Genomic DNA, 57,434 nt, shown 5'->3' with positions numbered 1-57,434 from the left:
CCAATCAAACGCGGTTGACGCTGTTACCTGGTTACTCTCTGTACCAGGAAAAGTTCTGGGGCTATAGCTCAGCTGGGAGAGCGCCTGCTTTGCACGCAGGAGGTCTGCGGTTCGATCCCGCATAGCTCCACCATTTAAAAGAAAGCTGTAAGTCATAAGTTGCACACCGATCACGGTTTGAAGCTTATCGCTTAAAGCTGTCAGCTCGAAGCTTATCGCTTCAAGCTTGCTTTATCGCTCTTTAACAATATGGATTCGAATTAATTCGAGATATGTCTTGTACTGTAGTACAAGCGCCAATGGCGAAAAATCTTATCGAACTCTCGTCCTTACCAGACGCCTTCGGGTTATATGGTCAAGTGACGAAGCGTGCACGGTGGATGCCTTGGCAGTCAGAGGCGACGAAAGACGTGGTAGCCTGCGAAAAGCTTCGGGGAGGTGGCAAACAACCTTTGATCCGGAGATGTCTGAATGGGGAAACCCACCCAGTTTACTGGGTATCTTTTAGCTGAATACATAGGCTTTAAGAGGCGAACTCGGGGAACTGAAACATCTAAGTACCCGAAGGAAAAGAAATCAATTGAGATTCCCTTAGTAGCGGCGAGCGAACGGGGATTAGCCCTTAAGTTGGTTTGGTGTTAGCAGAAGGCACTGGAAAGTGCCGCCGTAGTGGGTGATAGCCCCGTATGCGAAAACGCCTTATCAATGAAAACGAGTAGGACGGGACACGTGTTATCCTGTCTGAACATGGGGGGACCATCCTCCAAGGCTAAATACTCCTGACTGACCGATAGTGAACCAGTACCGTGAGGGAAAGGCGAAAAGAACCCCTGTGAGGGGAGTGAAATAGACCCTGAAACCGTGTACGTACAAGCAGTGGGAGCGGTTCTTGAGACCGTGACTGCGTACCTTTTGTATAATGGGTCAGCGACTTAATTTCAGTAGCAAGGTTAACCGTATAGGGGAGCCGTAGGGAAACCGAGTCTTAATAGGGCGTTTAGTTGCTGGGATTAGACCCGAAACCGGGCGATCTATCCATGGGCAGGTTGAAGGTTGAGTAACATCAACTGGAGGACCGAACCGACTACCGTTGAAAAGTTAGCGGATGACCTGTGGATCGGAGTGAAAGGCTAATCAAGCCCGGAGATAGCTGGTTCTCCTCGAAAGCTATTTAGGTAGCGCCTCATGTCTCACCACCGGGGGTAGAGCACTGTTTCGGCTAGGGGGTCATCCCGACTTACCAACCCGATGCAAACTCCGAATACCGGTGAGTGCAATCATGGGAGACACACGGCGGGTGCTAACGTCCGTCGTGAAAAGGGCAACAACCCAGACCACCAGCTAAGGTCCCAAAGTTATCACTAAGTGGGAAACGATGTGGGAAGGCTCAGACAGCTAGGAGGTTGGCTTAGAAGCAGCCACCCTTTAAAGAAAGCGTAATAGCTCACTAGTCGAGTCGGCCTGCGCGGAAGATATAACGGGGCTAAGTGATACACCGAAGCTGTGGATGCCATTTATGGCATGGTAGAGGAGCGTTCTGTAAGCCGTTGAAGGGAAAGCTGTGAGGCATCCTGGAGGTATCAGAAGTGCGAATGCTGACATGAGTAACGATAATGGGGGTGAAAAACCTCCACGCCGGAAGACCAAGGTTTCCTATCCAACGCTATTCGAGGTAGGGTGAGTCGGCCCCTAAGGCGAGGCAGAAATGCGTAGTCGATGGGAAGCAGGTTAATATTCCTGCACCGGCGGTAACTGCGATGAGGGGACGGAGAAGGCTAGGCGAGCGCAGCGTTGGTTGTCTGCGTTTAAGGATGTAGGTTGGGGGATTAGGCAAATCCGGTCCCCCTTAAGACTGAGATCTGATGACGAGGTTCTTAGGAACTGAAGTCGTTGATGCCACGCTTCCAGGAAAAGCCTCTAAGCTTCAGGTTACCGCTGACCGTACCCAAAACCGACACAGGTGGTCAGGTAGAGAATACCAAGGCGCTTGAGAGAACTCGGGTGAAGGAACTAGGCAAAATGGTGCCGTAACTTCGGGAGAAGGCACGCTCCTGATGGTGACCCCCTCGCGGGGTGAGCTGTTGGGAGTCGAAGATACCAGGTGGCTGCGACTGTTTATTAAAAACACAGCACTCTGCAAACACGAAAGTGGACGTATAGGGTGTGACGCCTGCCCGGTGCCGGAAGGTTAATTGATGGGGTTAGCGCAAGCGAAGCTCTTGATCGAAGCCCCGGTAAACGGCGGCCGTAACTATAACGGTCCTAAGGTAGCGAAATTCCTTGTCGGGTAAGTTCCGACCTGCACGAATGGCGTAACGATGGCCACACTGTCTCCACCCGAGACTCAGTGAAATTGAAATAGCTGTTAAGATGCAGTTTACCCGCGGCTAGACGGAAAGACCCCGTGAACCTTTACTATAGCTTCACAGTGGACTTTGACATTACTTGTGTAGGATAGCTGGGAGGCTTTGAAGCGTGGACGCCAGTCTGCGTGGAGCCAATCTTGAAATACCAGCCTGGTACTGTTGAGGTTCTAACTCTGGACCGTAATCCGGTTCGAGGACATTGTGTGGTGGGTAGTTTGACTGGGGCGGTCTCCTCCCAAAGAGTAACGGAGGAGCACGAAGGTACCCTCAGCATGGTCGGAAATCATGCATTGAGCGCAAGAGTAGAAGGGTGCTTGACTGCGACACTGACACGTGGAGCAGGTACGAAAGTAGGTTCTAGTGATCCGGTGGTTCTGCATGGAAGGGCCATCGCTCAACGGATAAAAGGTACTCCGGGGATAACAGGCTGATACCGCCCAAGAGTTCACATCGACGGCGGTGTTTGGCACCTCGATGTCGGCTCATCACATCCTGGGGCTGAAGCCGGTCCCAAGGGTATGGCTGTTCGCCATTTAAAGTGGTACGCGAGCTGGGTTTAGAACGTCGTGAGACAGTTCGGTCCCTATCTGCCGTGGGCGTTTGAGATTTGAGAAGAGTTGCTCCTAGTACGAGAGGACCGGAGTGAACGAACCTCTGGTGTTCCGGTTGTCACGCCAGTGGCATTGCCGGGTAGCTACGTTCGGACGGGATAACCGCTGAAAGCATCTAAGCGGGAAGCCCCCTTCAAGATGAGATCTCACTGGGGCCTTGAGCCCCCTAAAGGGCCGTTTAAGACTAAGACGTTGATAGGCGGGGTGTGTAAGCGCTGCGAGGCGTTGAGCTAACCCGTACTAATTGCCCGTGAGGCTTGACCATATAACGCCCAAGGCGTTTGGTTGCCTGCTCCGACTGAAAAGAACGAGCAGGCGAAAAGCACGAGAGAGACGAGATTGACGCATTGGCATGAGCTTGTGCTGCAGACAAGACATAATCGAATTAAGCTACGTCGCGACAGACCACCATCTGTCGCGGCCAGAATCCATATTGTACAAGTTTTGCTTGGCGACAATAGAGCTGTGGAACCACCTGATCCCATCCCGAACTCAGTAGTGAAACGCGGTATCGCCGATGGTAGTGTGGGGTTTCCCCATGTGAGAGTAGGTCATCGCCAAGCATTTAATAACGGAAACCCCGGTCTCGATGAGGTCGGGTTTTTCCGTATGGGGTATTGTTCAGCGATGACCCTCACATGGGGCAGGTAGACAGCGCCGCTCGCGGGCCGCCCAGCCATGTGATAGTAGGGTCAAAACGGGACTTGTCGAAGCGCAGCTTTGACCCGGTTTGACGACCGCGGCATACTTGTCTGCGGGACGGCTCGCCAGCGAGGCGCCAAGCATTTATTCAACGAAAACGCCTCGACCTTCGGTCGGGGCGTTTTTGTGTGTGAATTGCGGAATCCCGCGGTTATTAGCCAGGGCTTCTTATGGAAAACGGAGTAACAGTTCTGCGTGCAGTTAGTGCTCGGAAGTTAGGGGTTAGCCGTTGCTGGCAACTGGTATTGCGGTCAGAACTGCCAACGAAGGTTCAGATTATAAGTAGGCTCGTGATCATTGCTGTTTTGTGTCGGGTCGCCGGTAGGTTGGGCGTATTCAAAACCTACGCGATAGTATTGGATATCCGTTAGATCAAGGCCGAGGGCAACGGAAGATAATTGGTGTTGTATGCCCATGGCGTTGGATTCTGAATGCGCGGTGTCCAGCACTAGATAGGGTTCGATTCTTTTTATGATGACGGAGTCTGAGGGTATTAAATAACGTAGCTCTATCTCGGCCGCGTAGCCTTTGTCCCCCTGCGCCTGGGCGCCTGGATAACCCCGGCCAAAGTGACGACCTCCGTATCGAACACTTTCGGCTGAAGGCAGTTGGTCGTCCGACCAGAAAATATTTGTTTTTGTCTGTACTTGCCATTTAGGCGATAAACGTACTTTCCAGAGTGCATCCAGATTTATAAGGGTGAAGTTGAGGGACTCGGTGCCCTGAGTTGTCGTCCCGGACCTTGTGCTCTCATTCTTTTCATTACCAAGCTCTAAACCCTGCTTTATGCGCCCGTGAACCTGATAGGTCTGCTCCCCGGTTTTTTTGAGCCAATTCGAATTTATTTCTACAGCTGAGTAACGCAAAAGCTTGTCGACCTCTGTTGTGCTCGTGGAGTCGGAGCTGATAACGAAGTGGGAATCTTCATTAAGGTGCTGTAAGGATGCTCCGCCCCACCAGCTAGACGACCTGAAAAGAAGGAAAGGGTAATTAATTCCTAGCCGGAAACGGTTACGGTTTTTTTCTTCAGATATAGTGAGAGGTGAGCTGCCCGAGTAAATTTTATTTATGTCGGTGTTGTTGTAATGGTTGGCTGCAGCTTCTAGCTGCAGGCCGTTGGAATTCAAATCTTGGCGATATGTGATTGCGTAATAGCTATTTACAGTATTATTAGGGACCAGGGTTGATAGGCTAAGGCGGTCGGCATTCGAGGTGAGAGACTGGATATTGGCTGTTGCCAGAATTCTAGTATCGTCCTGGCTATTATTTTCCAGCCCCAGGTTTGACTCGAATTTTTTTGACTTTACCTCTTCTATCCGAATCGTGGTGGCTCCACTTATTGTTTTTGGTTTTGGTGCGCTGATGCGAAATCGATAGCCTGTGTGCTTTCTATTAGGGCTATGGCGCGGTCAAATGTTGCAGTCTTTAGTGGTCTCTGGTTCTTTATTTTTTCAATTAATGTATGTACTCGATGTTGTATATCTTGATCTTCGATCAGGATTTCACTGCGGCCAATGTACCCCTCTATTAAATATATTTCCAACCTTCCGCTTGATAGATCCTGCTTTGGAAGGTAAGCATAGGACAGCGGGTAACCGGCATCTCGATATTTTATATTAATGCTGTTAAGAACCGAACGTAAGTCGCCAGGCTTTACCGCTTTCCCGATGAGAGGGTTTACCAACTTCGAGATTTCTGAAAGTTCAAAGACAGAACCACCCCTGAAGCTGACATGCTTTATTGTATAGGAAGGTGATTTATCGATCTGTTCTGTTGTAGCGCTGTCGGGGTGTTCGAGTTTGAATTTTTCAGTTTCGTCGATGGATTGGAACTCTTCGTCGACGATAAAGGGAGGCTCTTCGGCGTAGGCTTGAGTCGACAGTAACTGGGAAAGAATGGATCCTGCCAGTAGGCATGATGGCATTTTGAAAAACATATTCGGGCTGCCTTGCTGAGTCCGGACGGACCGCTATTCACTTCTAGCTGGTCTGGTGAAACGCTAGAGACTAACGGCTGCTGAAAAAAAACCGACCACTCTGTACGAAACGGACAGGGTGATCGGTCCTGCTTATGCAGCCTGAGTTGGGGCGGCTATCGGATTACAGTAATCCACCGACCAGAGGATCCAGAAGTGTATTGTCAAGGGTATCTACCAGCCCCTCATTAGCAATAGTTTCCGAAGAGGGAAGGCCTGTACCCGTCAGGCCGCCCAGTATATCGGTTGCCGATCCCAGGAGGTCGCCGTCACCAGACTGGAGCCCATCAGTCGTGCCGGTTACAGGATCCAGCAGGCCTCCGTCACCGCCGAGCAGCCCACCGGTCAGTCCATCGACGGTATCGAGTAGAGGGTCGATCAGGCCGACATCAGTCCCCGTCAGTCCACCGCTGGTCAGTCCATCTACGACGTCAGTCACTGGGCTCAGCAGGCCGCCGTCAGTACCCGCGAGCCCACCGGTCAGTCCGCCTACGGCATCGGTCACAGGACTCAGCAGGCCGCCATCTGTGCCTGATAGTCCCCCAGTCAGACCCTCTACAGTATCAGTAACGGAACTGAGGAGGTTGCCATTGTCAGCGCCTAGTACGGAGTCGAGAGCGTCCAAGGGGCTGCCATTGTTATCCAGTCCGGCTAGCAGATTGTTAAGATCCAGAGCTTCACCGGTATCAGTGGCATCAGCCAGGGAGAGAAGTCCGCCGGCGTCAATAACCAGGCGGCCCACGCCCTGTACTGTTCCGCCGGTGCTGGCCAGAACGGCGTTGTCATTGTTGGCAAGATCACCGCCCAGTATTACAACTGCGGTACCTGACTGCTCCAGAAGGCTAGTGGCCACTGGGCCGACGACCAAAGCCTGACCGATAACCTGTGTGCCTCCTTCGGTTTCTGCGATCAAAGGACGAATCACACCTGTCAATTCTGTTGTCAATCCGCTCAGGGCGCCGTTCTCTTCGGTTAGCGCGAGGGTGAGGGTATCAGACAGGTCCGTACGAGGCCAAGTTCGGAGGCAGTACCGCCCAGCGTTGTGAGCAGGCCGGTCTGTGCATCCAGTTGGGCGAATACCGGCATTGTATTCACTGACTCGATGGTCGTGCCGAGTATTTCAACCCCGTTGCCGATCTCGGATGTCGCACCGGTAACGCCTGCCAGGGTAGTCCCCAGAGCGTTCTCGTTTTCGGTCAATGATCCCAGGCCATCATTCAGTCCAGTAGCCAGAGTGCCAACAGCGTCACCGGTGTTGACCAGGACTTCACCAGTTCCGCTGGTTATGGAGCCCACCATTGGCAGGTTTTGCTGGCTGATGGTTGTGCCTAGGGTTCTTACCAGGTTGCCGGTAGAATCCACAGTGTCGGCAACATCCGTCACGATCTTAGCAGTAAGAGTGGTTTTTCCCGGAGTCGCTGTCCCGCCGTCGGTGTCGCCACCATCAACAGGAGTGCCGCCGCCACCACCGTCTGATGTCTGAGTGACAGTTTGGTTGCCTTGGCAACCGGCCAGGAGGGAAGCTGCAAGCAATACGGACAGGTATTTTCGTACGTTGTTAATGGGCATGTTAATTCCTTTTAAAAGTAGTCCCAACTCCCTGGGCGTGCATGGATCTCATATACTCCCGGTTCTGGGAGTTGTGCTGTATCGAGTCAGGCGTCTCGATGGATTCGATCTATCGCTTACAGTATATGAGGTGTTTGGCGATACTAGTTCAATATTTGTGCGAAAGCTAGAATTTTGCCGTCTCAGTCTGTGGCTTGTTTGATCCAAAACATCATGAAAATTATTACAGATCAGTGTTGTACACGGCGGCTGCGGTCTGTGTTTCTGGCGCCAGAATTCCCTGTTTGTATCGTGCTTTTGGTACCGGACAGCCTGAGTACAACGTGATATCGTAGCTGCAACCCTGCCGGAGTTGTAGATGCTGATAATCAAGCCGGTAACCATGACAAGAAGATTTACATGAGGTGCCCTGTGGCGACTGAGCAGCTAATTGATCCTTTCGGACGCCAGATTACCTACGTACGGATGTCGGTGACGGATCGTTGTGATTTCCGTTGCGTCTACTGTATGGGCGAGGACATGACGTTCCTGCCGCGCCAGCAGGTCCTGTCGCTAGAAGAGATCCAGACTATTGCCAAGGCTTTCACGGAGCTGGGGGTGAACAAGGTTCGCCTGACCGGCGGCGAGCCTCTGGTGCGACGTGATGTCATCACTCTGTTTGATGGTATCGGCAAACTGGAGGGGCTGCGCGAGTTCTGTGTGACGACCAATGGCTCGCAGCTGCGCCGTTATGCCCGGCAGCTGAAGGATGCCGGTGTGAATCGTCTGAATATCAGTCTCGACAGTCTGCAGCCGGATCGCTTTCTGCGTCTTACCCGTACCGGGCGGCTGGAGCAGGTTCTGGATGGTATTGAGGCTGCAAGGGAAGCAGGATTCGAACGCATCAAACTGAATGCCGTTGTGCTCAAGGGGCGCAACGACGACGAGGTGCATGAACTGGTGCGCTATGCCCGGGATCGTTCCCTGGACATCAGCTTTATCGAGGAAATGCCTCTGGGGCAGATATCCGAGCATGACCGCGCCGAAACCTTCTGTTCCAGTGACGACGTACGGGCGCTGATTGAGCCGTACTATCCGCTGCTGCCGACGACCGAGTCCAGCGGTGGCCCTTCGAAATACTGGCGCATGGCGGACAGTAACAGTCGTGTCGGTTTTATTTCGCCCCACAGCCATAACTTCTGCGGAGACTGTAACCGGGTACGGGTGACGGTGGAAGGCCGCCTGTTACTCTGCCTGGGTAACGAAGATTCGCTGGATCTCAAGGCGTTGCTGCGACGCTACCCCGGTGACATTGAACGTCTCAAGGCCGCTATAGTGGAAGCCATTGTGCACAAGCCGGAGCGCCACCACTTCAGTAATGACGGCGACGTACAGATAGTTCGCTTCATGAACATGACCGGGGGCTAATAGCCCTGCGCGGTACATCTGCCTTCTTGCTCCTATTTACAAGATCAGTGCCTGCCTGATAGGCAGGCACTGTGTCTTCGTCTCTGCCTGAATGCTCTATTGGCGGCAGCCCCTCAAAGTACCCGGCGCTGGCGTCGATCGGTCTTGCTGTGTTTGACGCGCTTGCCGGTGCGTCTGTCTATGCCACTGCGTCTGTCCATGAAGCGTACCTTTTCATGCTTCCGGAGCTCTGTGAGCCAGCGAACGCCCTCCGGGTCTATGTGGTGTACCGCCGAGAAATCCACTACCAGCTCATCCTGTTGGCTTATGGCCTTGTGGAACAGGGATTCGATTACCGGCAGAGACCCATAATAGATGTTGCCCTTGATGCGCAGAATATTGCCGTCCATCGACACATTGGGGTGGGCTTTTTCCCATTTCGCATAGGCCAGCGCCAGCAGGGAACCACAGATTACCGCGCCAAAGAGCCCGAAAACATGCACCGATACAAAGGATGCCGAAAATACGATGGCTTCGGGGAGGTTGTGGAAATGCGGCTTTATATCCGACCACTTAATCATGTTGGCGCCGACGATCATGATGGTGGCGGCCATGGCGGGGATCGGAATAATGGCAATAAGGTCGGAGAAAAACAGCACCAGCAGTAACAGTATCAGGCCTGAAAAAACCGCTGCCAGGCGGCTGACGGCCCCCATGGCGTGCATCAGCCACATGCGGTTGAACGAAGCACAGGTCGGCAGCGAGGATATAAAGGGCAGCAGGCAGTTGCTGAGACTGTCGGCGAAGATGCCATGGCGCGCGCTGATGTAGTGTCCCTGCTTGCGATTCATGCGGCGCATGGCAGCCACCGTCTGAAACAGCCCCAGCAATGCCAGCGTGATGGCACCTGGAATAATGCTGATCAGGTCGGGCATGGCTTCCTGGGTGAACAGCGGAAGGGACGGGAACACAAAGCCAATGGCGGACATGTCGGCGGTCTGCTCGATCAGGGTATTTTCCAGGCCGTAGCGGCTGTTGAGGTATTCCGACAGCAGGGTGCCGGCGATGATCCCCAGCAGGATGGCGGCATTGCGAATGGGCTGAAACTGCCGCGCCAGTACGGTGACCACCAGGGTCACCAGGCCTATGTGGATGGCATGCATGTTGCCAATTTCGAGCATGGCAAGGAAGGTCTGCCAGGCTATCCACAGGGGCCATTCCACCTCTGTATTAATCGGCAGGCCGGCAAAGCCCGCAAAGGATTTGAAGATCAGAAACAGGCCTATGCCGCAGATCATGCCGTTAATCACAGGCTCACTGAGAAAGTCCAGCATGCGGCCGAGGGCGGGAATCAGCAGGAACAGCAGCTGGAAGACGCCAGCCATCAGAATCAGGCTCAGGGCGTAGCCGATATAGTCATTGCCGAACTGGGGTGCCACCGGCAGCAGGGTCACGCCTATCACCGCCGACATGGCGCTGTTCGGGCCGCCGTGGAATATTCGCGAGGGGTTGAGCAGGGCGGTGAACAGCACGCCCCAGATAGCGGCATAGATGCCGAAGTAGGGCGGCAGCCCTGCCAGGGTCGTGGAAAAGGCGATCGCCTGGGGCAGGACTACTACCGCCAGGGTGAGGCCTACCAGCAGACTGTTGCCGATCGCGTAGTCTTTGCCGCGGTTCATCAGGGAGGCGTGCATGCTGGATCCTTGGATTTACGGCTTGTTGGCGTGAAAGTTTTCAACGGCAGCCACCAGGGGTGGCATGACAAACATCATCACCTGCTGCCAGGCCGCGGCCAGCGGTCCCTGCTTGTCGCCGGCGGGTCTGGGCAGGTTGCTGATATAAAAGGCGATGTCGCGGCATTCCTGGGGCTCCAGGGTACCTTCCTGGCCCAGTGGCATATTGCGGCAGATAAATCCGGGCAGGATGGTCGAAACAAAGGAAAAGTTGTTGCGTGATTGCAGGTTGAAGGCATCGGGGCCGGCCACGGCGGGGAAGAGTACCTGCTTGTCCACCAGGGTGCCCAGCCCCTGCTGGCCATGGCACTGGGCGCATTTGTCCCGGTACAGCGACTGTCCGCGCACATAGTCGTCACCGCGCTTGTCGGTCATGGAGGCGGTGACCTCGTCGATACCCTGTTCGGGGTAGCGGTTGCCGATACGAAGATCCAGCGCGGCGGACAGAAAGCGGCTGTAAGCCGTCACATCGCCGATCAGATCGTCGGCGATATTGGGCTTGAAGCCATTGGATGAGTTGATATAGCACTGCATCTGGCGCAGTTCGTAGGGCAGCAAGATGCCGGTGAAGCGGTCATACATGTCGGCCATGACCCAGGAGGCCCCCAGGCTCAGGGAACCTATCTGGGGCTCGCCGTCGGGGTTCTGCTTGTCGCCGATCCCCTGGTGGCAGTGATCACAGCTGGTCTGGTTACCGCGTACAAAGCGGGTCGAGTTCCAGCGCTCGAGCCGATTGTCCTCGGCATGCTGGCCCTGCAGGTCGTCGATGATATTGCAGCCGCGCTCAATGGCGCGCACATCTTCTGCGCTGTAACCCTGCCTGACGACCTGCTGGCCGGTCTTTTGCTCGATGTAGGGCGAAATGTAGACGTCGCCGGGCTTGAGCCCATAGTCCGACAGCTTCGCCTCACAGCCGGGTGTGAGCGTGACCGCGCTCTGGCGAATCTGCGCCCGTTCGCCGTGATAACTCTGGGCCACGCCGTAGAGGCCTGCCAGCAGGGCGAGCAGCAGCCCTAACTGGGTGATTTTCAGGGTTCGCTGGGAGAGTTCCATCAGGGGGATACTCCCAGGCTGCCCTCACCGAGTTGCAGGTGATGGGCCACCATGCGGGCAAAGATGCGCACATCACGCACCGCCGGGTCGTAAATCGTCGGCACGAAGCCATCCAGGTGCTTGGCATAGCAGCGCATCACGCTTTCCTCAAAGGATACACGTCGGTCCAGCTCAGGTACGAATCTATCCCCGTTGACCAGGGCATAGGCCAGATCTTCATTGCTGTGGCAACTGCTGCAGCTGTTGTTGGCATCGGTGGCGGATTTGCGGGTAAAGCGCCAGGCATAGTCGGGTGTATGGTGCGTCAGGTTGTAGCCGTTTTGCACGGCCCGCACAAAATAGCCGTCGCGACCGAAATTGTCGACCTGGTAGGCCTCCCGAAAGTCGTCCCAGCCGGGCTCGGTGCGGGTCTGGTGCGAGAAGGTGGCAAGTCCAGAACCCAGATGTACCCAAAGCACAAACAGCAATAGCATGACGGTACACAATAGTGGTCGTACTGTAGCGCTCAGCGTCTCTTTGCGGGCGGCTCTGGCACGCAATACTGCAGGCGAATGGGCGGGTTGTTGCATGCTGACTTACATCTCCTTGTCTTTACTCAGTCGCGGGCAGACCTGGCTGGGCAGGGTTGCCTGATAGGCGTCGACCGTCATGGGCCGGGCCAGCAGGTAGCCTTGCAGGTAATCACAGCCCTGCTGTTGCAGGAAGTCACGCTGCTCGATGGTTTCCACGCCTTCGGCGACAACACGCAGCCCAAGGCGATGGGCCATCACTACTATGGCGCCGATAAGAGCACAGCCGTCCTGATCCTGTGGCAATCCCTGAATAAAGCTGCGGTCGATCTTGAGTGCGTCGAAGGAGAAGCGCCGCAGGTAACTGAGGGATGAGTAGCCGGTGCCAAAGTCGTCCAGGCTGAGCTTGAGCCCCATGGCCTGCAGCTGATCCAGTGTTTCGCTGATCTTGGCGTGGTCATCCAGCAGAATATTTTCCGTCATCTCCAGCTCGAGCATGTTCGCCGGAATGCGATGCTCTGTCACCAGATCCTGGATGACTGAAATCAGCCGTTCCTGCAGTTGCAGGCGGGATATGTTGATCGCCAGGGTACCGGGGGCAAGCCCCAGGTCGAGCCAGTGTCGCAGCAAGGATGTGGCCTGTTGCAGCACCCAGTCGCCGATGGGGATTATCAGCCCGGTGGCTTCAGCCAGGGGGATAAAGGTTGCCGGGTTGATAGTGCCATTTTGCGGGTGTTGCCAGCGCAGCAAGACTTCCGCCCCTATGGGCCGGCAATGGCCGGCCTGAACGATGGGCTGGAAGTAGAGCTCCAGCTCGCCGCGCTCGACCGCCAGGTGCAGGTCCTGCTCGAGCTGCAGCCGTTGGCGTACCTGCACGTTCATTTCCTGGGTGAAGAAACAGATGGGCAGGTGGCCCGGGGTTTTGGCCTGATACATGGCGTTGTCGGCGTTGGCCATGAGCTCTTCTGCGCTGATACCATCATCCGGGTAGAGTGCGATGCCGATACTGCAATGCACTATGACTTCACGGCTGTACAGCATCATGCGCTCGGAGGTGGCTTCGAGCAGTCGTGTTGCGATCTGCTTCACTTCATCAATATTCTGTATCCGCGGCAGCAGTACCAGGAATTCATCACCGCCCAGGCGTGCCAGGGTATCTACATCACGCAGACGGGACAGCAGGCGGGCGCCAAGCATGGCCAGTAGTTCGTCACCGGCGGCATGTCCCATGGTGTCGTTGACCACCTTGAAGTTGTCCAGATCAATAAAGATCACCGCAAGCAGCTCATTGTGGCGCCGTGCCTGATGCAGCTCGTGTTCCAGCCGATCGATGGCCATCATGCGGTTAGGCAGTGAGGTCAGCGCATCATGGTTAGCTTGATAGTGCAGCTTGGCCTGCTCCTCACGTATGGCGTGAATCATTGCATTGAAGGTTTCGGCCAGGCTGCCTAGCTCGTCGCTTGAGGTCACCGCCACTTCTTCCAATTCGCCAAGGCCGACATTGCGGGAGGCGGCCATCAGGCGGTTGACGGGGCCCATGACGTTGTAGCGGAAGACCCAGAAGATGGCACTGCACAGGAACAGGATGATCAGACCGTAGATCGAACTTTGAATCAGTAGCTGGCGCTGGGTCTGGGAGTGCAGCTGCTCGCGACTGATGCCGACCTTAAGCTGCCCCAGCGGGCGATCGCCATGGCTGATGGGAAATTCCATGGGCAGCAGGTCATAAAGGCTGGACGACAGGCGCGTCACCAGTTGGGCCGTTTTGGGCGGGGTCAAAGGAGCGGTTTCCAGATCCAGATCAAGCGCCTGCAGGGCATCCAGTACGCGGGGGTCCTGGCGATTGAAAAAGGACGTGAGGGGCGTGCCTTTGGCGTTGACGATAACGCCGTAGACGACATCGCGCTGGCGCGACACTTCGCGGGCATACTCGTTGAGGGTCAGGAAATCGAAGCTGAGCATGGCTTCGGGGCTGATCAGTGCGATCAGGTGGCCGAGTACGCGGCCGCGCTCGTTAAGTTGCTGTTCCAGCAACTGATTCTGGCTGTGGATAAAGTAGTAGGCATTGAGTGCGAGCGTCACCGACAGAATGCCACTGACAATAAGAATGAACCTGGAGGCTAAGCGCACTTCTATGCTCCGTCGTCAGGGACGATCCTGACTGGGCGGCATGACCTGATCAATGATACGCCTGTGGGGGGCGTAGCTGTCGTCATTGGCAATTCCTATGCCAGTCATTTGGGCCTGTTTAAGGATTGCCAAGCCTTCCTGGCTGGCTTCGAGACCGATCAGCAGCGCCTGAATTTGTGCCGCGTCTTCGTCCTCCATGGTGCGGCGTACTGCCCAGGGCAGGTGCAACAGCTGTTCTGTGACGGCAAGGTGGGTCAGCTGACTGGTGTCCACACTGTCCTTGACCACCTTGAGGTCGATCAGAATATCGCCAGCACCGCTGGCCTGGGCTTCATCATAGTACAGTCCGATCAGTGAGTTGGGTGGACTTTTGGCAAAAATTTCCCGGTAGTCACCCGGCTGCAGACCGGCCTGCATCAGCAGGTAGCGTGGCAGTATATAGCTCATCATGGCGTCCTGGCCGCCGCCAAAAATGATCGTCTTGCCGCGTAACTGTTCGACGCGGGTAATACCGCTATCTTTTTTGACATAGAGTGCGCCGGCGACAGTGCTGCGGTCGAACTCCCTGTTATGGGCGATGACGCGGTACTGCACGGATGAACGGACATAATGGAACTGGTTGTAGTGCACTATATCGAAACGCTCATCCTTTACGTCCTGCAGAAAACTGTCGAAGTCCTTTGATGTGACCAGTTGTATCTTGCGTCCGAGCGACTTGCTCAGGTATTCAACCAGGGGCGTAAAGAGTTCCGTTGTCAGGGTCGCGTTGCGCCTTGGCAGTATGCCGAGCGTCAGCGGCTCCTGGGTTGCGGCCCGGGGCGCCAGGGTCAGAGCATCGGCCAGCAGTGAAGCCACGACCAGCAGCAGGATAGCGGCCCATCGCAGCAGCATGACTGGGCGCGGGTGGCTGGAGACATGGGGATAGACAGGTGAATGCTGGTGGCGATATAACATCCTGTTGTCTCCCGAGTAATTCATACGTTTGTTTGGATGGCACCCGATACTAGAGTAGGTGCTGGAATCCTGTCAAACATCAATATATAACGCATTGAATTTATTGGCTTCTTTGTGCAGCTGCACAGCGTGGCTGGTCGCTGGGTGACAGCGTTGGATGCACCGTTTTTTACCATTAACGGGACGCATCTGGGTCTCACTTCTGGCCAAAGTTGACCTCTTTGCGGGGATGGGGGTAGGGTGGAAACATGACAAATATTGGATCTTTTACCTTTCAGTATGACCAGGGCGAAGATCGCATCCGGCTGATTGGCAATATGAACAACGGCCAGCCACGGGTCGATTTCTGGCTCACAAGGCGTCTGTGCCTGCGTATTCTGGGCGCCGCGGACGAGTTGATTCGCAGGACTTCAAAGCAGGTCAGTCGTACGGCGCCGGAACATCGGGAAGCCGTCGCGCAGTTTGAGCATGAACAGGCCCGTGAAGCACTGCAGGTGCAGGAGGCGCCGCTGCAGACGCGGGCGCCGGCCGCAGTGCTGCACAGGCTCGATGCCAGCTTTCGCGGCGGGCGCTATCAGCTGAGTTTCTTTACCGGCGATAGCGACGAGGTGGCTGCAGTCAGTGTGCTCAATTACGCCGAGCTGCATCAGGTTCTGCATCTGCTGCACCGTGGCAGCCAGTCGCTGGACTGGGGGGCGCCTGCGCAGCTGTTTGACACTCAGGTGCCGACCAGCCAGACGCTGCAGTAAGCGTTAGCCCCGTTGCATCTTGCGGGCGTCGGCGGTGCATGTCGTCGCCGGTCGCGGTATTATGCGGTGCCTGATTCCTGCCCCACTAGAGTCGACTTTCCTTACTATGTCCTTTTTGTCTGCGCCGCCGCGCAAGCCCTTCGTTGCCCGGGGGTTCCAGAGTTAGTCGCTGTGAGCGCTGCCTGCTGCCGCAGCTGCGCTGCATCTGTGAATACCGCGTTGAGATTGAGGCGCAGGCGCGCTTCTGGCTGCTGACACACCGCAATGAGGTCTACAAGCCGACCAATACTGGTCGGCTGATTCTGGATACCATCGCCCGGTCTCGCACCTTTGCGTGGAGTCGCACCGAGCCTGACCCCGACCTGCTGGAGCAACTCGCCAATCCGGGCCTAGACCCTTACCTGGTGTTTCCTGCAGCACCGGATTATGACCAGCGCATGGTGGAGTTCGAGCCCAAGCCCGGTCGCGAGCCGGTATTCATCATTCTTGACGGTACCTGGCGACAGGCGCGGCGCATGTTTCGTCACAGTCGTTACCTGGATCAGGTGCCGGTGATAGAGCCGCGCAGCCAGCGCCAAACCCGCTACGATCTGCGCACCCAGGCGCAGGATCATCATCTGTGCACCTGTGAAGTGGCAGCCGCCTTGCTGGAGCAGATAGGGGATGCGCCCAGCGCTGAGGTGCTGGACGCCTATTTCGAAGTCTTCAACGAGTACTACCATGCCTCCCGGCGTACGCGGCCAATGAGTGATCTAGCCGCGTCCAAGCAGCGCCTGGCCGAAGCACGGGCGCAAGCGCTGGAGAACTGAGTCTGCAGTTATTCTGCCAGATAACCCTGGCGGCCGGCCTGTACGGCAAAACACATGGCCTGGGCCATTAATACCGGTTCCTGGGCGTGGGCTATGGCCCTGTCTATTACCACCGCATCACACCCCAGCTCCATCGCCAGCGCTGCATCGGAGGCGCGGCAGATACCGCCGAGCAGCACCGGTATGCTGGCCTGATCAATGAGTCTGCGCAGGTTGCCGGGGTTGTACTGCGTCAGATGCGAGCCCGGCGGCGCGCCCATGGGCATCAGGGCGGCGGCGCCCATGGCTTCCAGGCGCCTGGCGATGACCGGATCGTCATTGCAGTAGACCAGCAACCGAAAGCCGTCGTTGATCAGTGTCTGTGCCGCGCTCAGGGTCGCCGGAATATCGGGGTAAAGCGTCTGCTCATCGCCGAGCACTTCCAGTTTTACCAGATTCTGGCCATTGAGCAGTTCACGGGCCTGGTGGCAGCATTCGATGGCATCCTCTGCGTTGTAGCAGCCGGAACTGCTGGGCAGGATCATGAATTCGTCGGGAGTGAGGGTGTCGAGCAGATTGGCTTCGTCGTTGCGCTGGCCAAGATTGTTGCGCCGTACCGAGACACAGAGGATTTCTGCACCACTGGCTCTGGCGGCAATCAGGGCGCGCTGTGGATCGCGGTAGTAGCCAATATCGAGCAGCAGGCGCGAGTCGAACAGCTGGCCGTCGATGGTAAAGCGATCAGATTCGTTTTCCGGGTCATGCATCTTGGCAGACTCCCTTTTCCGAAAGTATCCAGGCGGCGCTTTCAGCCCCCGCCAATGGCGTGGACGATCTCCACGCGATCGTTGTTATTCAGCGTCACAGTTGCATGCGCTGTGCGCGGCACTATCTCTGCATTCAGCTCTATTGCCAGGCGTCGTCCGCTAAGACCCAGCTGTTCGATCAGGTCGGTAAGGCTGTGACCTTCAGGTATCCGGGTGGCCTGGCCATTGATGTGACACTGAATCATGCTGATCTTCCGCAACGCAGGTTAAGCTAGCTGCCTAGTAGTCTAGCCATGCCATAGTGGGCCTGAATCGATGGCGTCACTAGAGCCAGCCGGACTTGCGGGGTCGGTCCAGTTGGGTGCAGTCATTGTGCGGGTCTGGGCGCGCAGGCGTCTTTTTTTGCCGCCCAAGCCAGCTGTGGCGGGCTGGCATCATAGGTGGTAAACAACTGGTTCTAACCCGACCTGAGGGATAAATTTAGCTTGTTAGGCATCAACAGGACATTGGTGTCCGGAGCTTGCCCTTGTTGGCGTTTGCAGGATGTATCGGCACACGTCAACAGGATTCAGCCTCCTGCCCGTTCTCGCAAGTACTACTCCATACAGACAGGGGGTGAACATCATGAAGCACGATGTAAACGAATACGACGCAGTCGCCGTTATAGCCAGTGATCGCAAGCATGTTTGGCATCACATTACCCAGCACAAGCAGTTCGAGCAGAACGATCCGATGGTGATCGTGGAAGGCAAGGGCATGCGCGTCTGGGATGCCAAGGGCAATGAATATCTGGACATGGTGTCCGGGGGTGTCTGGACGGTGAACGTAGGCTACGGCCGCGAGTCCATCGCCGATGCGGTGCGCGATCAGCTGGTGAAGATGAACTACTTCGCCCAGTCCGCCGGCAACATTCCGGCGGCGCAGTTCGCTGAAAAGCTGATTGAAAAAATGCCTGGCATGAGTCGCGTTTACTACTCCAACTCGGGCTCTGAAGCCAACGAGAAGGCGTTCAAAATCGTGCGTCAGATTGCCCACAGGAAGTACGGTGGCAAGAAGCACAAGATTCTGTTCCGTGAGCGTGACTACCACGGCACCACCATCACTGCCCTGAGCGCCACCGGTCAGTTTGAGCGCAAGCATCAGTACGGCCCCTTTACCCCGGGTTTTGTTGAGTTCCCGCATTGCAGCGAATACCGCTCGCAGTTCGGTGATGTCGACGACTACGGTGTGCGTGCTGCGCTGGAAATGGAAAAGGTCATTCTGGCCGAAGGTCCCGATACCGTGGGTGCGGTCTGCCTGGAGCCGATCACCGCCGGCGGTGGCGTGATTACGCCGCCCCAGGGTTACTGGGACAAGATTCAGGAAATCTGCAAGAAGTACGACATCCTGCTGCACATCGACGAAGTCGTCTGTGGCCTGGGTCGTACCGGCAAATGGTTCGGTTATCAGCACTACGGCATCAAGCCTGACATGGTGACCATGGCCAAGGGTGTAGCGTCCGGTTATGCGGCTATTTCCTGCACCGTGACCACCGAAGCCGTGTTTGACGCCTTCAAGGATGATCCGTCTGATCGCATGAGCTACTTCCGTGATATCAGCACCTTCGGCGGCTGCACCGCAGGTCCTGCGGCGGCACTGGCCAACATGAAGATCATTGAGGACGAAAACCTGCTTGAGAACGCCACTCAGATGGGTGAGTACCTGATGGGGCGCCTGCACCAGCTGTATGACAAGTATGACGTCATTGGTGATGTGCGCGGCAAGGGACTCTTCGCGGGTCTGGAGCTGGTCAAGGACCGCCAGAGCAAGGAGCCGGTGGATGAAAGCCTGGCGATCGCCATCGCGGCAGACTGCATGAAGCAGGGCGTGATCATTGGCCGCACCAACCGCAGCTTCGAGCAGTTCAACAATACGCTGTGCTTCAGCCCGGCGCTGATTGTGACCCAGGCGGAGCTGGATCAGATGATCGATGCGCTGGACAACGCCTTCGCCCGTCTGGCCCCCAACGCCTGATTGGCTGCTGTCGGCCAGCCGGGTGGCTGGTCGATTTTTTCAACCCTGCGGGCATGCTGTGCATGACCGTGGGGTTTCTGCGTTCTGGGGCCGGAAGTCAGCTCGCTGGCCGGCTGAACGCCTTTTAATATCAGTGATATACTGATGTTTCCGGGTCAGACTCGGCAAGTGACAGAATGGCATAATAATCCTCGGCGCTTTGGCAGGAACACGGCTTTGGCGTCGGAAACAGGTATGGTCCGCGGATGTTTCAACTCTTTCACCTTTCTCCAGAAAAACCCGCCAGCCTGCAGCAACAGCTGCGTGAGCAGATTGCCGCCGGCATACTGAACGGCAATATTCCCCTGGATAGCCCGCTACCTTCCAGTCGCAAGCTGGCCAAGCAGCTCAATATTGCGCGCAACACCGTCGTGCTGGCTTACGAACATCTGCTGGATGATGGCTATCTGATCGCCCGCGAGCGCAGTGGCTACTACGTCAACCCGGACATCATGTCGGGCAAGGTGGTGATCAAGCAGAGCCCCGTGGCCGCGGTGGAAGGCACGCCGCCGGACTGGTCGAGCTGTCTCAAGCTGTATCCGTCGAATCAGCAGAACTTGAGCAAGCCGCGGGACTGGCAAAAATACCCCTATCCGTTTATCTACGGTCAGTTCGATCCGACGCTCTTTCCCACCAACAACTGGCGCGAGTGCTGCCGCGATGCCGTGAGTGTGCCGGCGATTCGCGACTGGGCGTCGGACAGGTTCGACAACGACGATCCGCTGCTGGTGGAACAGATACGTACCCGCCTGTTGCCACGCAGAGGTGTCTGGGCGTCGGCTGATCAGATACTGGTGACCGTAGGCGCCCAGCAGGCGCTCTACATGCTGGCGCGTCTGCTGCTCGACAAGGACAGCATCATGGGCGTGGAGGATCCGGGCTATCTGGATATCCGCAATATCTCGACGCTCAATCCGTCCCAGGTGCGGCCGCTGCCGGTGGACGGCGATGGTCTGATTGTGGATGACAGCCTGAACGACCTCGATTGCCTCTATGTGACGCCGAGTCACCAGTGCCCGACGACCGCCACCATGCCCATAGAGCGGCGTTACGAGCTGCTCAAGCGGGCCAACGAGCACGACTTTGTCATCATCGAAGATGACTACGAAAGCGAAACCAACTTCAAGTCCAACCCGATTCCGGCGCTGAAAAGCCTGGATAGCAGCGGGCGGGTGCTTTATGTCGGCAGTCTGTCCAAGACGCTGGCGCCGGGCCTGCGGCTGGGCTATCTGGTGGGGTCGGCAGAGTTTATTCGCGAGGCCAGGGCGCTGCGCCGCCTGATGCTGCGCCACCCTGCGGCCAACAACCAGCGCTCGGTGGCACTCTTCCTGGAACGGGGCTACCACGATGCCCTGATCATGACCATTATGCGGGCCTACGAGGAGCGCTGGCAGGAAATGGGCGCGGCCCTGAGCGAATTTCTGCCGGCATCGTCGCAGAAACCCAGCTTCGGCGGTTCCTGTTACTGGGTCGAGGGGCCCGAGGGGCTGGATGCGCGTCTGCTGCGCAAGGAAGCGGCTGACCGTGGCATCCTGATCGAGTCTGGCGATCTGCATTTTGCGGGTGAAAACCCGCCGCTCAACTTCTTCCGGCTGGGGTATTCGTCCATCGGTGCCGAGCGCATCCGCCCCGGTATCAAGGCGCTGGCCGAACTCATTTCGGACATGACCTGAGCCTGGCCCCGGGTGCACCCTGTGCGCCCGGGATAAAAACAGAAGGGTTCTTTTGAAATAAAAGTATCAAATGATTGTGTTTTTGATACTGAGTGCCGTGTTTTTTATCCTGATTTTTCGTGCTAAGTCCCGTCCCGGGCATCTTTTCTCCCGTCTTTGAACGCCGCTCTCATGTCTGTCTTGCTCTTCAAAAAACACCTGTTTCAGGCCTGAAAGGCCCGTGGTTCGGCGCTTCTCGTCGAGCCTGAGTGGCTGTTCGTTCTGTTTGGGCCAGTCTGGCGCAACATCTGTGCGGAAACTGGTTCTACCTGTCATTGCTCCTCCCTCCTAATCTACAACCAAGCTGATCTGAAACATTCAGCCTCTGATCACAGGCATCCAGGGTGAGAAAGTCTCTGGGTGTGAGCTCACAACCGAATACAAAAAAATAATGACGGGAGTGGTGACAATGCTAATCGGAGTCCCCAAGGAAATTAAGAACCACGAGTACCGTGTGGGCATGGTCCCGGCCAGCGTGCAGGAACTCACCTCGCGCGGTCATCAGGTACTGGTGGAAACCCAGGCGGGCACTGGCATTGGCTTTGCCGATGTTGATTATGTCGCCGCCGGTGCAACCATCGCAGCGACTGCTGCAGACGTCTTTGCCAGGGCCGAGATGGTGGTCAAGGTCAAGGAGCCGCTGGCGGTAGAGCGCAAGCAGCTGCGGGCCGGCCAGGTACTCTTTACCTACCTGCATCTGGCGCCGGATCTGGCCCAGACCGATGACTTGCTGGCCAGTGGCGCCACCTGCATCGCTTACGAAACCGTCACCTCAGAGCGCGGTGGTCTGCCGCTGCTGGCACCGATGTCCGAAGTGGCCGGTCGCATGTCCATCCAGGCCGGTGCTGCCTGTCTGGAAAAATCCCGCGGCGGACGCGGCATGCTGCTCGGTGGTGTTCCGGGTGTTGAATCCGCCAAGGTCGTCATTATTGGTGGCGGTGTGGTGGGCAGCAATGCCGCCCGCATGGCCATTGGCCTGGGTGCTCAGGTGGTGGTGCTGGATCGCTCCGTCGATGTGCTGCGCCGACTGGTATCCGAGTTCGGTACTCAGGTGCAGACGGTTTACTCCAGCAAGGCGGCACTGGAAGAGCATGTGCTCTCGGCCGACCTGGTGATTGGCGGTGTACTTATTCCGGGGGCTGCGGCGCCAAAGCTGGTGACCGCCGAGATGGTCAAGCGCATGAAGCCAGGCTCTGCGGTGGTGGATGTGGCGATTGATCAGGGCGGTTGCTTTGAAACCTCCCACGCCACCACCCATGAAGATCCAACCTATATCGTTGATGACGTAGTGCATTACTGCGTTGCCAATATGCCGGGGGCAGTGGCGAGAACCTCCACTTTGGCCCTCAATAACGCCACGCTGCCGCACATTCTTGCGCTGGCGGACCTGGGATGGGAAGAGGCGATCCGAAGGGATGCGCATCTGGCCAATGGCCTCAACATTCATGCGGGCGCAGTGGCCTGCAAGGAAGTTGCCCAGGCTCTGGGAAAAGAATTTGTCCCTTACAAGGCAAAGTAAATAAAAACTGGTACCCAACGGCCGGCGGCGGTTCCGTCGTCTGCAACAGCAAAGCAAAGGAAAACTGATATGGCTCGTATGACTCCAAGTGAGGCGATGGTCGAAACTTTGGTCGCCAATGGCGTTACCGATATGTTCGGTATCATGGGTTCTGCCTTTATGGACGCCATGGATATCTTTACGCCGGCAGGCATTCGTTTTATTCCTGTCGTGCATGAGCAGGGCGCCGGCCACATGGCTGACGGCTATGCCCGTGTCAGCGGTCGCCACGGTGTCTGCATCGCGCAGAACGGTCCTGGTATCACCAACTTTGTAACCGCTATTGCGGCGGCTTACTGGGCGCACAGCCCGGTGGTCTGCATCACGCCGGAAACCGGTTCCATGTCCAACGGCCTGGGCGGATTCCAGGAAGCGCAGCAGCTGCCGTTCTTCGAAACCATCACCAAGTACCAGGGCCACGTTGCCAACCCTGCGCGCATGGCTGAACTGACGGCGCGCTGCTTCGACCGTGCCATGCACGAAAACGGCCCGACTCAGCTGAACATCCCGCGTGACTTCTTCTACGGCGATATCGACGTTGAAATCCCGCAGCCCATGCGTATCGAACGCGGTGCGGGTGGCGAGCAGAGCCTGGCTCAGGCGGCTGAACTGCTGGCTGGGGCCAAGAACCCTGTCATCATCTCCGGTGGCGGTGTTGTTATGGCTGATGCCCTGGGCGAATGTCAGGCACTGGCTGAATTCCTCGGCGCACCTGTTGTTAACAGCTATCTGCACAACGACTCCTTCCCGGCGTCCCACGCTCTGTGGTGTGGTCCTCTGGGTTACCAGGGCTCCAAGGCTGCGATGAAGCTGCTGTCCCGCGCCGACGTTGTTGTCGCACTGGGCACCCGCCTTGGGCCTTTCGGTACTCTGCCGCAGCACGGTCTGGACTACTGGCCAAAACAGGCCAAAGTCATTCAGATCGACTGCGATGCCAAGATGCTGGGTCTGGTGAAGAAAATTTCCGTGGGTATCTGCGGTGATGCCAAGGCCGCTGCGACCAACCTGCTGCAGCGTCTGGAAAACACTTCAGTTGCCTGCGTAGCCACCAAGGACGCGCGTGCTGAAGAAATCGCTGCTGAAAAAGCCAACTGGGAAAATGAGCTGAACGAGTGGATCCACGAGAAGGACGAGTTCTCGCTGGACATGATCAACGAACAGGCAGGCGAAGAAGGCAGCTTCCTGCACCCGCGTCAGGTTCTGCGCGAGCTGGAAAAAGCCATGCCGGAAAACGTCATGGTGTCCACCGACATCGGTAACATCAACTCCGTTGCCAACAGCTACCTGCGCTTTGAAAAACCGCGTTCTTTCTTCGCGGCCATGAGCTTCGGTAACTGCGGTTACGCCCTGCCGACCATCATTGGTGCCAAGGTTGCTGCGCCGAATCGTCCGGCCATCTCCTACGCCGGTGACGGTGCCTGGGGCATGTCCATGATGGAAATCCTGACCTGCGTACGTGAAAACATCCCGGTCACCTCCATTGTCTTCCACAACCGTCAGTGGGGCGCCGAGAAGAAAAACCAGGTGGATTTCTACAACCGTCGCTTTGTTGCCGGTGAACTGGAAAACCCGAGCTTCGCTGAAATCGCACGCTCCATGGGTGCTGAAGGCGTAACCGTCGATAAGCTGGAAGATATCGGACCGACTCTGCAGGCCGCTATCACCCGTCAGATGGAAGAAGGCAAGACCACCGTTATCGAGATCATGTGTACTCGCGAGCTGGGTGACCCGTTCCGCCGTGACGCCCTGTCCAAGCCGGTGCGCTACCTCGACAAGTACAAAGACTACGTTTAAGCCCCAAGGCCCAAAGCGTAATTACCCGACCAGTGCGGCCCCAGTGGCAGCGCTGGCCGGGCCCCCCGAAGGCCGCGGGCCTTCGGTCTGTTTTTGCGGGAAGACCAGCCGGTTTTCCTGATCGTTTGCACAAGCGTTTAACCGTTCTCTGTTTCTGGCCCCTGCGTCCGGGTGCTGTCTTATGCAGCCCAGATTGCAGTGCGTGACCATGCAGAGCATGACGGAGGCTGGCCCAAAGGGCCCCGAGCGTCTGTGCAAACCCCGTCGGCCTTGGCCGGCACCCCGATATCAAACTGTGCAACGGATCTAGGTAAGCTGCCATGTTGAGCAAAACTCCGGTGGAGTGTCCCTCCTACCTGCTTGAGAAAGCCAGGGCCCTGCCCCGGGTGGTGACTGCCGTGGTGAACCCGGTAAACCGTGTCTCGCTTGAGAGCGCGAAAATGGCCACAGACGCCGGTCTTATCGAGCCTGTGCTGGTGGGCAAGGTCGATGTTATTCAGGCGCTGGCCAGGGAGCTGGACTGGGATCTGACGTCTATCCGGCTCGAAGATGCGGCGACTGAAGCCGATGCGGCCCGTATAGCCGTTGGCATAGTGGCAGCCGGTGAAGCGCACTCGCTGATGAAGGGGCATCTGCACACCGATACCCTGCTCAAGGCCGTGCTGAGCCGTGATGCGGGCCTGCGTACGACAAGGCGCCTGAGTCATGTGTTTCACATGACGGTGCCGGGCCATGCGCGTCCGCTGTGCATCACCGATGCGGTGATCAATGTGCAGCCCACTGTGGTCGACAAGGCCCACATCCTGCGTAACGCCATCGACCTGCTGCATGCGCTTGGCAAGACGCAACCCAAGGTCGCGTTGCTGTCCGGCACCGAGGAAGTAAACCGCGCCATGCCCTCCAGCGTGGATGCCGGCGAGCTGGTCAAGCTGGCGTCCCTGGGCGGCATGCAGGACGCCATTATTGAAGGTCCCATGGCGTTTGATAATGCCATCTCGCGTGATGCGGCCGATCTCAAGGGCATGACCAGCCAGGTGGCCGGCGATGTTGATCTGCTGCTGGTACCTAATATCGAAACCGGCAACTGCATGTTCAAGCAGATGGTGTACTTCATGAGTGCCACGGCCGCAGGCCTGGTGCTGGGTGCCCGGGTGCCGATCATTCTCACCTCCCGCGCCGATCCGCCCGAGGCGCGTCTGGCATCCTGTGCCCTGGCCTCCATTTACAGTCACTACCTGGCGCAGAAAACGGATTGAGTTAAGGGTGCGGTATTACAAAGGCTCCGGTTGTTCCCGGGGCCTTTTTTGTTGCTGGCGCGCAGTGGCCAGCCGGTGGTCCCACCTTTTTTAAGTCTCTGGCTCTAATCTCTTGGGGCTGCGCGGGCTTTAATGCATACATCATCCCCCGTTCATTCAGACAGGAGCAGCGCAGATGGCATTGGCGCGATATGGTTTTATCGTTAAGGGTCCGGATCTGGAAATCATCAAGCATCATGGCCGTATTCAGACCGAGCTGTTTGATATGGCGGTGTCCGGCGTGCAAACGGTCGATGAAGCCATTCTGGTGGCGCAGGAGCTGCTGACCAAGCATGTGCAGCTGATCGAGCTCTGTGGCGGCTTTAGCGCCGAAGATGCCGACCGCATCCGCGCGGCGACCAACGACATGGTTCCGATTGGGCGGGTGCAGTACACGCCGGAAGAGCGCGAACGTCTGGCCCGCGAATTTGGCTAAGGTTTGATTCGCGTTCAGGCTGCCAGCTTGCGGGCTTGGCAATCGGGCGCAGTGCGCTTAAGATAGCGCTGCTGCGAGTGATTCGCAGCATTTTATTGTTCTCAGGGCGGGGTGAAAGTCCCCACCGGCGGTAAAGGCGCAGCGTCGCCAAGCCCGCGAGCGCCCGGTACTGTCTGCATCCGTTGGGATACAGCGCAGCCGGGGTCAGCAGATTCGGTGCAACTCCGAAGCCGACGGTCATAGTCCGGATGAAAGAGAACGGTTCCAGCGCCAGGCGGTCGCCCGGCGCAAAGTCGTGTTCGAATGGCTATCTGGGTGCCGCAAGGCGCTGTCGGGTAGTGCACTTTCGAGTACGCCGAGGTTCCGCATGCCCTGATTCTGGTGACTATCAACGAGGATAACCATGAATCAGACGTACCCCCCAAAACTCAGCAATGAGACCCGCGCCCAGCGCGTTGCCTTTATTCAGGCGCAGTGGCACAGCGATATCGTCGGCCAGGCACGCGATGCCTTTCTTATCGAATGTACCCGCCAGGGGCTGGTGGCCGAACAGGTGGATATCTTCACCGTGTCCGGGGCCTATGAAATTCCACTGCAGGCCAAACTGCTCGCCAAATGTGGCCGCTACGGCGCCATTGTTGCGGCGGGTTTTGTCGTCGATGGCGGCATTTACCGGCATGAATTTGTGGCCCAGGCCGTAATCGAAGGCCTGATGCAGGTGCAGCTGGAGACCGAAGTGCCGGTGATGTCGGTGGTACTGACACCGCATCATTTCCATGAGCACAGCACGCACCACGATTTCTTCTACCGCCATTTCACCGACAAGGGTACAGAAGTGGCCCAGGCGTGCCTGAGCACCATGGAAAACCTGCAGAGTATTCGTCGTCTGACCGAGTGTTAATGCAGTGATTCGTGATTCGTAATTGGTGGTTAGTGATTAGTCACTGGTAACGGTTAGTTGATCGGAAAAGCCCGGGCTCCTAATATGCGGAACCCGGGCTTTTTTGTGTTCTCTGGTTGCGATAGGTAAAAAAACAGCACCCGCAGGTGCTGACAAAGGGCTGGCTTTCGCCGGAGTTGATCGCTTGCTGTCGGATAGGGGCGCGCGACGGTTTAGCGTTGCTGGGACAATAGCCGCCGTGGCCACCAGTCGGTCTGAGACAGCAGGCGGGTGATCAGCTGCTGCTCCTGCGCCGTACCGTAATGGGCCGACGGTGTGCTGCTGCAGGCTCGTGGCAGCAGAGGAATCAGGCGCTGACGGCAACTCTGGTGCCAGCCTGGGTAGTCGGTAGCAGGCTCAGTCTGTGCTCCCGGTGCCTTTGTATAGATAAAAACGGGTAGCTGCGGGCACAGGAAAAACAGCACAGTGGTAGCGGACTCCAGTTGGTCAGTACTCTGGAATACCTGTGCCTGAAGCTGTTCCACCAGAGCCTGTGCCAGCTCATGGCGGGCGTCGTGTTCAAGGCCGTCCAGGTTGTCCCAGCGTGGTTGCAGCTCTCGGCGGATAAAACCATCGAGACGCGAGGCCAGTTCATCGAAGCTGATACCTGTGGGCGCGAGCTGCTGGGTCATCCACAGAATGCGCAGATAGGTCTTGTCGACAAGGGTACGGCCCGCATTGAGCCAGCCATAACGCGCCGCCTTTTCCAGGCCGCCATACATCAGTACCAGCAACGCATTTTCGCTGCTGCGAGCGTCCTTGCCCGAGGTGAAGTCGGGGTGGGGTTGCTGCCAGTAGTGCAGTAATGCGGTGTGGGGTGCCTGAGGCGCAGGGGACAGGGCGTTCATGGCTAGGCTCTCTGTACTTGATAATGGTGGCGATAGCGCCGGGCTAGGGTTGTCTGTTTATTTCACAATGCCTGTTCACTATAGGGCGTGGCATTGCACAGGCGTAGCGCCAGCATCCTGGAATAGTTGGAGCCAGGCGGGAGGCGGATTTTGACGGTTGGACTCAGATGCTGTTTATATGCGTTTATGGTCTAAATATAGAATATGATATTCCATTACATGCTATGCGGTTCTGTCTATACTGGCCCCAGTCGAATTTGATAACTGGCTCCATAGGCCCCCCCGGGGGCGCTGCCAGTGAGATAGCCAAAGCCGCAGGAGGCCCGAGCATGAGTGCAAATCTGAACGTACGTCTGGAAAGATCCCAGCAGACTCCGAGCAAAACCGGAGTTCAGGTTCTGGCCCAGGCGCTTGAACAGCGCAATGCCCGCATGCAGCAGATGGGCAAGAAGCCGACTGAAGCCGCAGCTCCCCAGTACGACTTCGTTGGTATCGCCGGCTGATCACTGCTTGAACCAGGCGTCACGCCGCGAGGCGAATCAATTAGAGTTTCCAATTTATTAAAGCCCGTTACTGGCCAGTAACGGGCTTTTTTGTGCGCGGATTTTGGCAGCCGGGTTGCCGGGGCTCTGGGTTTCAGGTGGCGATTATGCATAATGGTTCACCTGACTAAACAGGCTGAATGACAGGGTGGCGGATGAGTGACAGTTTGATGTTTTGGGCAACGGCTTTGGGCCTGGTGATCATAGTGGCTTCGTCCTGGTATATCGTCGTTCACCTGCGTGCCCTGAGACAGCAAAGGCAACAGCGGGAAGCGCTGCAGCGTGAGGCAGAAAGCAAGGCCCGGGAACAGCGCCAGTATCTGATCGACAGTATCCGGGTGATCGCCCGTGCCATGTCGGAAGACGAAAAGATGACTCTGACCGAAGGCTCCATCCGCCTGAAGGTACTGCTCGATAACCTGATGCCGGAACTGCATCAGAATCCCGACTTTGAAATTATATCGGCGCATTACGAGGCCACCCGGCATATTCCCTACCTGAAGGGGTGGAAGTCGCTGGAGCGTGCGCAGCAACGGCGTTTCCGTCAGGAAATGGATGTGCTGGAACAGCAGCACCGGGAAGCGCTGCTGCAGGCGGCTGCCAAGCTGCATGTGTATCCGCTCGATCGGATGCACTGACCCTTGGCCTTCCTGGCGGCGTTTGCCATTACTCTGCTACTTCTGTGTTTGATGGCGGCGGCGCTCTATTTCGGCAGGGCGCCGACCTATCGTCCGTCCAGAGCCGAGATACTGGCGTTGTTGCAGGGCGTACTGGAGGGTACGACGACGTGGCAGCGCTGGGACCTGTATGTCGGTATGCCGATGCGACATGACCCGGAACTCGAGGCCATACGTCTGCGCTGCCTGGTACTGCAGGAAGGCGACGATAACGAGCCTGCGGCCGGCGAGGGCATTGATGGTTATCTGTTTGACCGCGCCGGCAGAGAACGCTTGCGCAGCATTGTCGACGACCTGACAGACCTGATTGCCAAGGATCCGGTTTACCGCGAATTCTGACGGCCTTGCCGCTCCCGCATTAGAACCCATGCATCAGCACGAAAACCAGCCCCTCTCATGTTAGCGGGCCAGATGGTTCGCAGCAGCTTGAGTATTGTCGGACAGGTTGTCTAGATCGGATCTGTGTCTGCCGTTGGCAGGGGCTGCTTGCTGAGTCTTTGCAGGCGCCAGAGGGACTGCCAGAGTTCACGCTGTCCGCGGCCGGCATCAACACACTGGTGGAAGTCGGCGGTAAGGGCCTCGAACTCCGGCCAGTCGTAAAGTCCGCTGATGCCCAGCAGCTGGTGTGCATGGTGACGCATTTTGGCGGCGTCGCGGCTCAGCACTCCCTGCTGGCAAGCCTCCAGCTGGCGCTGAATTTCCTGTTGTATTTGCGCGTAGCTCAGCAGCGCAGAGGCATCTTTGTCCGCCGCAGCCTGGGGCGCAGGGCGCGTAGGCGCGGGGCTGCAGTGGCGCTTTACCGCTGCGAGCAGTTCAGGTTCATTGATGGGCTTGAACATGATTTTGGTGATGCCTGCGTTCTGCAAGGCCTGGTGCTCCCGCGGCACTACATTGGCTGTCAACGCGATGATGGGAAGCTCTGGGCAGGTTCGGCGCAGGCGTCGTGTGGCTTCTATACCGTCCATCCTGGGCATGTGCACATCCATCAGAATCAGGTCCGGCACCTTGTGCGCGACCTGATCCAGTACTTCCAGCCCGCTGGTGGCCTGCCTTGAGCGGATGCCGGCGCGGCTGAGAATCTTCATGATCAGCAGGCGGTTCAGGTCGTTGTCTTCGGCAATCAGCACGTCAAGGCCGGTACAGGGGGCTGTCTCGGCGGCGGCTTGGGTTGCCCCTATAGTTTTATCGATCACCGGGCCTTGTGCTGTTGCGTTCAGCGCCCGCAGCAGATTGCGTGGCCGCACCGGCTTGTGCACGACCAGTGTCTGCGTGTCCAGCTGGGGCTGGCTGGAGCCGCTGGCACAGAGAATAACCAGGCGAGCATTGTAGCTCTGGCGCAGCCGTTGCAGCAGGGCGTTGAATTCCTTGGTGCTCATGCCAGGGCTGTCGCCCCAGATCAGGCAGTTATGCTGGCCTGCACGGCGGCAAAAATCATCGAAGCTCAGTGCCGTGTCGACGCTCAGGTGCTGGCGCTGCAACAACGCCTGCAGGGATTTGCGCATGGCCGGATGGGGCTCGTAGAGCAGTATTGGGCCGTGTTCTAGCCGGGCTCCAGGCAGGGGTCTGGCGTCCGGTTCGCTGTAGGCAAAGGGAATCGCCAGGCTGATCTGCGTGCCCTTGTTCAGCTCGCTGCTGAGCTTGATCGTGCCCTCCATCAGGCGGGTGAGTTTCTGGGTAATCACCAGGCCCAGCCCAGAGCCGCCGAAGCGGCGGGTGATGGAGGTATCGGCCTGGGTGAAGGCCTTGAACAGTTTGCCTTTCTGGTTTTCCGCAATGCCAATGCCGGAATCCTCCACCCTTATTCGCAGCATGCACTGATATTTGTCGAGGTTTTCGGCTTCCACGAACAGCTGTACTTCACCTTTTTCAGTGAATTTGATGGCGTTGGCGACCAGGTTGGTAAGGATCTGGCGCAGGCGGGTGGGATCACCCTGCAGTATGTCGGGTATTCCCTGAGCGTAGTGCAGAATGAGTTCCAGTCCCTTGCTGTGGGCCAGCGGAGCCTGCATTTCCAGTACGTCGAGCAGCAGGTCTTCGAGGTCCAGTGGGATCTGTTCCAGCCTGATGGCATTGGACTCGAGCTTGGAGAGATCGAGAATGTCGTCGATGATGCTGAGCAGAACCGTGGATGTCTGGTTGATGATGCGGGTGTACTCGCGCTGCTCATCGTTGGCGTCGGTTTCATCGAGCAGGCGGGCGAAACCCAGCACCGAGGTCATGGGGGTGCGCAGCTCATGGCTCATGCGGGCCAGAAATTCGTCCTTGGCACGGTTGGCGGTGTCGGCCTTGAAGCGTGCCAGTTCTAGCTCGTGGTTCTTGGTTTCCAGGTGGTTCAGGGTGGCGCGCAGCCGTTTGGTGGTGGTGTCCACCTTGGATTCCATCATGGAACTGGATTCCTGGATACGGGCCGCCATGCGGTTGATGCCACGGGCCAGGGTGCGCAGTTCGCCGGTCAGGGAGACTTCGGCGCGGGTATCGAGCTGGCCGTCCTGCAGGCGCTCGACCACATGGCTGAGGCCCTGTATGGGCTGTGTGATACGGTTGCCAAAGCGCAGCGCTATGATGGCGGTGATGCCAAAGGTGCCGATCATCAGCAGCAGACCGGTAATCAGGATACTGCGCTGGCGGGTGCGGGTCTGGTCGCTGGACAGAACGACGATGACCCAGCCAATGGTGTCCAGCCGGGCCTTGGCGTCGGGATATTCGGGAAAATCCTGGAAGGATATGCCGGTCACCTGTACAGGTTCTGCGAAGTACCAGTGATTGTTGTCCTGATAGACAAAGGGGCCCTGGGGTTTCAGGTGCAGATCGAAAGCGCGGGAGCGGGTAATGAGTTCAAAACGGTTATCCAGAAAGGCAACGTCGGCGACATCGGGCTCCTGACTGACGCCCTTGCCAAGATTGCGCAGCAGCTCGTGGTTGCCGAGCAGCAGGCCAAACTCGGACGCGGATGCCAGCAGACGGCTGATGGACTGACCGCGCTCCAGCAGTGAGAACTGGGTGTCATCGATCCGGGTGCTGATGAAGTAGCCGCCCAGCACCAGAGCAAAGAGGACCATCGGCAACAGCGAGATCATCAGCACGCGCTGGCGGATTCCCAGGGTTCTAAGGCGGCGTTTCATTCTGTGCCGTCCTCCAGCTGGCGGTGCAGCGCCAGGTCGTCAGGTTCAGGCAGTTCCAGGGTACGGGCCACTATAGGGTTGCTGCTGACATTGTAGTATTTCGGGTAGACCGGTGGCGGCAGGGGCCGGGACAGGTCGAGTTCGCGCAACAGCTCGCCGGTCTGCCGGCCGATCTGCGCGGGTGTTGAGTATACCGCGGCCAGGGCCCCGGCTTCGACATAGGTTTTGGAAAAGCCAATCACCGGTACTTTCTGCTGCAGCGTAATGTACAGCAGCCATTTGGCGGTCGCGCGGTTAAACAGAGCCCGGTCCGGCAGGGCGAGAAAGACGTCACTTTGCTGAATCAGTGGCGTCAGTCGCTCGATCGGGTTATCCGTTTCGTCCAGGGTGATGGAGAGGGGTGTCAGCTGTTCCCTGCGGGAAGCGTCGTCGAACAGTTGCTGCGATGCCGTGGAAAACGGGCCGAACATGGTGCCGATACTTTTTGCATCCGGCACCAGCAGGTGGGCAAGGCGCAACTGGCGTTGCAGCGGCTGATCCAGATAGACCGCGCTGAGGCGACGCTGTCCGTTGTCGTACAGGGTCGACAGGGATTCAAAGGTCGTGCGCGGAATAAAGGTGCAGATCAGATCGGCGTGGCCGTTATGCTGCAGCAGCTGTTCGCAGGCACGGGCACCTATGGCAATGTTGATCGCCTGGTCGAGCCGCTCCTGGGACGGCATGCTGTCAGTACTGTATAGCGCCAGCGGTTTCTGGGCGCTGAGCCTGATTTCTTCGGCTACCAGCCGATAGAGCGCACTGTCCTCGCTCATTAATGCCAGTGGCTCAGCGACGGCGCTGGTGCCGGTAAGCCACAAAATAAACATCAGCAACAGAAGTCCTGGCCGCCGAATAGTGGAGTATTGTCTGTTTTTAGGTGTATCCGATGCCTGCATTCAGCGTGTCCGTTCGCGTCGCTCGGTAATCAGAATTCGAGTTGCAGTTGCAGATAGGTCCGTTGGTCGAATTCATTATAAGGGTAAAACTCGGCGTACTTGTTGCCCAGCAGATTCTGAAAAATCAGCGCACCTGAGAGGCGCTGGCCGGCGGGCAGGTTCCATTCCTTTGCCAGGCGAGCATCGGTGCGGTTGTAGCTGTCCCGGTAACCGCCCTCACCCCACTGCACATCATCCATATAGTATTGTGCCAGGCTGAAATCCCAGCGTGGCGCGAAATTGTAGTTCAGCAGCAGGGAGGCCGTATGCTCCGGTGACCGAGGCTTCCGCTCCCGCACCAGCCCATGTCCGGCTGGACCCTCATCGCGCAAAAAGTCGGTGGTGTTGATATAGCTGTAATTGAGCAGCACCCACAGGCGCTCCAGTGGCTGCAGACGCAGCTGAAACTCGGCACCGTTGTTGCGCCATGAGGTAGCGTTGGCGCTATAGCGCAGGCGGCTGTCAAGATCCGTATCCGGGACTCGGTAGCTGCTGATCGCATTATCGATATCTTCGACAAAAATTCGCAAGTCGAAATGTCCGGAAATGCTCTGGAAAGCCCGGTAATAACCGATTTCAGCCGTTTTTATACGTTCGGGATCAATATTGGGATTCGGTATGACGATGGTATCCAGCACGTCGCCGGCCGGGTCATAAATGATCGACTGGGAGTTTTTGTCCAGCAGCGAGGGCATGCGATAGGCCTGGCTGTAAGAGGTGCGAATAACCGACTGCTCATCGGGCCTGTAGTTCAATGCAACTCGGGGGATATCTGCGCACCGTCGGCGTTGGTACTGCTGCTTTCGAGCATGGCGCCGAAGTTGAGGGTAATGGCGTCGGCCGGAACCAGTTCCAGGTTGCCGAACAGGCGCCAGCGGTCCTCATTGATGCGCCCCCGTTCCTGCAGCAGCGCACCACTCTGGGCGGTTTCCTGCCGATACCCCAGCCCCCACAGAAAGGTGGTCTGCTCGGGTATCCACTGCTGTGTATGCTGCACTTCGATATCGTAGAGTTCGGTTTTGCCGTGCTCGCTGTCCAGCCGGAAATCCGGATTCTGTGCCAGCAGCGCTGCCGCAAAGCCGGCAGGCAGGCCCTCATATTTCACCAGGTCGGCAACGGTGGGGGCCGCAACGGAGAGGTTCAGGTAGTTGTGGTAGGCGGATACCTGGGTTTCGCTGGCGCTGTCGGTGACATGGTTCCAGCGCAGGTACTGATAGTTGGCCTGGGCATCACGGGGAATGACCGGCTTGAAGGTGCGGTCCATATCGCCGCGATCAGAATAACCGCTGCTGAAACCCGCCTGCATCAGTACGGTATCGGCCAGCGTCGGTGCCAGGGTGCCACTCAGGTTGAGGTACTCGCTGCGCGCGCCGTCCTGAAAGCGGTCGCTGCCATCATTCTGGTCATGACCTGCAGTAACCCGGAGCTGGGCGTTGCCCACAGGTACACTGAAACGGCCTTCCACACGTCGGGTATCCTGCGAGCCGCCCAGGACCTTGAGTGATGCGCCGGTTTCGCTGTAGGGCGAGCGGGTGACGATGTTGATGGCACCCAGAAAGGCGTTGGAACCGTAGGTTGGCACGTTGGAACCACGTACCACCTCGATGCGTTCTATGTCATCGAGGCTGAGTCCCAGGGAATTCCAGTCGACGGTGGACAGCAGCGGCAGATAGATCGAGCGGCCATCCACCAGTACCTCGAGGCGACGGGGAAAATCATCACTCACACCGTGGTAAGTGGCACCAAATTTGTTGGCGTTGACATGAAATGCCTGAAAACCGGGCACCAGACGCAGCAGGTCGGTAATGTTAAGTGCCCCTGAGGCGTGAATCATGTCCCGGTCGATCAGGCTGATGGAGGCCGGAGCCTCGGTCAGCTTTTGGGTGATACGGGTGGCCGAAATTACCTCCGGAATCACCGCATAGAAGTCGGATTCGCTGAACATGGCCTGACCCGGTTCATCAGGCTGCGTTGCGGCCATGGTGCACAAGGAGGGCAGAATCAGCAGTATCAATGTTGCTGTGCGCTGCTGCAGGCGTGGTTTGGTGTGTTTCATGGCGACTTTTCGCAATTATCATTAGATTGAATTTCAGCGTTGCGGATCAGATGCGTGTGCCGACATAAATCAGTACTGCAACCAGCAGCAGGGCTTCCAGAATGAAACCATTGGTTGTCAGTATCCAGTCCAGCATGGGTCTGTCCGAGTGCAGGCGACGTGAAAATGAGGACTTAACGTACCACAAACGCCCTATTCAGCCCACGGGTGCTGCATTGCAAAAAGAAATATGTGCGCCGGTCATGCCGGTTCCGGGGTGGGACTGTCCTGTTCAAGCTGCTGCAGTGCTGCCTTGAGGGCGTTAAAACAGTCGGCATCGATGGCGGTGCCAACCTCGGCCTCCATGATTTCCAGTGCGGCGGGGATGGGGATGGGGCCTCGATAGGGGCGATCGGCCGTAATGGCGTCAAAGATATCGGCGGTGGTGATGATGCGTGTTTCCAGGCTGATGTCGGCGGCGCTCAGGCCGCGGGGGTAGCCTTTGCCGTCGAGGCGCTCGTGATGGGCGCCAGCAATCCTGGCCAGGTGCGAGAAGGCACTGATTCTAATCAGGATCTCTTCGGTGAAGGCGGCGTGCTGACGCACCAGTGCCCATTCGCGGTCATCCAGCTTGCCGGGCTTGTCGAGAATACTGTTGCTGACGCCGAGTTTGCCAATGTCGTGCAGCAGGGCGCCGCGCTTGAGCCAGCGACGGTCGTTGGCGCTCAGCTCCAGTTGCTCGCAGATCATGTCGGTATAGAGTGCCACCCGCTCGCTGTGGCCCGCGGTGTAGGGGCTTTTGGAGTCGACCACCTGACCGAAGGCCGCGGCGATTTCGTCCAGGTAGTTTTCGTCCAGTGTGACCTCATGCTGGGCCGGTTCCAGCGTCATGACGGCCTGTTCCAGGTCGGGGTCAGACAGCATCGCCCAGAACTGCTGTTTGGCTGCCACGCGTTCAAACACCTTTACCAGTTGCGGGTCAAACCAGCTGCCGCTGCGATGCTGCACTTCCTGCAGCGCCAGCTCAGGGGTCGAACTGATCTGGAAGACGTCGATCACCTGGGCCAGCAGCGCGATGCGCGCATAAAGGGGAATTGCTTCACCGGCCAGCCCCAGAGGCTTGCCGTTACCATTCCAGTGTTCATCAAGGCCGCGTATGCCCGCGGCCACGCCGTCGCTGAAGCGCAGCTTTTTGGCGATATCCGCGCCGCGCTCGCAGCGCGTCTGGATCAGCTCCTGAGCGATTTCGGAGCCATCTCGCATGATAGTCATGAGTGCACGAAAGCGCTCGGCAAGGCTGCCGCTAAGCCCGGTGTGGCGCATGACAAAACGCAGCACCTGAGGCAGGCTGCCATCGACTGTCTTGAAGTCATGTTTGAAATTGAGATCGTCGGTGGCATAAAGCTGGCAAATTCGGGCAGCATTGCTGCTGCATCCCAGGTCCTTCAATAGCAGGGTGTAGTAGAGCTCCCATTGCTGGGCATCCGGCATGCCCAGCTCACGGGCGATATGCATGCCGATCCAGCAGCTGCGCACACAGTGGCCCTTGGGCTGGCCTTCGGTCATATCCAGGGCATGACTGAGGGCGCCGATGAGTTCTGACATTTTCAAGCCGGTGAGCATGTATCACCCTCTGTGCCTTGCTGAACGTACGGGGCTGCAGCGTGCGCAGCTTCAGAATCTTTACGTGAATGTTGACGCCTTGGGTTAGCATTCTAGCTTTTTTATGTGGCTGGCCGGGCTTTGGCCGCCAAAAAACAGGCTGCTGTGGTACTGAAGCGCTGATTCTTTCGCTTTGGGTCTGGCGTAGGCTGACGGTGCCGGGAGTATCGCGCCGGTGTTGACGCTCGCCCCCGGTTGCCTTGGACCCTTGTGGTTCAGTGACCGCTGGCGACTGAGTTGCGGCCCTGGATCAGATTCCGGCACATTCTGGCACAGGCGTGAGTACGCTGCCGTCCTGCAGAAACTGGATCAGGTTGTCCACCGTCAGTGCCGCCATGGCGGCGCGGGTTTCGTGGGTGGCACTGCCGACGTGGGGCAGCAGTACGACATTGGGCATCGCAAACAGAGCTTCAGGCACCCTGGGCTCGGCCTCAAACACATCCAGCCCTGCATATCCCAGGCGTTTCTCCTGCAGCGCACTGACAAGCTCAGCTTCATCCACAACAGTGCCGCGGGAGACATTGATCAGCATGCCCTCAGGGCCAAGGGCGTCCAGCACGTCGCGGTTTATCAGCTTGCGGGTAGACGGGCCTCCCGGGGTGATACAGACGAGTACATCGGCGGCCTGGGCCATGTCGGTCAGGTTTGCGTAATAGGGGTAGGGCACATCCTTGGGGCTGCGGCTGTGGTAGATGATGCGCGAGTTCAGGACCTGCAGGCGTTCGGCAATTTCCTGCCCGATACGGCCCATGCCCACAATGCCGACGGTACGGTTGTCGGGCTGTGCGACAGGGGCGCGGGGCCGTCGCTCAGCCAGCGACCGGAGCGGACATAGGCATCATTGCCCAGCAGGTTGCGATACGCCGCCAGCATCAGCATCAATGCCGTATTGGCCACCTCGGCATTCAGCACGTTCGGGGTGTGACTCACCAGAATGCCCCGCGCCACGCAGGCGGCGGTATCGATGCCGTCATAACCCACGCCGTGGCAGGAGATCACCTTGAGGTTGGGGCAGGCGTCCAGAATTTGCGGCTTCACACCGCTGTGGCCGTTGGTCGCGACGGCGCTTATCTTGGCGCCGTATTCGGTGAGAAATTCGCTTAAATCATCGATTTCAGACAGCTTGTGTAGCTGAAAATGTTCGGCCAGGCGCTGTTGCGTATTTTCGGTTGCGGCGCCAATAAGTAGCAGATGTTGCATGGCTCAGGGTCCTTTCCGTTAGGTGTTCAGTGACATCTGGAGTCGGGTGTCAGGTTGCGCCAGCCATCTGGGACACAGCCCCGGCAGGCGCTAACCGGATAGAAAATCCTCGGATCATAACGCGTACGGGCGTGATGATATATTGTTATTAGTTGTAATTTTACGCTGTTGCGTGCCTTTCAAATGGTGATCCGGGGGCCATATTGCGTCTTTTTGTCGATAAAACCCGGCTGTCTATCTGCTTTCAGTAGCGATGCCCGATGGCGAATAACGCTGTGTTCTTCTCGTTTACACCCTTCTTTTTTCACTTTAAATCCTTCTTAATATGATGATTTTAAAGGCCTTATACCTGGATTGGCTAATGCGTCGAGAATGTTGTAAATGTTGTGTAACTAACATAAATATTACAAATAATTACACATAATGCTTGACCAGTTACGTATATTCACGTCTTCTATGGGTGTCGCCGCCGTGCGCTGACCGGCTAAGGCGACCCACAATTTGCGCTGCTACAACAACAATAAGAGGAACATCATGTCTATTATCAATCACGCAAAAAACCTGCTCCAGGCAGCCGTGGTTTCAGCCGTTGTGCTGGCACCGGCGGTTCAGGCCGAAGCGATCACGCTGCGCGGTGCGAGCATGTTCGATAACGAGCATGCCTTTACCAAAACCATGGTGCGTTTTGGCGAGCTGGTGGACCAGTATTACGATGGCGAGCTGGTGATGGATCTGCGCCTTAACGGCGAGCTGGGAGTCGAGTCCGACTACGTGACCTTCCTGAATCAGGGCGTGGCAATCGACTACTCCATCATGGCGCCGTCCAATATGGCGACCTTCGCACCGGCAATTCCGCTGATGGACATGCCGTTCCTGTTCCGGGATCTGGAGCACTGGAATGCGGTGCTCTCCAGCGATGTGCTGGCGCCGCTGGAAGGCGAGCTCAAGGAGAAGGCCGATCTTGTGGTGGTGGGTTATTCCGGCGGCGGCACCCGTAACCTGATTTCCAGCAAGGCCATCGGCAATATTGATGAGCTTGCCGGTCACAAGATGCGAGTGATGGGCGCGCCCATTCAGGCGCAGATTTTTGCGGCCATCAAGGCGGCGCCCTCGGCAATTGCCTATAACGAGGTTTACAACGCCATTCAGACCGGTGTTGTCTCGGGGCTTGAAAACGAAGCGGCCAGCCTGCAGAATCTCAAGTTCTACGAAGTGGCGCCCCATGTCACCCTCACGCGTCACTCCATCACAGTGCGTCCGATTGTTTTCAGTGGCAAATCCATGCGCAAGCTCCCCGTTGAACTGCAGGCCGCGATTATGCGTGCAGGCAAGGAAGCCGGTGCCTTCGGTCGCGAACTGGAAGCGCGCGAAGACAGCGCCAAGCTGAAGGAAATGGCCGATGCCGGTCAGATTCAGTTGCAGGAATTCGCCAATCGCGAGCAGTTGCTTGAACTCGTAACGCCTGTACAGGATGAGTATGCAGCCGAGCTGGGTGCTACGGATCTTCTGGCCGCCATCCGCGCCAAGTAATCCCTGTCGGGCTCCGCGGCTTGCGGCCGCCGGAGTCCGATCTCATCCTGGCCGTTTTTACGGTCAATTGTCGTTCAGGATTTCACTATGCTGGGACAAGTGCTGGATAACCTCTGTCGGGTGTTGCGGTATTGATGGAGCCCTGGTGGGCGCTCTGGCGATTCCCGTGGGCATGCAGGTCATTTCCCGTTACACCGACATTCTCCCGGTCTATCTCTGGACCGAAGAGCTTTCGACTTTCATTTTTGTCTGGGTTGTCATGATCGGCTCCGCCATCGCGGTCTGGGATGGCAGCCACTTTGATGTGCGGGTGCTGCCCGATGCGATTAAGCCGGGCTGGCGTTTGCTGCAAAAGGGCATAGCGCTGGGCTTCGTACTGATCTTTGCGGTGCTCTTTGCCTGGTACGGCATCGACTATGCCAAATTTGGCTTCATTCAGCACTCAGTGATGATGCGTGCCAATCTGATGATTACTTATATATCAGTGCCAATCGCCGGTACGCTCTGGGCACTGTTCGCGGGCTATCGCTTATACGAGGCGGTTGTTGAATACCGTCAATCTTCCGAGGTTACGCCATGATTGTTTCGACCGCGCTAGCCTGTGCGCTTCTGGTGGGCGGTTTCATCCTGCTGGTTGCCATCCGCGTGCCCGTTGCCTTTGCGCTGGGTATTGCCACTATTCCTGTCGTGATGCTCGATATGCGCCTGACGCCCTTCATCATCATGGATCGGATGTTCCAGTCCTATAACTCCTTTATCCTGCTGGCGGTGCCGTTCTTCCTGCTGGCGGCAAACCTGATGAACTCCGGCAAGATCACCGATCGGCTGATCGAACTGGCGCGGGTACTGACTGGCTGGATGCCGGGCGGGCTGGGGCATGTCAATGTGGCAGTGTCGATGCTCTTTGCCGGTATCTCGGGGTCGTCTACCGCCGATGCCGCCGGTTGTGGCAAGATTCTGATTCCTGCCATGGCGAAGGAGGGCTACGACAAGCGCTTTGCCATTGCGATCACTGCCTGCTCATCCGTAATGGGGGTGATCATTCCGCCCAGCATCCTGATGGTTGTCTGGGGCGGTGTGATGTCGGTGTCGGTGGGCGCGCTCTTTCTCGCCGGTGCGATTCCGGGCTTCATGATAGCCGCAGCGCTGATGGCCACCGTTTACGGTTACGCCAAGGTGTATGGCTATCCGACGGCGGGGCGTCCGACCTTTGCTGAGTTTGTATCTGCCTTTAAGAGTGCAGCCCTGGCGATGCTGACACCGATACTGGTGATCGGCGGCATCGTTGGTGGCATTGTCACGCCGACCGAAAGCGCGATTATCGCTGCGGTCTATGCGCTGATTCTTGGCATGTTCGTCTATCGCACGGTCAGTGTGCGGGATCTGGGCGGAATTCTTTACGATACCGGGCGCTTTGCATCCATCTCGCTGTTCGCCATAGGCACGGCCTCGGCCTTCGGCTGGATGCTGGCCTTCTACAACGTGCCCCGGCTGATCGTTTCCACCATGACCAGCATGCAGTTCGGCACCTTTGGCACCTCGCTGGTGATAGGTGCGCTCTTTCTGTTTTTCGGGCTCTTTATTGATGCCATTCCCACCATCATCATCCTGGGGACAGTGCTGCTGCCGGTGGCGCTGGATGCGGGCATTCACCCCGTCGTCTTTGCCATTATCGGCATAGTGTCTCTGGCCTTTGGGCTGGTAACGCCGCCTTACGGCCTTTGCCTGCTGATTTCTGCGTCCATTGGTGGCATGAACGTGGTGCAGGTACTGCGGGATGTGGTGATTATTCTGGTGCCGATGCTGCTGATCCTGCTGCTGATTATCTGCTTCCCCGAGCTCGCGCTCTGGTTGCCGAAAATGCTGCTGCCGGACACCTTCAAATAAGACTGGGCACCAGTCATAGACCAACTTATCGTGCTGCGATTTTTTGCGCCCGGCGAATCATTCTCCGGGCGTTTTTTTATGCATGGGCGTATTTATCGTTATTTTCTCCTGCAATAACGACATTTCCACCCTCCCTGGCGGTCATACTGCCAGTACATGGGCGAGATTTTGAGCGGTTTAAAGCGAAAGCCTGGGCTGGAAAAAATCGAGAAAAGCGCTGATGCGTGCCGACAGTGCCGTGTTGCGATAGTAGACGGCGTTAACCTGCTCGCGCGGGTGGGGTGACTGTATCTGATCGGTGAGCAGCGGGATCAGGCGTCCTGCGGCGAGATCGTCGGCGACCATGAAGTGGGACAGGCTGGCGATGCCCTGGGATGCCAGGCACAGCTGGCGAATGACTTCGCCGCTGCTGGCCGAGACGGCTGCATTGATGGGCATACCGGTGCCCACCGGCCACTGATTGAGGCTGGCGGGGGAGGTGAAGCCGATACAGTCATGTTCGGCGAGTTCCGCCGCGGACTGCGGCGCCGGGTGAGCCGCAAGGTAGGCGGGGCTGGCCACCAGGTGCAATCTGGAGCGCCCAAGAAAACGGGCATGCAGGCTGGAATCCTGCAGCTCGCCGATACGGATGGCGACATCGGTGCGTTTTTCGAGCAGGTCGATAAAGCCCTCGCTGGTGGTGAGTTCCAGTTCGATCTGTGGATAAGATTCGCGGAATGCCCGAATGTGGGGCACCAGCTGATGCAGCATGAAGGGGCTGGCGGCATCGATGCGCAGGGGGCCGGCCGGTGCCTGGTGACGCAGGCGCAGCTGTTCCTCGGCACCTTCGAGCTGAGCCAGCCCCTGGCGCACCTGGGCGACAAAAATTCGCCCGTCTTCGCTGAGTTCAACCCGCCGGGTGGTGCGGTTGAGCAGGGTCGTGGTCAGCTGTTGTTCCAGCCGGGTCACTGCGCGGGAGGCCCGCGCCACCTGAATGCCCAGTAGCTCGGCGGCGGTGGAGAAACCGCCGCTATCGACCACGGCCAGCAGTATTTCCAGATCATCGGATCGGCTTATCATTGTTGTTTCTGCAAATATGTTTTGATATTTATGGCGTTTATTGAAAAAGTATTGCGCCGCACAATGCAGGCCGTCAAGTATTCATTCTGGAGACGGCTCATGCCCCTTGCCTTGCTGGCGCTGACACTCAGCGCCTTTGCCATTGGCACCACCGAATTTGTGATCGTCGGATTGGTGCCCACCATCGCCCAGGACCTGGGCGTTTCACTCCCTTCGGCCGGGCTGCTGATCAGTCTTTATGCGCTGGGCGTTGCCATAGGGGCGCCGGTGCTTACGGCCCTGACCGGACGCTGGAACCGCAAGACAGTGCTGCTCAGCATCATGGCGCTCTTTGTGCTCGGTAACCTGCTGGCCTGGATGGCGCCGGGTTACAGCTCGCTGATGAGTGCGCGCATTCTGACGGGCCTGGCCCACGGGGTGTTTTTCTCCATTGGCTCCACCATTGCCACCGGTCTTGTGAGCAAGGACAAGGAGGCGAGTGCCATCGCCATCATGTTTACCGGCCTGACCGTGGCGCTGGTGACCGGGGTGCCGCTGGGCACCTGGATCGGACAGCATTTTGGCTGGCGCGCGACCTTCCTGGTGGTGTCGCTACTGGGGGCTTTGGCGCTGATCGGCAGTGCGTTACTGGTTCCGGGCAATCTGAAGCAGCCGGCGGCGGCGACAGTGTCACAACAGCTGGCGGTACTGAAAGAGCCACGCCTGCTACTGGTCTACGCCATGACGGCGGTGGGCTATGGCGGCACCTTTGTGGCCTTTACCTACCTTGCGCCCATTCTGCAGCAAGTCTCGGGCTTTGAGCCCAGCGCCATCGGCCTGATCATGCTGGTTTATGGTGTCTCGGTGGCGGTGGGCAATATCTGGGGCGGCCGGCTGGCTGACCGCCTGGGGCCCATTGCTGCGCTGAAAATTATTTTCGCGGCGCTGGCACTGGTGCTGCTGGTCTTCACCTTCAGCGCGGCCAACCCGATTACGGCGGTACTGACAGTCCTGATCTGGGGCGGCTTTGCCTTTGGCAATGTGCCGGGCCTGCAGGTATATGTGGTACAGCTGGCGGAAAAATATGCGCCCCAGGCGGTGGATGTAGCCGCAGGGCTGAATATCGCCGCCTTTAACGTCGGCATCGCCCTGGGCTCGCTCATCGGCGGCGTTATCATTGCCGATATGGCACTCACGGATACCGCCTGGATAGGTGCCCTGATCGTGCTGCTGGCACTGCTGCTGACCCGCTGGTCGGGTGCGCTCGATGCGCGTGCGGCGGCGGCGGGTGTTTGAGCCTGGCCGCTGTCTGCTTCACGGCATAAAGGCGCGCTTTTGCGGTGCAATTGCAGCACTTGATGCACCTTTTCTGTCCGCAGGCGAGGGCTTGAGGCCCGCTGACAGGAGCAGGTCTGGGCGCGCTGCGGGCGCCAGAGAGGCTGTTTACGCGGCCTGTAACGCTGATGAAACAGCTTAGGCACGACTATTGCTCTATCCGGTATGAGTTTTAGGTGGATTGCCATTGGGCCGCCCCAGACTCCTACAGATTGCGTTTTACGGGCAACGGCGTCCTTACTGAACTGTTTTGGCTGCTCGGTTGTGGGCGCTTTTTTGCGCCTGTTCACACGCAAGTGTCGGAGGCTGCAGGCGCTGGCCAAGGGATTGGACACCAATGCGCAGTGACGTAATTTTCCTGGAAAGAGGCAATAGCTATGGCTTATCTGGTTCCGTCTGAGTTTGTGACAAAGATGGTCGATGCCGGTGAATCCAAGATTCACATGTCGACTCGCGATACGCTGATCAGGGCCTATATGGCTGGGGCTATTCTGGCGCTGGCAGCGGTGTTCGCCATTACTATCGCCGTGCAAACCGGCGTCTTTCTGATAGGCGCCATTCTGTTTCCGGTGGGTTTTTGCATGCTGTACCTGATGGGTTTTGATCTGCTCACCGGGGTATTCGTGCTGACGCCGCTGGCATGGCTGGATCGACGTCCGGGGGTCACCATCAATGGCATCCTCAGGAACTGGGGTCTGGTGTTCGTTGGCAACTTTGCCGGTGCCCTGACCGTGGCCGTGATGATGGCCTTTGTTTTCACCTACGGCTTCAATACGGATCCAGGTGCTGTGGGCGCGAAGATTGCCAGTATCGGTGAGGCCCGTACCCTGGGATATGCTGAATACGGTATTGCCGGCTGGTTCACCATCTTTATCCGCGGCATGCTGTGCAACTGGATGGTGTCCATGGGGGTTGTCGGTGCCATGATTTCCACCTCGGTGAGTGGCAAGGTCATCGCCATGTGGATGCCGATCATGCTGTTTTTCTTCATGGCCTTTGAGCACTCGGTGGTGAACATGTTCCTGTTCCCCTCTGGCATCATCATGGGGGGGGATTTTTCCATCATGGATTACCTCATCTGGAACGAAATCCCTACTGTGCTGGGTAACCTGGTCGGTGGTCTGGCGTTCACCGGGCTGACGCTCTATACCACCCACGTTCGCACTGGCAAGAAACGTGCGGTTCAGACTGTCTCTGTCTGATAGCCGCCAAGCTCCGGTCACTAAAGGTGGCCGGGGCGCCGGGGAATGCCTATGAGCAGTCGCTTGAAAGTATCAGTGGGTCAGTATGCCGATAAGGGCCTTAAGGCCTTCAATCAGGACTTTCACGGCTGTTACCTGCCCACCGAACCCTTGCTGAGTCGCAAGGGGATGGCCTTTGCCATGGCGGACGGGATCAGCAGTAGTGAGCTGAGTCATATCGCCAGCGAAACGGCGGTAAAGAATTTTCTTGATGATTACTTCTGCACCTCGGATGCCTGGTCGGTACAGCATTCGGTGGAGCGTGTCGTGACGGCCTGCAACGCCTGGCTGCACAGCCAGACGCTGAGCAGCCCCTACCGATTCGACAAGGATCGGGGCTATGTCTGTACGCTCAGTGCCCTGGTGCTCAAGGCGACACGGGCACATATCTTTAACGTCGGTGATACCCGTATCTACCGGCTGCACGGCAAGGGTCTGGAGCAGCTGACCCACGATCACCGCCTCTGGGTGTCGCAAACCCAAAGTCACCTCAGTCGCGCACTGGGAGTTGAAGCTCATATCGAATTCGATTATCAGACACGGCCGCTCAGCCTGGGTGATATCTACCTGCTGGCGACCGATGGCGTCTACGAATATGCCGATACGGCCTTTGTACTCGACAGTATTGCCGGCAGCAGTGACCTCGATAGCGCCGCCAGGAGCATCGTCGAACATGCGCTGGATCAGGGCAGCGGGGATAACCTCAGTCTGCAGATTGTGCGCATAGATGCGTTGCCAAAGCCAGGTTCAGCTTCGTTGCAACGGGATGCCGAGGCGCTGGAGCTGCCACCGATACTGGCGGCGGGGGCACGCTTTGATGGTTACAGAATCCTGCGTGAGCTTCATGCCACCAGCCGCAGCCATGTCTATCTGGCGCTGGATGAGGCCAGCAATAGCCGGGTCGTGCTGAAAACCCCGTCCATTGATCTGGGCGGCGACCCGGCTTATCTGGAGCGCTTTCTGATGGAGGAGTGGACGGCGCGGCGTATCAACAGTACCCATGTGCTCAAAGCTGCCCCGCAGAGCCGCCCGCGCCAGTACCTGTATACGGCAATGGAGTTTATCGAGGGCCAGACGCTGAAGCAGTGGCTGGTGGATAACCCCAGGCCCGGGCTTGAAACTGTGCGCGGCATTGTCGAGCAGGTCGCCCGGGGGCTGCAGGCGCTGCACCGCATGGAAATCCTGCATCAGGACCTCAGGCCCGACAACATCATGATCGACAACAGCGGTACGGTGAAGGTCATCGACTTTGGCGCTGCCCGGGTGGCGGGCTTAGTGGAGTCTGCGCCAGACGCACCGCAGGACGCGATTCTGGGAACGGCGTTCTATACGGCGCCGGAGTACTTTATGGAAGAAGTGGGTACACCCTGCTCCGATCTGTATTCCCTGGGCGTGCTGACCTATCACATGCTGTCGGGCGATTTCCCCTACGGTACCGAGGTGTCCAAATGCAGAACCGCATCGGCGCAGCGGCGACTGCACTACGGCTCGGTGCTGCATCATGAACGGGAAATCCCCGCCTGGATCGATGAAACTCTCAAAAAGGCCGTTCATATCAATCCGTACAAGCGCTATCAGGAACTGTCGGAATTCATGGCCGACCTGCGCCAGCCCAACCGGCAGTTCCTCAACCGGGCGCGCCCGCCCTTGCTGGAACGCAACCCGGTACGCTTCTGGCAAGGCGTTGCAGCCATTCTTGCCGGCATAATCGTGGTGCTGCTGCAGCGTTAATCCGGCCTTCAATGATTTCAGGCTTGTTTTAATCCGGTCTATTTCCCCCAAAGATAAAAGAGGACACAGCAATGATCAGCAATCGTGATGAAGTCACCCGAATGATTCTGAGTGCCAAGGTCGCAAAGGGCATTAAATGGACGGATGTTGCCGCGGCAATCGGCTTGTCGAAGGAGTGGACCACCGCTGCCTGTCTGGGGCAGATGACTTTCAACAAGGCGCAGGCCGAGATTATCGGCGAAGTCTTTGGCTTGTCCGATGAAGCCATGGCCTGGCTGCAGGTGACGCCCAGCAAGGGGTCACTGCCGACGGCAGTGCCGACAGACCCGCTGATCTACCGTTGGTACGAGCTGGTGAATGTGTATGGCAGCACCATCAAGGAGCTGATTCACGAAGAATTTGGCGACGGCATCATGAGTGCCATCGATTTTTCGATGGACCTGCAGCGCCAGCCGGATCCCAACGGCGACCGCGTCAATGTAGTGCTATCCGGCAAGTTCCTGCCCTACAAATCTTACTGACAGGTCTATTTTCAGCCAGAACGCCAATATTCTGCTGAGGTCCGGGCCCGCTTCTATTAGCATGGGCGGGCATTACCGCATCAGGCTTTTACAGCAGGGCAGACTCTCTTGATGGAATTATTGGACTGGCTGCGGCCCGCCGCGCTGGAACAGGGGCAGTTTCTTTTTCTGATCGGCCTCAGCGCCTTTACCTCGGCGATGACGGCCATGATGGGGGTGGGTGGCGGCGCCGTGCTGATCGCGGTCATGGCCAATGTGATGCCGCCCATCGCCGTGATTCCGGTACACGGCACCGTGCAACTGGGGTCGAACCTGGGTCGGCTCTGGACCATGCAGGAGCACATACGCTGGCCCCTGGTGGGCTGGTTTGCCCTTGGCTGCCTGGCTGGCAGCCTGCTGGGTGGCCAGATTGCGGTGAGTATTCCGGCGCACTGGCTCAAACTCATTATTGGCAGCTTTATTCTTTACAGCTGCTGGTTACCGCTGCGCACCCGGCTGGCGGGGGGCAAGTCCGGTGTACTGCTGGGGGCCATCACCGCTTTCGTGGCGATGTTTGTTGGCGTCACCGCCACCTTCATTATCGCGGCGCTGCGCAACAGCCTGTCCGAGCGCAGGGAGCTGGTGGGCACCATGGCGGCGCTGATGGCGGTGCAGCACGCCCTGAAAGCACTGGTGTTTGGTCTGTTCGGCTTCGCTTTCGCCGACTGGCTGGGGCTGGTGCTGCTGATGATCATCACCGGTTTTATGGGTACCCTGGTGGGCAAAAAGGTGCTGGATCGCATCCCCAACGAGCGTTTTTCCCAGGTATTGAAGCTCACCCTCACATTGCTGGCCCTGAAGCTGCTGTGGGACGGTATAAGTGTGTGGCTATGATTTTTGGGCAGGCTTTTGTTATCCGCAGCCGGCGCCAGCTATTCTTCAAAGGTGTACATCAGATTTCGAACGCTTTTCTATGCTCGAAACAGTGCTGTTATCCGAGGGATCGCTGATGTTGAGATTAAGCCGGCTGTGCAGGCTGTTCGTCCTGGTTTTGCTGATGGGGACGCCAGTGTCACTCTGGGCGCACAGCTTTGATATAGCGGTGATCGCGCCCTTCTCAGGGCCTGAGGCGACGGTAGGGGCCAGCCTGTGGCAAGGCATGCGGGTGGCCACCCGCGAAGCCGATGGCCATCCGCAGGAAACGTCGGACGGACACCTAGGGGGTGTGGATTCGAATCTGCGTCGGATCGACAGTCAGGCGGGCACCGCGCAGGTCGCGCAGCAGCTGCGGGCCCTGGCTGAGTCCCAGGGTTTTCTTATCGCCGTACTGGGCCCGAATCAGGCCTCTATGCTTGAGGCTCTGCCAGAGGAGATACCTGCAGTGGTACTGCTGGCTGCAAATGCAGCGGTCCAGGTGCCCAATCATTTCACGCCACCGACGTTGCCGGCAGCATCCAGGCTCGCCTTCAGTGACGCCTATCGCCAGTTCTACGGCAGCGCACCGGATACGGTTGCACAACGCGGCTATGCCATTGCTCGTCTGATCGACATCGCCGTGCGCCCGACCGACGGCCATTTCAGCAACAAGGCGCTGCTGCAACAGCAGTTTGCCGACGCGCTCTTGCTACAGCGGCAGCAGTAATAAAAATCACAGCAATAACCGTCAGGGGTTTGAGGCGGACTCGGCATCGACTTTGGTCGCCTGCCGGGCTGTCAGCTTGCGCTCGAACAGCTGCAGCAGGCGTTGGAAAGGTGGCTGCTTTCCAGGCTCTCATACTAAGATCGGTACCGGTTCTAAACCGGGCAGCCTTTCTGGCGCAGCAAGGCGTCGAAGCGATCTGGGTCCAGATTGTCTTTCGCTATACCCTGGCGCATCTGCTCTTCGCGCAGCAGAAGCTGCTGGCAGCGTGCGTACAGTGCCGCCAGTTCAGCGGGGCCCACCGCAACCACACCGTCGGCATCACCGACAACCAGATCCCCCGGGGTTACAACCATACCTGCACAGGATACGGGCACGTTGATTTCGCCACCGCCATCACTGCTGGGTCCGCGGTGGACACAGCCCAGGGCGTAAACGGGAAGGTTGCCCTCCATCCACTCGTCCCTGTCACGCAAGGCTCCATTGACGACCACGCCTGTCATACCGGCCCGTAACGCCATGGCGCGCATCAGGCCGCCGATGACAGCCCGGCTCAGGTCGCCGCCGCCATCTATAACCAGTACATCGCCCGGCCGGGCTAGCTGCAGGGCTTTCAGTATCATCAGGTTGTCACCAGGCCGGACCCGTACTGTCAGGGCGGTACCGCACATGGGTTTGAAGCCGTGATAGGGTTTTAGGCCCAGAGCGCCAATGTTGCGGCCCAGGCAGTCGCTGATAATCGACGATGGAATTGACGCGAATTCACTCCGCCAGTTTAGCGACACAGGGGTAGCCATCGGCTTGATCATGTAACCGGTGGGCCAGATCTGGTTTGAGTTGACGTCCAGCATTCGGTGCCTCTTTGCCGGTTTGTTCCGGCGCTGAATCAGGGGAGGGGATGCGTGTGTCATGCTAGCCATGGGTTTTCGCCCAGATGCTGTTGCTCAAACTGGCGTATCTGGTCTGCGCGTTGCAAGGTGCTGCCGATGGCATCCAGACCAGAGAGCAGGGCATTCCTGCTCAGGGCGTCGATTTCGAAACTGATAGAGTGGCCATCCTGCAGCTGGATCTGTTGAGCGCCAAGGTCAATACCGAGTTCGTTGCTATCCGGCGCCGAGATGGTTTGAGCCAGCTGCTGAAACTCAGCGTCGTTAAGTTTTATGGTTAATATGCCGTTACGTCGGCAGTTGTCGAAGAAAATACCGGCAAAACTGGTACCAATTAACGCCCTTATGCCAAGTTGCTTGAGTCCCCAAACCGCATGTTCACGGCTCGAGCCACAGCCGAAGTTGGGGCCCACGACCAGGAAGCGTGCTGGTTGCCAATCGGATTTATTGAGGATGAAGTCTGGGTTTGGATCGCCCGAGGACAGAAAGCGCTGATCGAAAAACACTCCTCGATCCAGACCATTGCGATCTATGCCCTTGAGAAATTGTTTGGGCATGATGACATCGGTGTCGATATTGGCGGCCAGCATGGGGGCGGCCTTGCCACGTACAGAAGTGAAGGTCTGCATTTAACGGGTCTCCAGGGACAGTGTGCGAATGTCAGCTAGTTGGCCTGTGATTGCGGCGGCGGCTACCATGGCAGGGCTCATAAGGTGCGTTCTGGCGCCGGCGCCCTGGCGGCCTTCAAAGTTGCGGTTGGTGCTTGATGCGCAGCGATCACCGGCATCGAGAACATCGTCGTTCATGGCAAGACACATGGAACAGCCAGACTGGCGCCATTCAAAGCCTGCGGCGATAAAAATGTCAGCCAGGCCTTCCGACTCGGCCTGAGCCCTAACGACACTGGAGCCGGGTACAATCATGGCGCGCACCTGAGGGGCGACCTTGAGGCCCTGCACTACCTGGGCGGCGGCGCGCAGGTCTTCAATGCGGGCATTGGTGCAAGAACCGATGAAGGCATGACTGATTGGTACGCCGGCGATGGGCATACCGGGCTCGAGTCCCATGTAGTGCAGCGCACGCTGAAGCGCTCTGCGCCTGTCGGCATTGGGTTCAGCAGCCGGGTCCGGTGTTATTCCATCAATAGGTAACGCCTGGTCAGGGCTGGTACCCCAGGTGATCATGGGGGCTATTCGGCTGGCATCCAGGCTAATTTCCCGGTCGAATATCGCATTATCGTCGCTTCTCAATTGCTGCCATTTGGCAACTGCCTGATCCCATTGCTCGCCTTTCGGGGCTCGGGGTTTGCTGCGCAGGTAGTCATATACCTTGTGATCGGGGGCCATAAAGGCACCGCGGGCACCGGCTTCAACGGCCATGTTACAGATGGTCATTCGGGCCTCGACACTCAGGGCGTCTATGGTCTGACCACAGAATTCGATAGCGTAGCCGGTGGCGCCAGAGGCACTGATCTCGCGGATCAGTTGCAGAACTATATCCTTGGATGTTGCGCCGTGGCTAAGTTGACCGGTGACGGTGACACGCATGCTTTTCAAGCGTTTGTACACAAGGGTCTGTGTGGCCAGCAGGTGTTCAATTTCGGATGTGCCTATGCCAAAACCAAAAGCGCCGAGGGCGCCATAGGTGGTGGTGTGGCTGTCACCAGCAGCAATGACCATGCCTGGCAGAATAAAACCCTGTTCGGGAGCCACCACATGTTCGATGCCCTGTCGGCTGTCCAGAATATCAAACAGCTCAATGCCGAAGTCTCGGCAGTTCTCTCCCAGGTAAGACACCTGGCGGGCACCGCCTTCATCGGGAACCAGAGCGATGCGATTGGCGGCAGTCGGGTTGACATGATCGACAACGGCCAGGGATGTTTCACTACGCCACACGCCGCGCCCGGCCTCGCGCAGGCCGCTGAATGCCTGAGGGCTGGTATATTCGTTCAGAACTTGGCGGTCAATATAGAGCAGTACATGGCCTTGGTCATCAAGGGAGCAGACTGTGTGAGAATCGATGTGTTTGTCGTAGAGGGTTTTGGCTTGGTTCATGGAAAGAGGCCCCGCTCGATGATAGGTTGCCAGGCTCGTATGCAATGCTGAGCCTGGCGAAATGTCACGACCAAGGATATTGGATTCGAAGTGTGAATCAATGCCGTATTCGTGGTCTTTTAGAACACGAAACGTGAACTATTGGCGGATTTTCCGATCATCGGATGACCGATAAAGGATGAGGAGTAGCTTGGGGCCGATTTAGTGCAGACCCCCGGTCGCCCAACTATACGGAGAGGGCTTTGAAGTGTTCTTCCATGAATTCGACGCAGACGCGCAGCTTGGCTGAGTGTGACAGTCGGGTTGGGTATACCGCCCATACATTGGCACTTTGTGAATATTCATGGAGCACCTGCACTAAGGTGCCCTGATCGAGCAGGGGTTTAACGTCCCACATGGAACGCAGCACTATACCGCGGTCCTTGAGTGCCCATTCCAGAACGATTTCCCCATTGTTTGATGACAGAGAGCCATTGACCTTCAGCGCCTGTGTGGACTCATTCCGTGTCAGATGCCAGATCCCGAATGGCGTGCTGCGCTCTTTCAATACCAGGCAGTTATGTGATTTGAGCTCGTCGAGGGTCTGAGGTGTTCCCTGGCGCTGCAGGTATTCGGGTGTTGCGCAGAGAATGCGTTTGTTGGATACCAATTGCTTGCAGATATGCTGGTCTGGCAGGTCATCCCCAACGCGGATTTCGAGGTCGAATCCTTCCCCTACAATGTCGATAACACGGTCGAAGACTTCGAGGCGTATTTCCAGTTCTGGATAGAGCTGTGCAAGCAGTGAGATCGCCGGCGCCACATGATTGCGGCCAAAGCCGAAAGTGCTGCAGATGTGCAGCAGGCCTCTCGGTGTCTTGCGTGACTGGGATAGGTCGTCAATCAGGTCGTCAAGATCCCCTAGAATCTGCAGGGCCCAGCGCTGCGCGCGTTCGCCGTCTTCGGTAAGCGCAATGCGACGGGTGGTACGGTGTAGCAAGCGTGTCTTGAGTGTGGCTTCAAGTATCTGAATGCGTTTGCTGACATAGGCGGGTGACTGACCCAGTTCTTCGGCGGCAGCGGCGAAGCCTTGTTTGCGGATGACAGTGAGGAAAACCCGCAGATCTTCAGGTAATGGCAATTGATCACGTTTCGTGACTTCTATGGACATAATTGGTGTCTTTATTACACGAAAGGTGAAGTATAGCATGTCAAACATCAGTGACCAGATCCCGGCATATCAGGCCGGTGGCAGACGCATTGCGGCAGCGGAGCCGTTATGTGGCTGCAAATTATCAATAGCATTGAGAAGGAGCGGACCTTTATGTTTGCCGGATTTACGCAAGGTACTTATCACGTAAACGGTGTCCAGATTCATTGCCGTATTGGTGGCGATGGCCCAGGACTTCTGTTGTTGCACGGGCATCCGCAAACTCACGTTATCTGGCACAAGGTTGCCCAGTCGTTGGCGAAACATTTTACGGTGGTGGCGGCAGACCTGCGTGGCTATGGCGACAGCGAAAAGGTGCCTGCGTCCGAGCATCACCTGGCGCATTCGAAAAGAGTTATGGCGCTAGACCAGGTTGAGCTAATGAAAGCCGTTGGTTTTGACTGCTTTTCCGTGCTTGCTCATGACCGAGGGGCCAGGGTCGCTCACCGGCTTGGGCTGGATCATCCGGATGCAGTAGAGCGAATGGTTCTGCTGGATATAGCACCGACATTGTCTATGTATGAACAGACCCATCTGGAGTTTGCCAGGGCCTACTGGCACTGGTTTTTTCTGATCCGCCCGGCGCCCCTGCCTGAGATACTGATCGAAACGGATCCGCAGCTTTATCTTCACAGTGTTCTGGGCGCCAGAAGCGCCGGTATGCGACCGTTCACTGAAGCAGCGCAGGCTGAATACCTGCGTTGCCTCCGCCTGCCTGGTACGGCTACAGGGATCTGCGAGGATTACAGGGCAAGCGCCAGTATTGACTTGGAGCATGACAGGGCTGACGCGGCAACTGGTCGCAAGCTGGGTTGCCCGCTTTTGGTGATGTGGGGCGAGCAGGGCACCGTTGGGAAATGTTTTTCTCCGCTGGCCGAGTGGCAGCAAGTGGCGCTGGATGTCCGAGGGAAACCTTTGCCTGCTGGACATTATATTGCGGAGGAAGTGCCAGAAATATTACTGGATGAGGTGTTAGGTTTTTTTACTATTAACTCGGCGGGTTAATACATGAAGCAGGGATGCTTTATGATTGGGTCTTAGGTTATTGCCCAATGTGAGTATCCCTTCACTCAAAAATTCAGTAAGCCTGTGCATCTGTGGCCATTTCTGGGAATAAATTAACATATGGCATAGTCGCCCATAATGGCTTTTGTCTGTGCAATAAAATATGTTTCTGTGAACTTTTTAATCGCCTTGTAAATTATAATATTTTCAATGTTTTTTGATTGGGCTGCTTTATCTGATCTTATATCGTAATAATATATATGCGAGAAAATAATAATGACGAGCGTTCGTTTCTTAAACTATGCCTGTTCCGGGATAGTGTATCCGCCTGTTCAAATAACTATAAGAGAGGAGTTTTGATCTGATGACTATGGTCAATATTAACCAAAACATGGAGCCTGCTGCTGGCGTGGCTATCGTAGCCCAGTCCGGCGCGTCGCAGTTACGTTTTATCGCGCTACTGGCGGGTCCGCTGGCAGCCTTGTTGCTCTATCTGCTGCCGGCCCCGGAGGGGATGAATGCACAGGCTTGGCATTTGGTCTCGTTGGCTGCATGGATGGTCATCTGGTGGCTAGGTGAGGCGGTGCCGATTCCGGCGACAGCGCTCCTGCCGATCCCGTTTATGCCTCTGTTTGGCATTGCTGATCTTAAACCCGTGGCGGCCAATTTTGCCAATCCGTTGATCTTCCTGTTTTTAGGTGGTTTTCTGCTGGCCGCTGCAATGCAAAAGTGGGGCTTGCACCGGCGTATCGCTCTGCGCATAGTGGCGATCGTTGGTACTACGCCGAGCCGTGTCATCGGAGGCTTTATGCTGGCAACGGGCTTTCTATCCATGTGGATATCAAACACCTCGGCGACGATCATGATGTATGCCGTCGGGCTGTCGGTGATTGACTTTGTAGCGCACAAAACAGCGGATGACAAAGCGGTCCGCAACTTCGGTGTGGCGCTCATGCTGGGTATCGCTTATAGCGCAACCATCGGTGGAATAGGCACGCTGATAGGTACGCCCCCCAATGCCCTGCTAGCCAGTTTTTTGTCGGTGACTTACGACATTCAGATCGATTTCCTGACGTGGATGCTGTTTGGTGTGCCAATAGTGCTGGTGATGTTACCGCTGAGCTGGCTAATGCTGACCCAAGTCGTTTTTCCAGCGAGTCAGATTCAAATAGGCGATGTTGGGCAGGTAGTTAAGGGAGAGCTGGCGGAGCTGGGCCCAATGAGCAAGGCGGAGAAAATCGTCGGCGGGGTTTTTCTGGCCGCAGCACTTGGATGGATCTTTCGCTCGCAATTGGCCGCGATGACCGGCCTACCCATCAGTGATACCACGGTTGCCTTGCTGGCAGCTCTGGCGCTGTTCGCCTGGCCGCTGTCGCGGGAAAAAGGCGAGTTCGTACTTGACTGGAGTGTGGCGAAGGATTTGCCTTGGGGCGTGCTGCTGTTGTTTGGCGGTGGTCTGGCGCTGGCGGGTGCATTTAGCAGCACGGGTCTGGCCGAATGGGTGGGATCTTCGGTTTCGAGCTTTGATATCAGTAGCTGGTTGCTAGTTCTTGTAGTCAGCGCATCGATTATTTACCTAACTGAAATTACGTCGAATACGGCATCCGCGGCGACATTTCTGCCTATTCTTGGCGCTGTCGCCGTTGGGCTCGGGCTGGATCCCCGAATGCTCGCAGTACCGGTGGCGGTCGCAGCGTCAATGGCATTCATGATGCCTGTAGCGACTCCGCCCAATGCTATCGTCTTTTCCTATGACAAGATGCAGCTCCGGGATATGGTCAAGGCTGGCTTTTGGCTGAATATTATCGCTGTGATGGTAACATTTATTGCCATGTATCTGCTTGCAGAGACCGTCTTCGGATTTTAGAAAAGAGAAGTATTCTATAAAAAATTAAGAAATGGAGCAGGGATGCTTGATTCCTTAAATAAAGTAGACTTAATAATTTACCAGTTCGCGTGCTTGCTTCCGTTTTTTCAGAGATGGCAGGTGGGTAGGGAATTTCATTGTTGTTCAGGTTGATAAAATAATAGGTCTGCATTTAAAGCTTTAAGCTGCTTTATAAAAGTAGTTGGCTGCCCGACGGCCATTTCAGTAACAAGGCGCTGCTGCAACAGCAGTTTGCCGACGCGCTCTTGCTACAGCGGCAGCAATAACAAACACAGCCGCAATAACCGTCAGGGGTTTGAGGCGGACTCGGCATCGACTTTGGTCGCCTGCCGGGCCGCCAGCTTGCGCTCGAACAGCTGCAGCAGGCGCTTAAAGGGTGGCTGCTCAAGGTCGGTGTTTTGGAAGAACTGCAGTAAGGCGTGCATCTGCTGCTGATCCTCCTCTTGCCAGTTGAATGCCACTAACTGCACCAGTGGGCGCTTGAATGCCGGTCGGCTGTTGTAGTCCGCTCCCGGAGGGCCGTCACGCCCGGGCAGCCGCCGGCGCTCACCGAGAAAACCGGCAAAACTGTAAAAGGCATCATCGGGCGGGATAAACGCCAGTTCATACTCGGCTTCCCGTACCGCTTCGGTTAGATCATATCCGGCGACCCAGGGTTTGGGGTTGCCTGTCACCAGATAGGGCAGGGTGTCGGGGTTCAAAAAACGCACTACCGGATGCTCTTTTATTCCCGGGTGCCAGGGATAAAGTTCGTTCGATCTTTTCGCCGCCACCAGGCGCACAGAAAAGTTGTCCGGTGTCGGCAGGTCGACGCCCAGTACATAGCTGCGCAGGTTGTTATGTTGCTGCAGCATCAGCGCCAGAGGTTGGGACTGCGGATCCAGAACCAGGGTGGCAGCGGTGTAATGATCCAGTTGGTGCCAGTCATCAGGGTCGCCCGCCAGTGGCAGCAACAGGGACTGCCAGCCGGGTAAGCCTGCGACTATGCCGGAGCTGCGAAACACAAAGTGGTAAGTTAAAAAGCTGAGCCTGCCAAGCGATGGGTGCTGATCATAATCGACGCGACCAAAGGCTTGGGGGTTAACGGGGCGGGACTCCGGCTGATGCCTAAACACCACCTCCGGGCTGGCTTTGTACTGGTTGAGTAACGGGCTGTCGACCTGACGGGAAAGCAGGGTTCCGTCCGCCGCACTCAGGCTGCCCTGGGCGATATAGTCAGCATAGAAACTGATCGGGCCTTCAGCGTCCTGATCCAGAAACAGGCGCGGGCGAAAGCGTTGCAGCAAGGCCTGCTCGGCGGCCGTCGCCGCCTGGGTGCTGCGCGGATTCTTGATGTAATAGTCATTAAAACCTGGATACTGCGAAAAATTG

49 protein-coding genes, 1 tRNA gene, 2 rRNA genes and 1 riboswitch (1 of these 53 running past the window's edge) are annotated in these 57,434 nt (G+C 57.2%); of the genes, 27 read left to right on the top strand and 25 right to left on the bottom strand.

What is annotated here, in order from left to right; genetic code table 11:
* The first annotated feature begins 57 nt into the window (after window positions 1-57).
* From A8C75_RS19855 to rrf, 3 genes are all read left to right on the top strand, one after another.
* Window positions 58-133: transfer RNA gene (locus A8C75_RS19855), tRNA-Ala, on the top strand.
* A 220-nt stretch (window positions 134-353) separates the two neighbouring features.
* Window positions 354-3,242 (top strand): 23S ribosomal RNA (locus tag A8C75_RS19850).
* Window positions 3,243-3,424: 182 nt separating this feature from the next.
* Window positions 3,425-3,540 (top strand): 5S ribosomal RNA (gene rrf / locus A8C75_RS19845).
* A 390-nt stretch (window positions 3,541-3,930) separates the two neighbouring features.
* On the opposite strand, the gene A8C75_RS19840 is transcribed toward rrf, so the two are convergent.
* From A8C75_RS19840 to A8C75_RS24130, 4 genes are all read right to left on the bottom strand, one after another.
* Entirely contained in the window at window positions 3,931-5,001 is a 1,071-nt protein-coding gene (locus A8C75_RS19840; protein ID WP_227820034.1) for a ShlB/FhaC/HecB family hemolysin secretion/activation protein, read from the bottom strand.
* 14 nt (window positions 5,002-5,015) lie between these two features.
* Window positions 5,016-5,615 carry a POTRA domain-containing protein gene (locus A8C75_RS19835; protein WP_067386101.1) on the bottom strand — a complete coding sequence of 200 codons (600 nt, stop codon included), beginning with the start codon at window positions 5,613-5,615 and terminating at the stop codon, window positions 5,016-5,018.
* A 163-nt stretch (window positions 5,616-5,778) separates the two neighbouring features.
* Entirely contained in the window at window positions 5,779-6,600 is an 822-nt protein-coding gene (locus A8C75_RS19830) for a collagen-like triple helix repeat-containing protein (protein WP_250636899.1), read from the bottom strand.
* Between the two features lie 26 nt (window positions 6,601-6,626).
* Window positions 6,627-7,223 carry a collagen-like triple helix repeat-containing protein gene (locus A8C75_RS24130; RefSeq protein ID WP_067386099.1) on the bottom strand — a complete coding sequence of 199 codons (597 nt, stop codon included), beginning with the start codon at window positions 7,221-7,223 and terminating at the stop codon, window positions 6,627-6,629.
* A gap of 399 nt (window positions 7,224-7,622) precedes the next feature.
* Here A8C75_RS24130 and moaA point away from each other — a divergent pair, with 399 nt between their 5' ends.
* Window positions 7,623-8,630 (top strand): GTP 3',8-cyclase MoaA, encoded by a 1,008-nt coding sequence (moaA, locus tag A8C75_RS19820; RefSeq protein ID WP_067386098.1) that lies wholly within the window; start codon window positions 7,623-7,625, stop codon window positions 8,628-8,630.
* Window positions 8,631-8,743: 113 nt separating this feature from the next.
* Here the strand turns inward: moaA and A8C75_RS19815 are convergent, their stop codons facing one another.
* The 5 genes from A8C75_RS19815 to A8C75_RS19795 are packed head-to-tail and all read right to left on the bottom strand — an operon-like array spanning window position 8,744 to window position 14,988.
* The gene (locus A8C75_RS19815; RefSeq protein WP_067386097.1) at window positions 8,744-10,303 is read right to left on the bottom strand and encodes a SulP family inorganic anion transporter; all 1,560 of its coding nucleotides are present in this window, start codon (window positions 10,301-10,303) and stop codon (window positions 8,744-8,746) included.
* A gap of 15 nt (window positions 10,304-10,318) precedes the next feature.
* Window positions 10,319-11,395 (bottom strand): c-type cytochrome, encoded by a 1,077-nt coding sequence (locus tag A8C75_RS19810; protein ID WP_067386096.1) that lies wholly within the window; start codon window positions 11,393-11,395, stop codon window positions 10,319-10,321.
* Entirely contained in the window at window positions 11,395-11,964 is a 570-nt protein-coding gene (locus A8C75_RS19805) for a hypothetical protein (protein ID WP_067386095.1), read from the bottom strand. The genes A8C75_RS19810 and A8C75_RS19805 overlap by 1 nt, the downstream gene beginning before the upstream one ends.
* Window positions 11,965-11,970: 6 nt before the next feature.
* Window positions 11,971-14,034: a putative bifunctional diguanylate cyclase/phosphodiesterase gene (locus tag A8C75_RS19800; protein ID WP_067386094.1), complete on the bottom strand. Its 2,064-nt coding sequence runs from the start codon at window positions 14,032-14,034 to the stop codon at window positions 11,971-11,973.
* A 15-nt stretch (window positions 14,035-14,049) separates the two neighbouring features.
* A complete protein-coding gene (locus A8C75_RS19795) occupies window positions 14,050-14,988 on the bottom strand; it encodes a phosphate/phosphite/phosphonate ABC transporter substrate-binding protein (protein ID WP_067386093.1) in 939 nt (312 codons plus the stop codon).
* A 248-nt stretch (window positions 14,989-15,236) separates the two neighbouring features.
* Between A8C75_RS19795 and A8C75_RS19790 the strand changes: the two genes are divergently transcribed.
* Window positions 15,237-15,737 (top strand): hypothetical protein, encoded by a 501-nt coding sequence (locus A8C75_RS19790; RefSeq protein ID WP_067386092.1) that lies wholly within the window; start codon window positions 15,237-15,239, stop codon window positions 15,735-15,737.
* Window positions 15,738-15,880: 143 nt separating this feature from the next.
* On the top strand, window positions 15,881-16,546 hold the full coding sequence (locus A8C75_RS19785) for a tRNA-uridine aminocarboxypropyltransferase (protein WP_227819972.1): 666 nt from the start codon (window positions 15,881-15,883) through the stop codon (window positions 16,544-16,546).
* A gap of 8 nt (window positions 16,547-16,554) precedes the next feature.
* Here the strand turns inward: A8C75_RS19785 and A8C75_RS19780 are convergent, their stop codons facing one another.
* Window positions 16,555-17,292, bottom strand: a complete 738-nt coding sequence (locus tag A8C75_RS19780; protein ID WP_067386091.1) for a beta/alpha barrel domain-containing protein — start codon at window positions 17,290-17,292, stop codon at window positions 16,555-16,557.
* A 41-nt stretch (window positions 17,293-17,333) separates the two neighbouring features.
* Window positions 17,334-17,537, bottom strand: a complete 204-nt coding sequence (gene thiS / locus A8C75_RS19775; protein ID WP_067386090.1) for a sulfur carrier protein ThiS — start codon at window positions 17,535-17,537, stop codon at window positions 17,334-17,336.
* 379 nt (window positions 17,538-17,916) lie between these two features.
* Between thiS and A8C75_RS19770 the strand changes: the two genes are divergently transcribed.
* The 7 genes from A8C75_RS19770 to A8C75_RS19740 all read left to right on the top strand — a co-directional run bounded on the left by A8C75_RS19770 (window position 17,917) and on the right by A8C75_RS19740 (window position 27,040).
* Window positions 17,917-19,305: an aminotransferase family protein gene (locus tag A8C75_RS19770; protein WP_067386089.1), complete on the top strand. Its 1,389-nt coding sequence runs from the start codon at window positions 17,917-17,919 to the stop codon at window positions 19,303-19,305.
* A 245-nt stretch (window positions 19,306-19,550) separates the two neighbouring features.
* Entirely contained in the window at window positions 19,551-21,017 is a 1,467-nt protein-coding gene (gene pdxR, locus A8C75_RS19765) for a MocR-like pyridoxine biosynthesis transcription factor PdxR (RefSeq protein ID WP_067386088.1), read from the top strand.
* Between the two features lie 448 nt (window positions 21,018-21,465).
* The gene (ald, locus tag A8C75_RS19760) at window positions 21,466-22,575 is read left to right on the top strand and encodes an alanine dehydrogenase (RefSeq protein ID WP_067386087.1); all 1,110 of its coding nucleotides are present in this window, start codon (window positions 21,466-21,468) and stop codon (window positions 22,573-22,575) included.
* A gap of 69 nt (window positions 22,576-22,644) precedes the next feature.
* Window positions 22,645-24,408, top strand: a complete 1,764-nt coding sequence (xsc, locus tag A8C75_RS19755; protein ID WP_067386086.1) for a sulfoacetaldehyde acetyltransferase — start codon at window positions 22,645-22,647, stop codon at window positions 24,406-24,408.
* Window positions 24,409-24,728: 320 nt separating this feature from the next.
* Window positions 24,729-25,664 (top strand): bifunctional enoyl-CoA hydratase/phosphate acetyltransferase, encoded by a 936-nt coding sequence (locus A8C75_RS19750; protein ID WP_067386085.1) that lies wholly within the window; start codon window positions 24,729-24,731, stop codon window positions 25,662-25,664.
* Between the two features lie 175 nt (window positions 25,665-25,839).
* Window positions 25,840-26,139 (top strand): DUF6506 family protein, encoded by a 300-nt coding sequence (locus A8C75_RS19745; RefSeq protein ID WP_067386084.1) that lies wholly within the window; start codon window positions 25,840-25,842, stop codon window positions 26,137-26,139.
* 93 nt (window positions 26,140-26,232) lie between these two features.
* A riboswitch (FMN riboswitch) is annotated at window positions 26,233-26,403 on the top strand.
* A 139-nt stretch (window positions 26,404-26,542) separates the two neighbouring features.
* A complete protein-coding gene (locus A8C75_RS19740) occupies window positions 26,543-27,040 on the top strand; it encodes a 6,7-dimethyl-8-ribityllumazine synthase (RefSeq protein ID WP_067386083.1) in 498 nt (165 codons plus the stop codon).
* 212 nt (window positions 27,041-27,252) lie between these two features.
* Here the strand turns inward: A8C75_RS19740 and A8C75_RS19735 are convergent, their stop codons facing one another.
* Complete coding sequence (locus tag A8C75_RS19735) at window positions 27,253-27,927, bottom strand: hypothetical protein (RefSeq protein ID WP_067386082.1); 675 nt, start codon at window positions 27,925-27,927, stop codon at window positions 27,253-27,255.
* Window positions 27,928-28,256: 329 nt separating this feature from the next.
* On the opposite strand from A8C75_RS19735, the gene A8C75_RS23715 reads away from it, so the two are divergent.
* The 3 genes from A8C75_RS23715 (at window position 28,257) to A8C75_RS19725 (ending at window position 29,485) form a co-directional block, all read left to right on the top strand.
* Window positions 28,257-28,430 carry a hypothetical protein gene (locus tag A8C75_RS23715; protein ID WP_157890338.1) on the top strand — a complete coding sequence of 58 codons (174 nt, stop codon included), beginning with the start codon at window positions 28,257-28,259 and terminating at the stop codon, window positions 28,428-28,430.
* Window positions 28,431-28,624: 194 nt separating this feature from the next.
* Window positions 28,625-29,107, top strand: coding sequence for a DUF2489 domain-containing protein (locus A8C75_RS19730; protein WP_067386081.1), 483 nt, complete (start codon window positions 28,625-28,627; stop codon window positions 29,105-29,107).
* Window positions 29,108-29,110: 3 nt separating this feature from the next.
* The gene (locus A8C75_RS19725) at window positions 29,111-29,485 is read left to right on the top strand and encodes a hypothetical protein (RefSeq protein ID WP_157890337.1); all 375 of its coding nucleotides are present in this window, start codon (window positions 29,111-29,113) and stop codon (window positions 29,483-29,485) included.
* A 110-nt stretch (window positions 29,486-29,595) separates the two neighbouring features.
* On the opposite strand, the gene A8C75_RS19720 is transcribed toward A8C75_RS19725, so the two are convergent.
* The 7 genes from A8C75_RS19720 to A8C75_RS24030 form a co-directional block, all read right to left on the bottom strand.
* Window positions 29,596-32,268, bottom strand: coding sequence for a response regulator (locus A8C75_RS19720; RefSeq protein ID WP_067386079.1), 2,673 nt, complete (start codon window positions 32,266-32,268; stop codon window positions 29,596-29,598).
* Entirely contained in the window at window positions 32,265-33,134 is an 870-nt protein-coding gene (locus A8C75_RS19715) for an ABC transporter substrate-binding protein (protein WP_067386078.1), read from the bottom strand. Before A8C75_RS19715 ends, A8C75_RS19720 begins: the two co-directional genes overlap by 4 nt.
* Window positions 33,135-33,232: 98 nt before the next feature.
* Window positions 33,233-33,997: a TonB-dependent receptor domain-containing protein gene (locus A8C75_RS19710; protein ID WP_067386077.1), complete on the bottom strand. Its 765-nt coding sequence runs from the start codon at window positions 33,995-33,997 to the stop codon at window positions 33,233-33,235.
* Window positions 33,994-35,298 (bottom strand): TonB-dependent receptor plug domain-containing protein, encoded by a 1,305-nt coding sequence (locus A8C75_RS19705; RefSeq protein ID WP_067386076.1) that lies wholly within the window; start codon window positions 35,296-35,298, stop codon window positions 33,994-33,996. Before A8C75_RS19705 ends, A8C75_RS19710 begins: the two co-directional genes overlap by 4 nt.
* Before the next feature lie 240 nt (window positions 35,299-35,538).
* The gene (locus A8C75_RS19700) at window positions 35,539-36,882 is read right to left on the bottom strand and encodes an HD-GYP domain-containing protein (protein ID WP_120785267.1); all 1,344 of its coding nucleotides are present in this window, start codon (window positions 36,880-36,882) and stop codon (window positions 35,539-35,541) included.
* Between the two features lie 307 nt (window positions 36,883-37,189).
* Window positions 37,190-37,690 carry an NAD(P)-dependent oxidoreductase gene (locus A8C75_RS24035; RefSeq protein ID WP_236954756.1) on the bottom strand — a complete coding sequence of 167 codons (501 nt, stop codon included), beginning with the start codon at window positions 37,688-37,690 and terminating at the stop codon, window positions 37,190-37,192.
* Window positions 37,645-38,139, bottom strand: coding sequence for a Rossmann-fold NAD(P)-binding domain-containing protein (locus A8C75_RS24030; protein ID WP_227819971.1), 495 nt, complete (start codon window positions 38,137-38,139; stop codon window positions 37,645-37,647). Before A8C75_RS24030 ends, A8C75_RS24035 begins: the two co-directional genes overlap by 46 nt.
* Window positions 38,140-38,673: 534 nt before the next feature.
* Between A8C75_RS24030 and A8C75_RS19690 the strand changes: the two genes are divergently transcribed.
* From A8C75_RS19690 to A8C75_RS19680, 3 genes are all read left to right on the top strand, one after another.
* The gene (locus A8C75_RS19690; protein WP_067387546.1) at window positions 38,674-39,669 is read left to right on the top strand and encodes a TRAP transporter substrate-binding protein; all 996 of its coding nucleotides are present in this window, start codon (window positions 38,674-38,676) and stop codon (window positions 39,667-39,669) included.
* A gap of 145 nt (window positions 39,670-39,814) precedes the next feature.
* Window positions 39,815-40,249, top strand: a complete 435-nt coding sequence (locus A8C75_RS19685) for a TRAP transporter small permease (protein WP_227819970.1) — start codon at window positions 39,815-39,817, stop codon at window positions 40,247-40,249.
* Window positions 40,246-41,556 (top strand): TRAP transporter large permease, encoded by a 1,311-nt coding sequence (locus A8C75_RS19680; protein ID WP_067386074.1) that lies wholly within the window; start codon window positions 40,246-40,248, stop codon window positions 41,554-41,556. The genes A8C75_RS19685 and A8C75_RS19680 overlap by 4 nt, the downstream gene beginning before the upstream one ends.
* Window positions 41,557-41,733: 177 nt before the next feature.
* Here A8C75_RS19680 and A8C75_RS19675 read toward each other — a convergent pair whose 3' ends face one another.
* Window positions 41,734-42,615, bottom strand: coding sequence for a LysR substrate-binding domain-containing protein (locus A8C75_RS19675; RefSeq protein ID WP_067386073.1), 882 nt, complete (start codon window positions 42,613-42,615; stop codon window positions 41,734-41,736).
* 99 nt (window positions 42,616-42,714) lie between these two features.
* Between A8C75_RS19675 and A8C75_RS19670 the strand changes: the two genes are divergently transcribed.
* The 6 genes from A8C75_RS19670 to A8C75_RS19645 all read left to right on the top strand — a co-directional run bounded on the left by A8C75_RS19670 (window position 42,715) and on the right by A8C75_RS19645 (window position 49,043).
* Window positions 42,715-43,890 carry an MFS transporter gene (locus tag A8C75_RS19670; protein ID WP_067386072.1) on the top strand — a complete coding sequence of 392 codons (1,176 nt, stop codon included), beginning with the start codon at window positions 42,715-42,717 and terminating at the stop codon, window positions 43,888-43,890.
* A gap of 416 nt (window positions 43,891-44,306) precedes the next feature.
* The gene (locus A8C75_RS19665; protein ID WP_067386071.1) at window positions 44,307-45,131 is read left to right on the top strand and encodes a formate/nitrite transporter family protein; all 825 of its coding nucleotides are present in this window, start codon (window positions 44,307-44,309) and stop codon (window positions 45,129-45,131) included.
* Window positions 45,132-45,182: 51 nt separating this feature from the next.
* Window positions 45,183-46,901, top strand: coding sequence for a bifunctional protein-serine/threonine kinase/phosphatase (locus tag A8C75_RS19660; RefSeq protein WP_067386070.1), 1,719 nt, complete (start codon window positions 45,183-45,185; stop codon window positions 46,899-46,901).
* 71 nt (window positions 46,902-46,972) lie between these two features.
* Complete coding sequence (gene cynS / locus A8C75_RS19655; protein WP_067386069.1) at window positions 46,973-47,422, top strand: cyanase; 450 nt, start codon at window positions 46,973-46,975, stop codon at window positions 47,420-47,422.
* A 111-nt stretch (window positions 47,423-47,533) separates the two neighbouring features.
* Window positions 47,534-48,295, top strand: a complete 762-nt coding sequence (locus tag A8C75_RS19650; protein WP_067386068.1) for a sulfite exporter TauE/SafE family protein — start codon at window positions 47,534-47,536, stop codon at window positions 48,293-48,295.
* Window positions 48,296-48,410: 115 nt separating this feature from the next.
* On the top strand, window positions 48,411-49,043 hold the full coding sequence (locus A8C75_RS19645; RefSeq protein WP_157890336.1) for a type 1 periplasmic-binding domain-containing protein: 633 nt from the start codon (window positions 48,411-48,413) through the stop codon (window positions 49,041-49,043).
* Between the two features lie 152 nt (window positions 49,044-49,195).
* Here A8C75_RS19645 and A8C75_RS19640 read toward each other — a convergent pair whose 3' ends face one another.
* The 4 genes from A8C75_RS19640 to A8C75_RS19625 form a co-directional block, all read right to left on the bottom strand.
* Window positions 49,196-49,891: an RraA family protein gene (locus tag A8C75_RS19640; RefSeq protein ID WP_067386066.1), complete on the bottom strand. Its 696-nt coding sequence runs from the start codon at window positions 49,889-49,891 to the stop codon at window positions 49,196-49,198.
* Between the two features lie 56 nt (window positions 49,892-49,947).
* Window positions 49,948-50,556 (bottom strand): 3-isopropylmalate dehydratase small subunit, encoded by a 609-nt coding sequence (leuD, locus tag A8C75_RS19635; RefSeq protein WP_067386065.1) that lies wholly within the window; start codon window positions 50,554-50,556, stop codon window positions 49,948-49,950.
* Complete coding sequence (gene leuC, locus A8C75_RS19630; RefSeq protein WP_067386064.1) at window positions 50,557-51,981, bottom strand: 3-isopropylmalate dehydratase large subunit; 1,425 nt, start codon at window positions 51,979-51,981, stop codon at window positions 50,557-50,559.
* A 226-nt stretch (window positions 51,982-52,207) separates the two neighbouring features.
* Window positions 52,208-53,131, bottom strand: coding sequence for a LysR substrate-binding domain-containing protein (locus A8C75_RS19625; protein ID WP_067386063.1), 924 nt, complete (start codon window positions 53,129-53,131; stop codon window positions 52,208-52,210).
* A gap of 153 nt (window positions 53,132-53,284) precedes the next feature.
* On the opposite strand from A8C75_RS19625, the gene A8C75_RS19620 reads away from it, so the two are divergent.
* Both A8C75_RS19620 and A8C75_RS19615 read left to right on the top strand, forming a co-directional pair.
* The gene (locus A8C75_RS19620) at window positions 53,285-54,175 is read left to right on the top strand and encodes an alpha/beta fold hydrolase (RefSeq protein ID WP_067387542.1); all 891 of its coding nucleotides are present in this window, start codon (window positions 53,285-53,287) and stop codon (window positions 54,173-54,175) included.
* Window positions 54,176-54,539: 364 nt separating this feature from the next.
* Entirely contained in the window at window positions 54,540-56,042 is a 1,503-nt protein-coding gene (locus A8C75_RS19615; RefSeq protein WP_084784170.1) for an SLC13 family permease, read from the top strand.
* Between the two features lie 308 nt (window positions 56,043-56,350).
* Here A8C75_RS19615 and A8C75_RS19610 read toward each other — a convergent pair whose 3' ends face one another.
* Window positions 56,351-57,434, bottom strand: the 3' portion of a protein-coding gene (locus tag A8C75_RS19610) for a hypothetical protein (protein WP_157890335.1). Its footprint extends 74 nt past the window's final position; 1,084 of the gene's 1,158 nt are visible here — the last part of the coding sequence; its start codon lies off the right edge, out of view; the stop codon is at window positions 56,351-56,353.

The organism is Marinobacterium aestuarii, from assembly GCF_001651805.1.
GTDB lineage: Bacteria > Pseudomonadota > Gammaproteobacteria > Pseudomonadales > Balneatricaceae > Marinobacterium_A > Marinobacterium_A aestuarii.
This window is presented reverse-complemented; position numbering and strand designations above follow the sequence as displayed.

What these genes read in the sequence shown, in the direction of transcription:
- A8C75_RS24035 (WP_236954756.1), bottom strand. Translation starts at nt 37,690, where the DNA reads ATGGGCCGTATCGGGCAGGAAATTGCCGAACGCCTGCAGGTCCTGAAC.
- A8C75_RS24030 (WP_227819971.1), bottom strand. Translation starts at nt 38,139, where the DNA reads ATGCAACATCTGCTACTTATTGGCGCCGCAACCGAAAATACGCAACAG.
- A8C75_RS19770 (WP_067386089.1), top strand. Translation starts at nt 17,917, where the DNA reads ATGAAGCACGATGTAAACGAATACGACGCAGTCGCCGTTATAGCCAGT.
- A8C75_RS19720 (WP_067386079.1), bottom strand. Translation starts at nt 32,268, where the DNA reads ATGAAACGCCGCCTTAGAACCCTGGGAATCCGCCAGCGCGTGCTGATG.
- moaA (WP_067386098.1), top strand. Translation starts at nt 7,623, where the DNA reads ATGAGGTGCCCTGTGGCGACTGAGCAGCTAATTGATCCTTTCGGACGC.
- A8C75_RS19705 (WP_067386076.1), bottom strand. Translation starts at nt 35,298, where the DNA reads ATGAAACACACCAAACCACGCCTGCAGCAGCGCACAGCAACATTGATA.
- A8C75_RS19640 (WP_067386066.1), bottom strand. Translation starts at nt 49,891, where the DNA reads ATGCTGGACGTCAACTCAAACCAGATCTGGCCCACCGGTTACATGATC.
- A8C75_RS19680 (WP_067386074.1), top strand. Translation starts at nt 40,246, where the DNA reads ATGATTGTTTCGACCGCGCTAGCCTGTGCGCTTCTGGTGGGCGGTTTC.
- A8C75_RS19700 (WP_120785267.1), bottom strand. Translation starts at nt 36,882, where the DNA reads ATGTCAGAACTCATCGGCGCCCTCAGTCATGCCCTGGATATGACCGAA.
- A8C75_RS19715 (WP_067386078.1), bottom strand. Translation starts at nt 33,134, where the DNA reads ATGTTTATTTTGTGGCTTACCGGCACCAGCGCCGTCGCTGAGCCACTG.
- xsc (WP_067386086.1), top strand. Translation starts at nt 22,645, where the DNA reads ATGGCTCGTATGACTCCAAGTGAGGCGATGGTCGAAACTTTGGTCGCC.
- A8C75_RS19650 (WP_067386068.1), top strand. Translation starts at nt 47,534, where the DNA reads ATGGAATTATTGGACTGGCTGCGGCCCGCCGCGCTGGAACAGGGGCAG.
- leuD (WP_067386065.1), bottom strand. Translation starts at nt 50,556, where the DNA reads ATGCAGACCTTCACTTCTGTACGTGGCAAGGCCGCCCCCATGCTGGCC.
- A8C75_RS19615 (WP_084784170.1), top strand. Translation starts at nt 54,540, where the DNA reads ATGACTATGGTCAATATTAACCAAAACATGGAGCCTGCTGCTGGCGTG.
- A8C75_RS19805 (WP_067386095.1), bottom strand. Translation starts at nt 11,964, where the DNA reads ATGCAACAACCCGCCCATTCGCCTGCAGTATTGCGTGCCAGAGCCGCC.
- A8C75_RS23715 (WP_157890338.1), top strand. Translation starts at nt 28,257, where the DNA reads ATGAGTGCAAATCTGAACGTACGTCTGGAAAGATCCCAGCAGACTCCG.
- A8C75_RS19660 (WP_067386070.1), top strand. Translation starts at nt 45,183, where the DNA reads ATGAGCAGTCGCTTGAAAGTATCAGTGGGTCAGTATGCCGATAAGGGC.
- A8C75_RS19675 (WP_067386073.1), bottom strand. Translation starts at nt 42,615, where the DNA reads ATGATAAGCCGATCCGATGATCTGGAAATACTGCTGGCCGTGGTCGAT.
- A8C75_RS19665 (WP_067386071.1), top strand. Translation starts at nt 44,307, where the DNA reads ATGGCTTATCTGGTTCCGTCTGAGTTTGTGACAAAGATGGTCGATGCC.
- A8C75_RS19740 (WP_067386083.1), top strand. Translation starts at nt 26,543, where the DNA reads ATGAATCAGACGTACCCCCCAAAACTCAGCAATGAGACCCGCGCCCAG.
- A8C75_RS19780 (WP_067386091.1), bottom strand. Translation starts at nt 17,292, where the DNA reads ATGCATGACCCGGAAAACGAATCTGATCGCTTTACCATCGACGGCCAG.
- pdxR (WP_067386088.1), top strand. Translation starts at nt 19,551, where the DNA reads ATGTTTCAACTCTTTCACCTTTCTCCAGAAAAACCCGCCAGCCTGCAG.
- A8C75_RS19620 (WP_067387542.1), top strand. Translation starts at nt 53,285, where the DNA reads ATGTTTGCCGGATTTACGCAAGGTACTTATCACGTAAACGGTGTCCAG.
- A8C75_RS19735 (WP_067386082.1), bottom strand. Translation starts at nt 27,927, where the DNA reads ATGAACGCCCTGTCCCCTGCGCCTCAGGCACCCCACACCGCATTACTG.
- cynS (WP_067386069.1), top strand. Translation starts at nt 46,973, where the DNA reads ATGATCAGCAATCGTGATGAAGTCACCCGAATGATTCTGAGTGCCAAG.
- A8C75_RS19810 (WP_067386096.1), bottom strand. Translation starts at nt 11,395, where the DNA reads ATGGAACTCTCCCAGCGAACCCTGAAAATCACCCAGTTAGGGCTGCTG.
- A8C75_RS19670 (WP_067386072.1), top strand. Translation starts at nt 42,715, where the DNA reads ATGCCCCTTGCCTTGCTGGCGCTGACACTCAGCGCCTTTGCCATTGGC.
- A8C75_RS19645 (WP_157890336.1), top strand. Translation starts at nt 48,411, where the DNA reads ATGTTGAGATTAAGCCGGCTGTGCAGGCTGTTCGTCCTGGTTTTGCTG.
- A8C75_RS19790 (WP_067386092.1), top strand. Translation starts at nt 15,237, where the DNA reads ATGACAAATATTGGATCTTTTACCTTTCAGTATGACCAGGGCGAAGAT.
- A8C75_RS19795 (WP_067386093.1), bottom strand. Translation starts at nt 14,988, where the DNA reads ATGTTATATCGCCACCAGCATTCACCTGTCTATCCCCATGTCTCCAGC.
- A8C75_RS24130 (WP_067386099.1), bottom strand. Translation starts at nt 7,223, where the DNA reads ATGCCCATTAACAACGTACGAAAATACCTGTCCGTATTGCTTGCAGCT.
- leuC (WP_067386064.1), bottom strand. Translation starts at nt 51,981, where the DNA reads ATGAACCAAGCCAAAACCCTCTACGACAAACACATCGATTCTCACACA.
- A8C75_RS19730 (WP_067386081.1), top strand. Translation starts at nt 28,625, where the DNA reads ATGAGTGACAGTTTGATGTTTTGGGCAACGGCTTTGGGCCTGGTGATC.
- A8C75_RS19625 (WP_067386063.1), bottom strand. Translation starts at nt 53,131, where the DNA reads ATGTCCATAGAAGTCACGAAACGTGATCAATTGCCATTACCTGAAGAT.
- A8C75_RS19690 (WP_067387546.1), top strand. Translation starts at nt 38,674, where the DNA reads ATGTCTATTATCAATCACGCAAAAAACCTGCTCCAGGCAGCCGTGGTT.
- A8C75_RS19750 (WP_067386085.1), top strand. Translation starts at nt 24,729, where the DNA reads ATGTTGAGCAAAACTCCGGTGGAGTGTCCCTCCTACCTGCTTGAGAAA.
- A8C75_RS19745 (WP_067386084.1), top strand. Translation starts at nt 25,840, where the DNA reads ATGGCATTGGCGCGATATGGTTTTATCGTTAAGGGTCCGGATCTGGAA.
- ald (WP_067386087.1), top strand. Translation starts at nt 21,466, where the DNA reads ATGCTAATCGGAGTCCCCAAGGAAATTAAGAACCACGAGTACCGTGTG.
- thiS (WP_067386090.1), bottom strand. Translation starts at nt 17,537, where the DNA reads ATGATTCAGTGTCACATCAATGGCCAGGCCACCCGGATACCTGAAGGT.
- A8C75_RS19835 (WP_067386101.1), bottom strand. Translation starts at nt 5,615, where the DNA reads ATGTTTTTCAAAATGCCATCATGCCTACTGGCAGGATCCATTCTTTCC.
- A8C75_RS19815 (WP_067386097.1), bottom strand. Translation starts at nt 10,303, where the DNA reads ATGCACGCCTCCCTGATGAACCGCGGCAAAGACTACGCGATCGGCAAC.